We start from the raw sequence: 57,671 nt of genomic DNA, 5'->3' as shown, positions 1-57,671 counted from the left end.
TTTCGCTCTGGACTAAGGCGTGACAAACTTCACATCATGCTCTTTTCCATATTGAAGGTAATCTTCATTTGGTTGTTCATTCGTCACGACGATGTCTATGTCTTTTAAGTCACAAAACGTGGTCAAGGCATAATGGTCAAACTTACTATCATCGACTAATAAAAAGGTTTTGGCGTTTTTTTCAACGAGCGTTTTTTTAATATCTGTCTCAAGCGGGGAGGAATTCGTGACGCCATGATCAATGGATAAACCAGTTGATGCAATAAATGCTTTATTGACATTGTATGCTTTGAGACGTTCAACACTTTGATAACCAACGAAAGAATTTGTTTTTCGCTCTAGCATACCCCCGGTTGAAAAGATGGTGAGGTGTTCATAAGGCATAGCCTGTGTAATGAAATCCACGTTATTTGTCACAACGGTAATCTGTTTCTCCTTCAAATAGGGAAGCATCTCCAGTGTCGTTGTACCAGAATCAACAAAAATCATATCACCATGTTCAACAAAAGCGGCGGCAGCCTGTCCGATCAATTGTTTTTTACTCAGCTGACGAGTCTTTCGCTCCTGATACACCACCAATGTTGTGTGATTCACAGCGACGCCGCCGTACACTTTCTTTAGCACGCCGGATTCTACCAATGCTTGTACATCTCGGCGTATGGTGTTTTTTGAGACGCCAAAATGCGTCACAAGCTCATCAAGAGAGGCAGATTCCCGGTCAAATACATACTCTTTTATTTGCTGAATACGTTTTGTTTTTATCATGCTACAATCTCCAATCAATACGAATATGCTGATTCTATTATAACAATAATTCCACGTAAAAGATGTCACTGATCAACATGGGAGAATCTAATGATCTTTTTCTCTTATCTTTTCTCATTTTTCATAAAAGCGTATGATAGAGAAAAGAGGATAGAAAGGATATTCACTTCTATGAATGAACACAACATACAATTTTCAAAGCTTGCAAATTTTAGAGAGGTAGGGGGACTTCAAACAACGGATCAGATGGTCATCAAACAAGGAATGATTTATCGATCTGCTGATTTATCACGTCTCACGAAGCAAGACATATTGACGTTCTCAACACTTGGAATTCAAACGATTTGTGACCTGCGTACAAGCTCAGAACGAAAATCACACCCACCAAAGATCATGGAACATGACAAAATTGTTCATATCCCTATGCAGCCTGACAGCATGATGCCTAGCAAATGGACCATGTTTCGTATGCTGATAGCAGAAGGAAAATCTCTATCCTTTACACCGATCATGAAAGATGTATATCAAAGCATGCTCTATGAGCGAAAAAAAGAGATTCAGCAATTGTTTACATTACTGTCAGATGAAAAAAATTATCCACTTATGCTTCACTGTACAAGCGGAAAGGACCGTACAGGCTTTTTATCTGCTCTTATTCAATTAGCAGCGGGTGTGCCGGTGCATACCGTTTTAAGTGAATACATGCGTTCCAATGAAGGCGTGAAAATACTAGTGAAAAGACAAGAACGATTTGTTCGCATGATGAGTTTATATCGGGTGTCAAAAGAACAAATTCAGCCCCTGCTTGGTGTGCAGCAAGATTATCTTGAAGATGTACTGAATGAGATGATGGATACATACGGAAGTGCAGAGCGGTATTTACTAGAAGCCTGCGACGTCCCGAAAGCTCAGCTGCTTAAAATGAAAAACATCTTGCTTACACCATCTGCTGGCATTCCATCACAAAACGCAGAATAAACTTAATATGAGGTGATGCAAAACATGCTGAAAAAGATCAGTATGACGGTTCTGACACTAGTTTTCATGGGTGTCTTCTTATTGATTCCGTCTAGCAGTCTAGCTCGTTCGATGCCAAAAGGGAAGCTTGAGAGCACAAGAGAGATGCGTGCAGTGTGGGTCGCATCGGTTTATAACTTAGATTGGCCTTCAAAGAAAGGACTGCCCGCAGATGAGCAGAAACAAGAGTTCATTCAACTGTTAGACGACATCAAAGCGATGAATATGAACGCCGTCATCATGCAAATTAAACCAACAGCAGATGCCTTTTATCCATCGGAATTCGGGCCATGGTCTGAATATTTGACTGGTACACAAGGGAAAGACCCTGGATATGACCCACTTGAATTTATGATAAAAGAAGCACATAAACGCGGTCTTGAATTTCATGCTTGGTTTAACCCTTATCGAATCACCATGAATCATACCGATCTCAACCGGTTATCAGCCGATCATCCTGCAAAAGCACACCCTGAGTGGACCATCGCCTACGGAAATCAGCTTTACTTTAATCCAGGCATTCCTGATGCTCAGGACTTCATTGTTGACGGGATAGAGGAAGTAGTGAAAAACTACGATATTGATGCGGTGCATATGGATGATTATTTTTACCCGAATAAAATCGCTGGTGTGCCATTTCCAGATCAAGAAACGTATGAAACTTACGGGCAGAAGTTCACTCATATAGAAGATTGGCGAAGAGATAATGTGAATCACTTGGTGCAACAAATCAATGACTCCATTAAGAAAGAAAAGCCGTATGTGAAATTCGGCATTAGCCCATTTGGTGTATGGCGCAACATAAAAGATGACCCAACCGGTTCAAACACAACAGCAGGGATGACCAATTATGATGATTTGTATGCTGATACAAGAGAATGGATACAGCAGCACCATATTGATTATATCACCCCGCAAATTTATTGGAGTATCGGCTTTCAGCCCGCTGCCTATGATGTGCTGACGAAATGGTGGTCAAATGAAGTGAAGGGGCAGCCTGTTCATTTGTACATTGGTCAAGCGACGTATAAAATCAATCAAAACAGTGATCCTGCTTGGTCTGATCCCGAGGAGTATTTTCGCCAGATCGAGCTGAACAGGCAGTCACAGCTCGTACAAGGAAGCATGCATTTTAGTCTGAAAGATATCAATCGGAATCCCTTGAATGTAAAGAAACGATTAATAGAAGAAACCTATAGCAAACCGGCTCTCATACCAGAGATGCCATGGCTTCATCAAAAAGCGCCAAAAAAACCAATCATCCAATCTGTGAAAAAGACAGAGGATGGTGCAGTTTTACAGATACAAAATGATCCGCACTCTAGTGCATCCTATTATGCAGTCTATCGATTGTCGAATAAAGGGACATACGAATTTGTGCAAACGGTCAGAAAAGAAACAGGTTCCTTCACACAAACGAAAGACATTTTAGCCAATCAAAAGAAGAGCTATACCTATAAAGTGACGGCACTCAATCGCCTTCATCATGAAAGCAAACCTTCTACAAAAACAGTAAAATAACAAAGACAGCATAAATGAGGGTTTGCCTCCATTTATGCTTTTTTGCTTTCTCTATTTTTCTACTATTTTTATTTTAATTTTCTGAATTCAATCAAGCTTGGCATGAAGCAGCTATTTCAATAATAAATATGATAGAAAAGCGCCAAAGGGGGAAGCACAATGGATTTTGAATTAACGAAAGAGCAGCAAATGATCCGTCAGATGGTCAAAGAATTTGCAAAAACAGAAATTGCACCACACGCTCAAACAGTTGATGAACAGGCAGCATTTCCCGAAAAAACATTTCAAAAAATGGGGGAGCTCGGTTTTATGGGTATACCCTTTCCAGAGAAATATGGAGGATCTGGAGGAGATACGATCTCGTATGCACTGGCAGTCGAGGAAATTGGAAAACAGTGTGCGAGTACAGGTTTAAGTTATGCCGCAGCGGTTTCCTTAGGCGCAAGTCCACTTTATTACTTCGGGACGGAGGAGCAAAAGATGGACCATCTTGTTCCATTAGCCTCTGGAACAGCGCTTGGCTCCTTCGGATTAACAGAACCAAACGCCGGATCAGATGCAAAAGGAACAAAAACAAAAGCCATTAAAGACGGACAAGAATATGTCATCAGTGGGGAAAAGTGCTGGATCACCAATGCCAATTATGCCAGAACGATTATTGTCACCGCTGTAACAGATCATGATGAAAACGGACGTCCAATCATCTCCGCCTTTATTGTGGAGAAAGGGCAAAAAGGACTGTCAATTACAAACCCATATGACAAAATGGGGGTTCGTGGTTCAGATACGGCTGAAATCATTTTAGACGAAGTGCGTGTACCAGCGCATCATATATTGGGAGACAAATCGAAAGGATTCAAGCAATTTTTATATACATTGGACGGCGGACGAATTTCCATTGCAGCCTTATCTGTCGGAATTGCACAAGCTGCACTTGATGCTTCACTTTCCTATGCAAAAGAAAGAAAGCAATTTGGAAAGACGCTCTCATCCTTCCAGGCCATTCAGTTTAAGCTGGCGGATATGGCGATGCAAATAGAGCTTGCAAGACAAATGGTCTGGAAAGCCGCTTGGCTGAAAGATCAAGGCAAACCATTTACAAAAGAAGCGGCCTATGCCAAACTGTTTGCTTCAGAAATGGCCACAAAAGCAAGTCTTGATGCGGTCCAAATTCATGGCGGAACAGGCTATATGAAAGAATGCGGTGTTGAACGGCTTGTGAGAGATGCCAAGCTGATGGAAATCGGAGAAGGAACCTCTGAAATTCAGCGGCTCGTGATCGCAAGACAGTTGTTAGCGTAATACCTTAATGAAAACGCTTACTATACATGAGGGAGGAAAGCAATGATGTCGATTCACCCGCAAACGATTGGCTCCCTATTAAGAGAAAAAAAAGAACAGCACCCAGCACATGAAGCCGTTGTTTACCCAGAACGTTCTTTACGTTATTCATACGAAGCGTTTTATCAAGAGGTCAAGGCAACAGGTAAAGGTCTCATGGCATTAGGGGTTCAAAAGGGAGATCACATCGCCATTATGGCACCAAATATACCTGAATGGCTCATTCTTCAATTTGCCTGCGCCTCCATTGGTGCTGTTCTTGTCACTGTGAATACCAATTTTCAATCACAGGAACTCGCCTATTTACTCAAGCATTCTGACAGCAAAATGTTGTTTATTGTAGACGGCTTTAAAGAAACGTCCTATGTCAACATGCTTGAAGAGCTGATTCCAGAACTTCAAACCGCCCATCAAGAGGAGATCACTTCCACACAATTTCCTTATTTAAAAAGATGTATCTATATCGGTCAGCATGTACCAAACGGCATGCTCAGCTGGGATCGTCTTCAAGTGGCAGCCAAAAGAACCGAAGATCATGAATGGGAGAAGCGAATGAATGAGCTCACGCCTGATGACGTTATTAATATGCAGTACACTTCAGGCACAACCGGCTATCCAAAAGGCGTCATGCTCAGCCACACAAACATCGTCTGTAATGCGAGTCAGATCGCAGATTGTATGAAATCAACAGAGCAGGACCGTATGTGTATCCCAGTACCGTTTTTTCATTGCTTCGGCTCTGTTCTTGGTGTACTTGCTTGTCTCACAAAAGGGGGAACGATCATTCCACTTGAATCATTCCATCCAGAACGAGTCCTTCAAACAGTAGAAAAAGAAAAATGCACGGTTCTTCACGGTGTACCAACCATGTTCATCGCAGAGCTCGATCATCCAAATTTCCACTCTTATGACCTGTCCACATTACGAACGGGGATTATGGCCGGTTCACTCTGCCCATCCCACGTCATGAAAGCAGTCATTGAAAAAATGGGATTAAGAGAGCTCACGATTGCCTATGGTCAAACCGAAAGTTCACCCGTCATTACCCAAACAAGAACGGATGATTCGTTTGAAAGACGTGTTCAAACGGTCGGACGTGCGCTTCCTCAAATTGAAGTCAAAATTGCTTTACCAGGGACATCAGAAGAAGTGCCAAGAGGACAGCAAGGAGAGCTTTGTACAAGAGGTTACCATGTCATGAAGGGCTATTATAAAAACGAAGAAGCAACAAATGAAGTCATTGATGAGGACGGATGGCTTCATACAGGGGATTTAGCTGAGATGGATCATGACGGTTATGTGAAAATCACAGGCCGGCTCAAAGATATGATCATCAGAGGCGGAGAGAATGTGTACCCAAAAGAGATTGAGGATGTCCTATACACTCACCCTGCCATTCTTGACGCACAGGTCGTTGGTATTCCTGACGAGACATACGGTGAGGAAGCAGCCGCATTCATTCGGCTGAAACAAGGGAGGTCGGTCTCAATTGAGACATTAACGAGCTATTGTCAGTCGCAAATGGCACGCTACAAAATCCCGAAATACTTATTCATTACAGATGAGTACCCAATGACCGCCTCAGGCAAAATTCAGAAATTCCGCTTGAAAAAGCAGGCGCTTGATCTAATAAAGGAGTGAAGGCAGCGATGTTTGAACAAGTATTGATCGCCAATCGAGGCGAAATTGCCCGTAGAGTGATTCGGACATGTAAACGGCTCGGAATCAAAACCGTTGCCGTTTATTCAGAGGCTGATCAGCATGCACTCCATGTGCAAGAAGCAGACAGCGCCTATTATATCGGTGGTGCTAAAGTTTCTGAAAGCTATTTAAACATGGAAGCAATCATTAAAGTTGCCAAACAAACAAATGCTGATGCTATCCACCCAGGGTATGGTCTTTTATCAGAAAATGCGGCATTTGCTGAGCGCTGCCGGAGCGAGGGCATTACCTTTATTGGACCATCTGCACAAGTCATTCAGCAGATGGGAAATAAAATTGAAGCGAGAAAAACGATGGAACAAGCGGGCATCCCAATCGTTCCTGGTGTTTCAGCCCCGCTCCATGATGCAGACGAAGGGGTTCATAAAGCACAGACACTCGGCTATCCCATTATGCTAAAAGCATCGAGTGGTGGCGGCGGGATTGGTATGCAGCTCGTCCGCAACGATGAAGAGCTGCATCGAGCGTTTGAAGGAAATCAAAAAAGAGCACAAAGTTTCTTTCAAGACGGTACTTTATACATGGAAAAGGTGATTGAACACGCACGGCACATCGAAATTCAAGTTCTTTTTGATTCGTTCGGTCACGGCGTTCACTTATTTGAAAGAGATTGTTCACTCCAAAGAAGACATCAGAAAATTGTTGAAGAGGCACCAGCCGTCTGTCTTGAAGAAACTGTGAGACAGCAAATGGGACAGATGGCCGTCAAAGCTGCCAAAGCGATTGGGTATGAAAATGCGGGCACGATTGAATGTTTAGTCGATCAAAACCAGCAATTTTATTTCTTAGAAATGAATACGAGATTGCAAGTAGAACACCCTGTCACTGAAGAAATTACCGGGATTGACCTTGTCGAGGAGCAGCTAAAAATTGCAGCATTAGAGCCCCTGTCCTTCAGCCAAGAGGATATTCATCAAATTGGGCACGCGATTGAAGTTAGAATATACGCTGAAGACCCTGTGACATTTTACCCTTCGCCAGGCACGATCACTCGGCTTTCTACACCTGATGCCCCATATATCCGTCATGAGTCAAGCGTAACGAGCGGAAGTGTCATTACCCCATTTTACGATCCAATGATTGCGAAAATGATTGTGTACGGTGATACTCGAAAACTCGCCATAGAACGATTAAAAGCAGCATTACAAGCATATGAAATAGAAGGGATCAAAACCAATGTACCGCTTTTAAAGGAAATGGCCGAATCAACTGCCTTTTTACATGGCAGCATCACAACCGATTATCTGATGAAAAAAAGGGAGGAAAACCGTTCATGAAAACTGTCACGATACAAATGGCCGGAAACTTATGGAAGCTTCTTGTGAAACAGGGTGATGATGTGCAAAAAGGACAGGAAGTCGCCATCTTAGAATCGATGAAAATGGAGATTCCCATTGTTGCAGAAGAAGCAGGTGTGATCAGTAAAGTGTATAAGGCGGAGGGGGACTTTGTTGACGAGGGAGAGGTACTTTTAGAGCTGACAGAATAGGGGGAAAGCCGCATGGCATTACCAAAAAACGTGCTCATTAGAGAGGTCGGCCCGCGCGATGGCCTGCAAAATGAATCCGTTTGGCTGGACACAATGGAGAAGCGAACATGGATCCATTTACTCGAAGAAGCCCATCTTCCTTATATTGAAGTCACCTCATTTGTTCATCCGAAATGGGTTCCAGCCTTAAAAGACGCCAAACAATTAGCCCAATCATTAAACAAAAAAGAGGATATTACCTATGCCGCACTCATCCCAAATGAAAAGGGGTTAGCTCATTTTTTTGAAGCAAACCTTGAGCTAGGGGCTATGTTTATCTCAGCGAGTGAGACACATAACAAAAAGAATATGAATCGATCTATACAGGAAACATTGCCTGTGATCAAACAAATGACAGCCGATTTAAAAGCAGAAGGACGGCAAACGCGGGCCTATATTTCAACCGTGTTTGGATGTCCTTATGAAAGACAAGTACCGATGGACCAAGTGCTGCGATTAACGGAACAGTTGCTGTCCTTCGGCATTGATGAAATATCACTTGGGGATACCATTGGGGAAGCCCATCCGCTGCAAGTAGAAAGACGGTTAGACCTTTTACTTGAACGCTTTCCTGCTGATAAAATCGCGCTTCATTTTCATGATACGAAAGGAATGGGGCTTGCCAATATTTATACAGCATTAAAAGCCGGCATCACCATGTTTGATGCCTCTAGCGGGGGGCTTGGCGGCTGTCCTTATGCACCTGGCTCCAGCGGAAACGTGGCGACAGAAGACGTGGTACACATGCTTCACAAACTCGGGATCGAAACAAATGTCGACCTCCCTCGCTTGATCAAAGCGGCTGAATGGATTGAAGCAAAAGTGGATCGAACCCTGCCAAGTCACTGTTTACGCGCTTTTCAGTCTCACACTACTTGATAAAGGGTGAATCACATGACATCATTGGTCCATTTTTCAATACAAGATGATCATATTGGCATCATGACATTAAATAGACCAGCACAAGCCAATGCTCTATCAGCTGCTATGCTAGAGGAAATTAACCAAACGATTCAAGAAATCAAACATGATGAAAACATCCGCTGTTTGCTCATGACAGGAGCTGGCGCTAAAGTTTTTTGCGCAGGAGCAGACTTAAAAGAACGGCGATTGATGACAGAACAAGAAGCCAAAGAAGCTGTTCTGACCATTCAGCAAACCTTTACAGACATTGAATCTTTGCCCGTTCCTGTCATTGCCGTGATAAACGGACACGCACTTGGCGGAGGTCTTGAGCTCGCGCTCGCCTGTGATCTCCGCATCGCAAGAGCGGGTGCAGCGCTCGGCCTGCCGGAAACAGGACTAGCTATCCTGCCGGGAGCAGGGGGCACACAAAGACTTCCGCGCCTGATCGGACCCGGGAAAGCGAAAGAAATGATCTTCACAGGCACTTCTTTACGAGCAGAAGAAGCCGTTCAAATCGGACTGATTGAACGTATCTCTACAGTCGATTCACTGATGAATGATGCTATCACATTCGCAAAACAAATCACCAAGAATGGACCGATTGCTTTAAAAGAAGCAAAACAAGCCATTCAATCCAGCCTTGATCACGATTTGCAAACAGGGCTGACGAAAGAATACGAAGCTTATCTGCAGCTAATTCATACAGAAGATCGACTAGAAGGTCTCAAGGCTTTTCAAGAAAAACGAACGCCTCATTACATTGGCAAATAGTAAGAAAGGGGAATGTTTATGATCGAAGAATATGAATTAAATAAACAACGAATTGAAAAGGGCGGGGCAGAACGCTACCATCAAAAAAACAAAGAAAAAGGAAAATTATTTGTCCGTGATCGGCTTCATTTGTTATTAGATGAGGATTCTTTCATTGAAGATGCCATGTTTGCAGAGTGCAAAGATGAACATTTACCAGCAGATGGTGTCGTCACAGGAACCGGGCGTATGAATGGGCAGACTGTTTGTGTCATGGCAAACGACTCTACGGTTAAAGCAGGATCGTGGGGCGTCAAAACAGTAGAAAAAATCATTCGAATTCAAGAAACGGCCGAGAAGCTCAATTGTCCTATGCTGTATTTAGTCGATTCTGCGGGTGCAAGGATCACCGATCAAATCGCCATGTTCCCAGGCAGAAGAGGAGCAGGGCGCATTTTTTATAACCAAGTCAAGCTGTCTGGGCGCATTCCTCAAATTTGTTTACTATTCGGTCCTTCTGCAGCCGGTGGTGCCTATATCCCTGCTTTTTGTGACATTGTCGTGATGGTCGAAGGAAATGCCTCTATGTATTTAGGCTCGCCGCGAATGGCTGAAATGGTGATCGGTGAAAAAGTATCACTTGAGGAAATGGGCGGTGCGAAAATGCATTGCAGCATTTCTGGATGCGGAGATATATTAGCCAAAACAGAGGAAGAGGCCATTCAAATTGCACGTGATTATTTAACCTATATGCCTGCCAACTATACAGAAAAACCAAAAACGACAGCAGCAAAAGCACCTAAACCATCTGAAACCACCATCCAAGACTTAATCCCTAAAGGCCAGAATACCCCATTTGATATGTATCAACTCATCGATTTACTGATTGATGAAGGGTCATTTTTTGAAATCAAAAAGCTGTTTGCCGCAGAGTTAATCACAGGCTTTGGCAGAATGAACGGTCAGCCTGTCGGTCTCATTGCCAATCAGCCAAGGGTCAAAGGCGGCGTATTATTCCACGACTCAGCTGATAAAGCCGCCAAGTTTATTCAGCTCTGTGATGCCTTTCATATCCCGCTGCTCTTTCTTGCGGACATTCCAGGATTTATGATTGGAACAAAAGTGGAACAAGCCGGCATTATTCGTCATGGGGCAAAAATGATCTCCGCTATGTCAGAGGCGACCGTTCCGAAAATATCCGTCATCGTCCGTAAAGCATACGGAGCAGGACTATATGCAATGGCAGGCCCTGCTTTTGAGCCAGACTGCTGTCTCGCTCTTCCATCGGCGCAAATCGCTGTGATGGGTCCAGAAGCCGCTGTAAATGCCGTCTATGCAAATAAAATTGCAGAACTCCCGCCCGAAGAGAGGGCTTCATTTATACAAGAGAAACGGAAGGAATACCAGGAAGATATGAATATCTATGAGCTTGCCTCTGAAATGATTGTCGATGGCGTCATCCCATTTGACCGTCTAAGAACGGAACTTTGTCATAGATTACTAGCCTATTCATCGAAAGACATGACATTTACGAAACGAAAACATCCGGTCTATCCGGTCTAAAGGGGGCAGACCTCATGATCAACCTGAAACCAGAATGGATACCGGAAGAAAAGCAGAGCCAAAAAACACGTTTGCATCAGTGGATGAAATCTCTTGGTTTTTCTACGTATGACTCATTCTATCAAGCCAGTATTGATCGCACAGACTGGTTTTGGAGAGAAGCGGAAAAGGCGGTTCGCATTCAGTGGAAAAAACCATATGAAGCGGCATTAGGTCACCACTCATTGATGTGGCCGAAATGGTATCAGGGCGGCACACTTAACATCACCGAAACGGCTGTGGACAAATGGGCAGAAAAAGAAGAGACGAAGCATCAGCCCGCCATCATTTGGAGCAATGAAGCCGGTGAAGAAAAGAAATGGTCATTTCTCGAACTTCAAGAGAAAGTGAGCCGTCTTGCAGCTGGCTTTTTGAAAGAAGGACTTCAAAAAGGGGATGTAGCCATCATCTATATGCCAATGCTTCCAGAAACGGTCGCCGTCATGCTTGCCTTTGCAAAGATTGGTGTTATTTTCAGCCCAGTCTTCTCAGGCTATGGAAGCGAGCCACTCGCTGTACGCATTCGTGCGTCAGGCGCAGCCATTGTCGTCACAGCGAATGAAATGATGAGGCGAGGGAAAACGATCAACATGCGGGAATGTGTGGCGGATGCCATCAACAAAACCACAACTGTGCAAAAAGTGATTGTGCACACTTCCTCTCATACCGGATATCAGGACGATGTCCTGCTGAATGATTTGTTACAAGAACAGCCGATCACCGGCGCGACCTATGTCACAAATGAAGACCCGCTGATGATCTTGTATACGTCAGGCACAACCGGCACACCAAAGGGAGCCGTTCATACACACGCAGGCTTTCCGATAAAGGCAGCTTTTGATGCCGGGCTATGTATGGATGTGGCAAAAGGAGACCGGTTGTTTTGGCTGACTGATATGGGCTGGATGATGGGGCCATTCCTCGTCTTTGGCGGCTTGATCAATGGAGCTGCCATCGTTTTATATGACGGCGCTCCCGATTATCCAGATGAGCAGCAGCTCTGGTCATTCATCCACGAGAAGAAAGTCACTCATTTTGGGCTTTCCCCTACATTTGTTCGTTCTGCGATGCAGCAAACGATTGATGGGGTCGAGTTATCTCATGTCAAAGCCATTATTTCTACAGGGGAACCATGGAATGAAGCTCCGTGGAAATGGTTATTTCACACCATTGGTCAAAAGAACATTCCAATCTTAAATTATTCAGGAGGAACCGAAGTTTCTGGTGGCATTGTAGGGAGTACGCTGCTTCGCCCCATCAAACCGATTCTCTTTAATGCGGCGATCTTAGGAATGGCGGCAGATGTATACAATGAAGCTGGGCAAAGCGTGATGAATGAAGTAGGGGAGCTTGTGGTGAAAAAGCCATGGGTCGGCATGACATGTGGTTTTTGGAACGAACCGGAGCGTTATGAAGATACGTATTTCAAACGATTTGATGGTGTATGGACACACGGAGATTGGGTCATGCAAACAGAGGACGGAGAATTCCACATCACCGGCAGATCGGATGATGTCATTAATACAGCAGGGAAACGCATCGGGCCAGCTGAAATTGAATCCATCCTTACCTGGCATCCTGCCGTGCATGAAGCCGCTGTGATTGGGGTAAAGGATGAGGTGAAAGGGGAGGCGCTCGTCTGTTTCATCGTGACCAGTCCGCATGCTTTTGAAGAAGCAGCCCTTATCCAAGAACTTTCAGCCCATGTTGGTTCACATGCCGGAAAAGCGCTCACACCAAAAGAAGTTCATCTCATTTCAGCTTTGCCGAAAACAAGGAATGGAAAAATCGTACGACGTTTACTTAAAGGGGCGTATGAAGAGCAGCCTTCACCCGATCTATCTTCATTAGACAATCCAGATGTATATAAGAGTCTGACCGAATACTTGAATAAGAAACAGAAAAAATAAAAAAGACAGGATGGTTCCTGTCTCAGCGTGTAGACAAACCCTCGCATTCGGTGTCAGTCCTGCGCTTCGGTGCTCACGAATGTTAAATTCGCTCCGCGCCGATGCTCGTCCTTCCTAGGGCTGCAAAGGTTTTCTATCACGCTGAAAAGAAGACAAAGGGCTAAAATAAAGTTCATTTTAGCCCTTTGTCAACAATCTGAGACAGGATGGTTCCTGTCTATTTTTATTGCACATGAAAATTCGTTCCATCTGTTGTCTCTTTCACAATCCCTGCACGAATGACAAAATCGCCGAAATGTTCATTTTCTTCTCGTTCTTTTGCGTAGCGGGGGAGAATAGAGCCAAGTTCTTTTAGAATGTCTTCCTCACCCACATTTTCACGGTATAATTTACTTAATCTGCTGCCATCAAATGCGGCACCAAGATACATATTATACTTACCAGGTGATTTTCCGATAAATCCAATTTCTCCAAGCGCATGACGAGCACAACCATTTGGACACCCAGTCATTCGAATGGTGATTTCTTTATCACTTAATCCGTTTTCTTCCACGATGTCTTCGATTTTATCAATCAATCGTGGAAGGTAGCGCTCTGCTTCAGCCATCGCTAAACCGCAAGTTGGCAAAGATACACAAGCCATTGAGCTGCGACGCAGGGCGGAATGCTGCTGACCGTCTGATAAACCAAACTTCTGAATGAGCTGTTCGATTTGTTTCTTTTTATGAGTTGTCACATTCCCAATGATTAAATTCTGATTGGCGGTTAGACGGAAGTCACCTGTATGAACTTTGGCGATTTCGCGGATGCCTGTCATCAGCGGATAATCATTATAATCTGTGATGCGTCCGCCTTCTACAAACATCGTATAATGCCATCTGCCATTAATGCCTTTTACCCAGCCATAACGGTCACCGTTATGATCAAAGTGATAGTCCTTTGCCTCTAAAAGAGTAAACCCAAGACGGCACTCAAGTTCTTCTTTTACATTCTCAAGACCAAGGCGGTCCACCGTATATTTAAAGCGGGCATTTTTTCGCACGGAACGGTTTCCGTAGTCACGTTGAATGGTGATGACTTGTTTGGCAATTTCTACGACTTGTTCAGGTGTACAAAAGCCGATGACCTTTGCAAGCTGCGGATAAGTCGCTGTATCACCATGCGTCATACCCATTCCGCCGCCAATTGCGACATTAAAGCCGACCAGTTGATCGTTTTCTATAATGGCTATAAAGCCTAGATCCTGCGAAAATACATCAATGTCATTAGCAGGAGGGACCGCCACACCAATTTTGAATTTCCTTGGCAAATAAAGCGGACCATACATCGGTTCAACTTCCTTATCTGGCGTTGCCGCAACCTTTTCCTCATCAAGCCAAATTTCGTGATAAGCTCTTGTTTGCGGGAGCAGGTCATCACTTAATTTTTTCGCCAGCTCGTATACATCATGGTGCACTTCTGATTGATAGGGGTTTGAAGTACACATGACATTCCGGTTCACGTCGCCGCAAGCTGCGATCGTATCAAGCATTGTAGAATGAATGTCTTGAATGGTCTTTTTCATATTCCATTTTAAAATACCGTGAAGCTGGAAGGTTTCACGAGTTGTCAGCTTTAAAGTACCGTTGCCATATTGATGAGCAAGCTCATCCATCACAAGCCACTGCTTAGATGTGGCGATTCCGCCAGGCAGACGGACACGCAGCATAAATTGATAGGCAGGTTCAAGCTTTTGTTTTTGTCGTTCATTTCTCAGATCACGATCATCTTGTAAGTAGCTGCCGTGATGCTTCATCAGACGGTTGTCATCATCCGGAATTCCCGCTGAAATCGGATCAAGCATCACTTCTTTTAACGTACCCCGTAAATAATCACTTTTTTCTTTGATTTCCTCTACGTCGCTCGGAGGTCCATCCGGCGCTGTTAGTGCTGTCTTCACCATGTAAGTAAAAGCTCCTTTCTTTCAAGCATCAAATCAATAAACGTCACGCTGATAGCGTTTTTGTTGCTGTAAGTTGGCAAGATAGCTTTCTGCTTTTTCTTTGCTCATCGCACCTTCTTCTTGAATGATGGATAGAAGGGTATTGTGGACATCATGCGCCATATGCTTTTCATCTCCGCAAATATACACGTAAGCACCTTGCTCAAGCCATTCAAATAATTCTTTGCTTTGTTTCTTCATTTGGTGCTGGACATATACTTTTTCCTCAGTATCTCTTGAAAAAGCCACGTCCATTTTCGTTAAGACGCCATCTTTTAACCACTTTTGCCATTCCGTTTGGTATAAGAAATCCGTCACAAAATGCTGATCACCGAAGAATAACCATGACTTTCCGTTTGCACCCATTTCCTCACGCTCCTGCATAAATGAACGGAAAGGGGCGATGCCTGTGCCTGGTCCTACCATAATGATCGGTGTATCTGGATCTTGAGGAAGCTTAAAGTTTTGGTTGTGCTGAATATAAACAGGTAACGTATCACCTGGCTGCAGGCGCTCTGCACATAAAATCGAGCAGACACCTTGGCGTTCTCTGCCATGCGCATCATATCTGACAGCCCCTATCGTCAAATGAACCTCTTCGTCATTTGCTTTGAGACTGCTTGCAATGGAATAAAGGCGTGCAGGGATTTTTCTTAAAATGGACGTGAATTCTGCGGCGGTTCCTTCAAAAGGACCGAAATCACGAGCCGCATCTACTAGGTCCCGGCCTGCGATATATTCTTTCAGTTTTTCTTCGTTTCCTTCTTCTAAAAGGGCATGCAAGGATTCACTGTTTGTCAGTGCAGCGATCTTTTGAAGAAGTGGTTTTGTTAAAACCGTGATCTCAAAATGCGAGGTGAGTGCTTCTTTTAAAGGAAGAGTGTCTCCGTTTTTATGAACGGTGACAGCTTCTTCTGCATTCCATCCGCATGTTTGAATCAGTTCATCGACAAGTGCAGGATTATTTGTCGGGTAAATGCCAAGGCTGTCACCTGGCTCATACACGAGGCCTGATCCTTCAAGAGAAAGCTCTAAGTGACGTGTTTCTTTATTAGATCCACGCCCATTTAGGTTGATATTTTCAAGAACTTCAGCATAAAAAGGATTCGTTCTTGAATATTCAGAAACGGCTTGATTGTTGACTCCCGCTGATTCTTGCGGAATTGATACAGCTTCACCTTCACTCAAAGAGGAGGCAACACCTTGTAGCCATTCTGAAAACGGCTCATCATAATCAAGGTCGCAGTCCACTCGGTCAAAAAGACGTGTGCCGCCAAGCTCTTTGAAGCGTTCGTCAAATTCTTTTCCTGTCTGACAGAAGAATTCGTATGAGCTGTCACCTAATGAAAGGACAGAAAAGCTTAAATGATCGAGCTTTGGCGCACGTCTGCCGTGAACATATTCATGGAACGAAAGGGCATTATCCGGCGGATCTCCTTCGCCATGTGTGCTGACAATGACTAGTAAATTGTTTATTTTTTTCAGATTATTCGGTTTAAAATCGGACATAGAAGAGAGCGTCACTTGAAAGCCTTTGTCTTCAAGATGCTGGGCTGTCTTTTTTGCTAGCCCTTCGGAATTGCCTGTTTGCGACCCATAAAGCACGGTCACATCTTTGCTCACAGGCTGTACAGCTGCTGCGGCAGAAGGCGCCGGAGCGACAACTTCTGAGCCGGCAAGGGTTGCCTGTGCTGATAAATAACCAGTAAGCCAAATTTTTTGCTGTTCTGTTAAAGTCGGAAGCAGCTGATTGAGTAACTCTGCCTGCTCCTGGCTAAACGGACTGTTCAATACATGAAGTTGCAACAATATCCACCTCACAAGGAATATAAACATAGATTAATTCGATAGGAATTATATATATAGGTTCAATTTGAACTTTACCGAAAGTTTGCCATTAAGTAAAATATATAATATTGATTGTCATGATTAAGATTTCTAATAGTTGTGCATGGTGAAATGAATATGTTTAGTCAAGGAGGTAATATGAGTATTATTAGAGATTTAGAAGATCCAAAAGTTAAGTTTAAATTAGCAAAGAATGTGTCAATCCATAGAAAGGAATTAGAAAAATTAAATCTGAGTCAAGTTTCTGATTTGCGAATTTATGCGAAAGATAAATACGAAAGAGCTGCCAACTTTTCTACAAAAGCTTCAATTATTACAATAACAATTGTGCCAATATTTTTATTTTTGAACTCTTACTTTAATTCATATTTTAACTTTGGGTTAAATTTTATTTCTAGAAAATACAATTCTAACGATCCGAAATTACTTGATAGCTCACATGAGCAGCAGAATGATTTTGATAAACTTTCATTTAGTATATTTGATACTTATTTATATTTTGCTTCAAGTATTTTAATAATTGTTTTTATTGTTCTTCTTATTAGAAGATTTGATGTTTCCAAAACAAATAAACTTTTCAATTTAATTGATGAAATATATTTAATGAAATTAAAACGAGAGGAAAAATTCCAAGAGGATTATAAAAAATTGCAAAAGATAAGAGCTGTGAATTGGAGAATAATCTCTTTTGGTTATTATTCTGATCGTTTAGAGATTTTGATGAAATCTCCAAATCTAAAAGAAGCTGAATTTTTTATGTTCTATGAATTAGATCATATTAAAGAAGTTGAAGTAATTTTGGGAATTAGTTAAAAATTAAATTCTCGATTATTCATCAAATAATACTCTTCTTTTTGATAAGTATTATCATTATAGATAAGAATAAATAGGAGAGTATGAGATGTTCTTAAAATTCGAACTGGGTTCTTATTGTTAAATAAAGAAAGGAGAAAAACCTTAAGGTTTTTCTCCTTTCTTTATTTACGCCGTTGGAAGTCCCATCACGGCTTTCACTTCTAAATATTCCTCGATACCGAAGTCTCCCCATTCTCTTCCGATACCTGATTGCTTAAAGCCTCCAAATGGGGCAAAGTAATCTGTTTCAGCATTGTTAATGGTGATTTGACCGGCACGAATATGTTCAGCGACATATTTTAATGTTTTCTCATCTTGACCAACAACATACCCGGCAAGACCATACACTGTATCGTTGGCGATCTCAAGGGCATGATCGAGGTCTTGATACGTGATCACACTCATGACTGGCCCAAAGATTTCTTCTTGCGCAATGGTCATATCATTTTTCACATTGGTGAAAATGGTATGCTTGGCGAAATATCCTTTATCGATTCCGTCTGGCTTTCCAGTTCCCCCAGCAAGAAGGGTAGCACCTTCTTCGATTCCTTTTTCAATATAAGATTGCACCGTATCCCACTGCTTTTTAGAAACAAGCGGGCCAGTAGCGTGATCTTCTCTCGGATCACCAACTGTAAACTTCGGCAGGGCGTTCAGCAGCGCTTTTTCAAACTTGTCTTTCATTGATTCTGGAATCAGCACACGTGTAGCTGCAGAACACACTTGACCTGTATTCATCGCAATATGATGAATGGCTGTTTCTGCTGCTTCGTCCACATCTGCATCGTCTAAGACGATAAGAGGGGATTTTCCGCCAAGCTCAAGTGCTACTTTCTTCACATTGTCTGCTGCGTTTTCCATAATTTTAGAGCCGACGGCACCTGATCCTGTAAATGAAACGAAGTCAATATCAGGGTGTGAGCTAATGCCGTCACCAATCACGTCACCCGTTCCGTTTACTAAATTGAAGACTCCTTTCGGTACACCTGCTTCATCAATAATTTCTGCAAGAATCATCGCAGCAAAAGGGGTAATTTCCGCTGGCTTTAAGACAACTGGTGAACCTGCCGCAATGGCACCCGCAATTTTAAGAGATGTCTGATTCGTCGGGAAGTTCCACGGTGTAATCAATCCACTGACACCAATCGCCTCTTTTATAATCGTATGTCCACCACGATCTTCGGTAAATGTATAAGATTTCAGTGCTTCCGCTGCTTTAGAAAAATGTTCATAACCCATTTTGTAATGAACTTCTTCGGACACTTTCAGCGGTGCACCAAGCTCTTTTGTCATCACTTCTACAAGTTCATCCTTGCGTTTTTCGTACCCGCGCACAATGTTTTCCAGCATTTCTACTCGTTCATTTCGAGATGTTTTTGAGAAAGAAGGGAAGGCGGCTTGGGCTGCTTTGACTGCCTTATCTAAATCTTCTTTCGTTCCTAAACTAATGGTGCCAATGACTTCCTCTGTCGCAGGGTTAATGACCTCCGTCGTTTCGTTTCCTGTTGATGCGACCCATTCTCCATTAATAAAGTGTTTCTCTTGATTTCTCATTCTGACATGTCTCCTTTTTATATGTGATTCAATCCAATATTCTGTTTTCAGCTGATATAAAACTGTACCCACTGTGAAAAATCTAAAACAGAGAAACTGCATGAGAAAAAGTTTCTGATATAATACTCAAAGTGGGACATATGTCCTTTTCAACATGTGGGCATCTATCATTTAATGGAACTAGACTGAAAAAAAGGAGCTTTTGAACGAATGAAAGGTGTTATTTTCGCATTATTAGGAGGCGCTTGTATTACACTGCAAGGTGTGGCCAACGCCAGAATTAGTCAAGATATCGGGACGTGGCAGGCGGCAACGATCACGCAGCTGACAGGGTTTATCATCTCTCTCGTCATTTTACTCATCGTACGGGATGGCCACTTTAAGGAATACAAAAAAGTGCAGACTCTTTATTTAATTGGGGGTGCATTTGCAGCCATTATTATTTTTAATGAGGTCACTGCCATTCAAATCATTGGTGTGACACTCACCATCGCTGCTCTACTCATCGCTCAGCTTGCGTTTACCTTTGCCATTGATGCAAAAGGATGGTTTGGTGTTCAGAAGAAAAAAATGAAATGGCCTCATTATGCAGGCATCCTTTTAATGATTGCAGGCGTCATCATCTTAAAACTATAAAGGAGGGCATCAGATGGAGGAGCTGCATGATGAATCTCTTTTTTCCTCTTATATGAAGACGCATCAATTACAGAATGTTTTTCATCAAAAACTCATCTCACATGTGAGCTTGTGGCGCTATCAGCAAGGTGAGCTGATTTGTTCAAAAGGGGATAAAAGGGAGTATATGTACTTGCTGGTGAAAGGAAAATTAAAGATTTTCACCACCACAAAGGAAGGAAAAACGTTTATTCTTTGCTTTAAAAACCCTCTTGAAGCGATTGGAGATATTGAATACGTTCAGCAGACAGATATGGTCAATACAGTTGAAGCCGTTACAGAAGTACATATGCTGAGGATTTCTCATCAAGCCCTCATGCGGCATGCAAAGGACGATCCTCGAGTTTTAACCTTTTTGCTCAAGGGCATCACAAACAAATTTTATACAAAATCAAATGATTTAAGCTTCCACCTTTTATACCCTGTAGAGGTCAGGCTTGCAAGCTATTTATTGTCTGTTTTAACAGGTGATGATGACGCGCGTGCACGGCCGCTTCGCCTCACGGATGCAGCGAGCTTAATTGGAACAAGCTACCGCCATATTAATCGGGTCATTCAGCAGTTCCAAGAAAAAGGGCTGATTGAAAGGCGAAGAGGAAAGATTACGATTTGTGATCAAAAAGGGCTTTTAGAAATAGCAGAACACAACATTTATGAATAGAAGAAACGAAAGGACTTTTATATGATCATAGGAATAATATTAGCTGTCACTGCTGGGGCACTTGTCAGCTTACAAACCATTTTTAATAGTAAAGTCAATGAGCATACAGGCTCTTGGTCAACAACGACGCTAGTTCTAGGAATGGGCTTTATCGCTTCACTTTTGATGGGTCTTTTGTTAGAAGGAACCGGCATGTTTCAATTAAGGCATATGGAAGCCTGGTACTGGATAAGCGGAGCCATCGGGGTAGGCGTTGTCATCTGTCTTGTTCAGAGCATCAAACGTCTCGGTCCCACTTATGGAATCTCGATTGTTCTCACCTCCCAGCTAGGTTGTGCGCTTCTATTTGATTCGCTTGGCTGGCTTGGGTTAGAAAAAGTAACATTTTCTTTTACAAAATTATTAGGTGTACTTGTCATTGTGGCAGGAATCCTCGTATTTAAGTTAACCAAGCTTGAACCAGTAGAAGAGGAGCAGTCAAGAGAAAAAGGGCTGCCACAAAAGTAGCTGCCCTTTTATTTAAATCAACCGCCGCCATAAAACCGTTATGGTAGATAAACCAGTTAAAAGGAGCCTTTTCATGAAAGGCTTTTTTTTCTGTCCGTAGTCGCTTGCTTTATATGCTGTCCGATCTTTCGCTACGAGAACACTATAAGCGATTTTTCGTTCGATTGCTTCCGTAAGAGATAACGCAAATGGTGCACTATCAATCACCAAAATCGATTCAGTATTTAAAAAGCTGGATCTTGCATCTAGATTATATGTTCCAATAATACTTAAGTTATCATCAATGACCATTGATTTGGCGTGAATTGAATACGGACCTTGATATTCATACAAATGAACACCCGTTTTCATCAATTCCTTTTTCGTGCTTAAATATCCTGCAAATGCTAAAGGGTTTGGTGTCGCTGTAAGGGAATTCGTCACGATCGTCGTTTGAATATCACTTGGTAATGGCGTGAGTCCGTCTTTCATTGGCCGTGTCGGTATGACATAAGGCGTCTGGATAAGAACCGAACGCTTTGACCGCTGTGCGAGATCGTTTAACTTTTTCAAGACGAGCGGACGTTTATTTAAGCGTTCCACTGGATTTGTGAAAAATGCAATCTGTTTTGCACGAATGGCGTCTTTTGCCCAATCATATGTGGACATGACAAAGGGTTCTTTTGTACGAATGGCTTCCTGATAAGATCGAAGTAGCTGTTTTCTTAGCTTTTTTCCTTTTTTCGCTTTTGCCTTGGAAAATACATCTTTCGTTCTTTTCGTAAAATCATGATTCCACAAATAAACGAAATACTGTTCCATTTCATCTAATACTTTTCCCTTTTTGGCATTGTAAAGCAGCACATCTCGGTCATATGCAAAGTCTTTCGGCGGCTGATCTGCAAAGTATTTATCACCAATATTTCTGCCGCCCATGACAGCGACCCTGCCATCTGCCAAAAGAAGCTTATCGTGAAGGCGGTTATGCCACGTCCATGGCTTGAACAAACGAAAAGGCTCATAAAAACGAATGGCCATATTCGGGTGATTCGCCACAGCATAACGCAAATGCTTTAGCGGTCCACGCAGGCTATGGCAAATGCCATCTAACAACAGCTGAACTTTTACTCCTCGATCAGCCGCTTCAATTAAAGCACCAAGCACCCATTCGGCGGTTTTTCCTTTTTGAATGGAATAATAACTCAAACGAATGTTCTTTTTAGCCTCGCGAATCATTTGAACTCTCACTTGACCCGATTCAAATCCGTCATCAAGCAGCATGACTTGATTTATGCCTTGGTCGTCTCCTGAGATGGAAGAAGCTTTATAGATGCAATGTTCTTTACATGTTTTTTGAAACGGTAAATAAAACAAGACAAATGCGGTCAAAAATACATACACCACATATAAAAGGATCAGAAAAAACAAGAATTGAAGCACAGTGATCAACTCCTTTCACACAAACCGTTCTTTTTCTTAGTTTATGTTAAAAACAAAATTTCACTCATCCAGCTTTCCCAATGAAAAATACAGGATAAAAGAATCATCTTGTTTTCGTAGGGCATTTAATTATAGTATGAAATGAGTAAGGGGGAATCGCATTGAATGAACCATTATTTAATATACCAAGTGATGTGTATCAAACGTTAAGTGAAACAGAACGTTATTTACTGCATTATATTCACCAGCATTTAGAGGATATCTCCACCTTATCCATCGTCACATTAAGTGAAAGAGCCAACGTGTCGACAGCGACCATTGTCAGACTGATGAAGAAAATCGGATACAATGGCTATACATCCTTTAAATATCGATTGAAACAAGAAAAGAAAATGACAGATGATAGTGATCAACTAAAAAATATTGACGAAGACATCAAACTAGCCATTCGAAAAAATGAAGAAGAGGTCTTAAAGACGATTCAACTGCAAAGTATTGGGCAAATTGAGGATGCAGTTCAAAAAATCCACGATGCGGACAAAATTTATATTTTTGGCAGAGGCTTTTCAGAGATGATTGCCAAAGAGATGACCATCAAATTGCAGCTCATCGGAAAAACATGTGAAGTTCATGACGACCCGAATATCATTCGGCTCAAATCGCGTGACATTGATAAAAACGAACTTGCCATCTTTGTTTCATTAAATGGAGAAACGTCTGAACTAGTGGAAGCCTGCCAAAACCTCAGTATGAAGCAGGTCACGACCATTACGGTCACAACGAGAATTGATTCTACATTAAGTAAAATATCAGATATGACACTCGTCGGATATAAAGGGGAACAATCATTCTTCCCAGATTATGAAGTCAGGTCTCGCCTGTCGCTTCATGTCATTGCCCGCATTTTACTAGACGCCTATGTGATTCGGATGAAATAAACACTCAAAAAGCCTTCCACACTTTATGATGGGAGGCTTTTTACCGTGAAAACCTTTACACAATCTGAAAACATTTTCACTGAATCGTATGAGATACTTTCTTTAGAGAAAAGAAAGAAGGTGAAACCAATTGATTTATACCTGCACCTTAAATCCTGCTATTGACCTATATATTGCATTAAAAGAAATGCGGGCAGATACAGTCAACCGCACGGAAGATGAGGATTATCAGCCAAATGGAAAAGGTGTTAATGTCTCCATTATGCTAAAGAAATATGGCTTCACCAGCACTGCATTAGGATTTATTGCTGGGTTTTCAGGTTCATATATTGAACAATCGTTAAAAGATCTTTCCATTCAAACCGATTTTATCCCAGTGGATGGGATTACACGCATTAATGTATTTATTAACACAACAGAAGAATACAAGCTTGTGAATCAAGGACCTGCTATTGAGGCAAAAGCGCTTGATGCCTTTCGCGAAAAAATCTCGACCATTCCAAAAGGCAGCATCTTCATTATGTCAGGCAGTTTGCCTAAAGGCGTCCCTGCTAGCATTTTCTCAGAGATAGCCGCTATTTGTCATCAAAACAACGTGAAATTTATATTAGACACAAGCTCTAAAGCGGTTTTAGAGACTCTTCAGTACAAACCATATTTACTAAAACCAAATGAAGAAGAGATGGCCGCATTTTTTGGAAAAACCTACCGTTTATCAGAAACAGAACTCGTTGAATCAGGGCGAAAGCTGATCGAGATGGGGGCAGAGCAAGTACTCATTTCCCGAGGAGGAGAAGGTGCACTATTCCTTACAAACGAAGCCGTATTAAAAGGAAATGCACCAATAGGAACGGTCGTAAACACGGCTTGTTCTGGTGATGCCATGCTCGCTGCATTCCTAAGTAAACAGCTGGAAGGACAACCACATGAAGAATGCTTACGCTACGGCATTGCAACAGGGGCATCTACCGCCTTTTCAAAAGGGTTAAGTGATTTACATGACATTGATTCATTAATTGAGCAAATACACATTCAGAACATATAAGGGGGAGTTCACATGAGCCGCAAGAAAATTGTCGCTGCCACTGGCTGTCCAACAGGCATTGCGCACACATTTATGGCAGCTGAGGCATTAAAAATCGCAGCTGAGCAATTAGGGGTCGACATCAAGGTTGAAACGCATGGTCAAGTAGGAATTGAAAACGCTTTAACGGATCAAGACATTTTGGAGGCCGATGGGGTCATTGTCGCTGCTGACAAAGATGTGAATACAGATCGTTTTCACGGCAAACCACTCATTGAAGTGCCTGTAGCAAAGGGTATTCGCACACCAAACGAACTGATTCAAGGCATTATCAATGGAGAAGCACCCGTTCATCAAGTGAAAGGAAGAGCTTCTGGAACAGAAAAACCATCTGCGCCTTCATCAGCTCAACAAAAGTCAGCGAATAAGTGGATACACACCATCTATAAGCATTTAATGAACGGTGTATCACACATGCTTCCATTTGTTGTTGGGGGCGGTGTCTTAATCGCTTTATCTTTTCTATTCGGTATTTACTCAGCTGATCCTCAGCATGAAACGTATCATCCGTTCGCTGCCTACTTGAAAAACATTGGCGGGCTCGGCTTTAGCTTAATGGTGCCTATTTTAGCAGCATTTATCGCTGATTCAATCGCCAAACGCCCAGGGATGGTTGTCGGATTTATCGGCGGCCTGCTTGCAAACGATGGAGGCGCTGGATTCTTAGGTGGTATTATCGCAGGTTTTGCAGCAGGGTATATCATCGTACTTCTTCAATTCCTGCTTCAAAAATTACCAGCATCACTTGACGGATTAAAATCAATTTTCATCTATCCTGTCATTGGTATTTTCTTAATCGGGGCTGTCATGACCCCGCTATTAGTTCCAATTACAGCGCTAAATCATTCATTAATGGATTTTCTCTCATCAGTTCAATCCACCAATCCATTGCTTTTAGGTTTAATTGTTGGAGCCATGTGTGGATTTGATATGGGAGGACCTTTTAACAAAGCAGCCTATGTCACAGGAACGGCTTTACTCGCAGAAGGTAACCTTTACTTCATGGCAGGGGTGTCAGCAGCATGTATCACACCGCCGCTTATCATTGCGATTGCCACAACGATTTTCCGAAAACATTTCACACCACAGGAACGAAATGCTGGGATGATCAACTATATTCTCGGAGCGACTCATATTACCGAAGGAGCCATTCCATTTGCAGCCAAAAACCCAGTCGTTGTCCTGCCAATTATCATGTTTGGTTCCGCCATCTCTGCTATATTGACGTATCTCTTTGGCGTACAGGTTCCTGCTCCGCACGGTGGATTCCTTGTCCTTCCAGTCGTCACAGGCGCATTTCAGTGGGTGCTTTCCATACTCATCGGCTCACTTGTAGGTGCGATTCTATACGGACTTTACCGCAAGAAAATAGACAAACCCGCAGTTTAATAGGGAGGAAGAGAAATGATGGAACATATTTATATGAATCTGCATGAAACAGCTTCTTCACAGGCTGGCGTTTTTGCAGCCATAGCTGACATTGCCTCTGAAGCAGGGATTTGCACATCTCCTGAGGCTGTCAAAAAAGGACTAGCTGAAAGAGAAGCTCTGAGTACAACCGGCTTTCAAGATGGATTTGCCATTCCGCATACACAGTCAGACGCCATTCAAGTACCGGCACTCGTCATCGTCCGTACAGAAACCGGAATCGAATGGGACGCTTTTGATGGGAAGCCTTGCTTTTTCTTCTTATCCTTGCTCATTCCAAAAAGTGAAGCAGGAACCACTCACTTACAAGCACTTTCTGCTCTTTCACGCGGATTAATGGATGAAATGAAACGGCAAAAACTGCTCGAAACAAGAACAAATGAAGAAATGCTCGCTGTATTAAAAACAGATATTTTGACGAGAGAGGATGTTTGACCATGCCTTTACTTTCCACAACACCTATGCTTGAAGCAGCAAAAAAAGAAAAATACGGAATTGTCGCATTCAATGTACATTCCTTTGATAGTATTTACTGGGTACTTGAAACGGCAGCTGAATTAAAATCACCTGTCATTTTGCAAACAACGGTTGGCACGGTCCAATCGCTTGGCGCAAAAGCCATTGCAGATACAGTAAAGGCGGCAGCTGATCAATACCAAATCCCAATCGGCCTTCATCTCGATCATTGCACTGATTTTGATGTGATTCTTACTTGTATACGAGCAGGATATACATCCGTGATGATCGATGCTTCCATGCATTCATATGAAGAAAATGTACGCCGCACAAAAGAAGTGGTTGACCTTGCCTTAAAAGTAGGTGTGAATGTAGAAGCCGAGTTAGGCAAGGTAGGCGGGGTAGAAGATGATATTGTCGTGGATGAAAAAGATGCTGAAAAAGCCATTCCATCAGAATGCCGTCAATTTGTAGAAGAAACTAGTGTACCTACTTTAGCACCTGCGATCGGCACGGCCCACGGCATCTATAAAGGGGTGCCGGATATCGACTTTGACCGCATTGAACAAATTGCAGCGCTTGTCGAAGTACCACTTGTCCTTCATGGTGGTTCAGCTGTACCAGATGAGGATGTCAAAAGATGTGTCGCACTCGGTATGGCAAAGGTCAATGTGTCCACTGAACTGAAAAATGCATACTCTGAAGCGATTCGTGATCATTTCTCAAACGAACCTGAAAGCTTAGATCCGCGTATGTATTTACAAAAAGCAAAACAAGCAGCCAAAGACATGGTCACATCTAAAATAAAGATCGTTGGCAGTGAAGGAAAAGCCCAACTTTTATATCAATAAGATGAAAAAAAGCAGAGCCGCATCGCTCTGCTTTTTTCACATTATTCGCTTTCTTTCATTTCATTTGATGTACGTACTCGTGCATTTCCCATAAATACGACCGTAATCGCCGCAAGTGCAATCGGGAATAAAGCAATCATAAATACATACGTAATACTTTGTGACATCGCATCAATCACTTTATTTAAAATATCAGGCGGAATTTGTGAGCGTGCCCCCTCTTGAAAAATGGCTTGCGGATCACCAACTGGAGAAGAAGCTCCTTTCATTCCGCTAAAAGCATCTGCTAAACGATTTGTCAGGACATTGGTTTGAATCGTTCCAAAAATCGTCACACCTAAAGTCATCCCAAGTGATCTCATGAACGAATTGGTAGAATTAGCACTGCCGCGGTAGCGCGGAGAGAGATCATTCATTGAAGCAGATGGCAGAAGGGAGAAGCTAAATCCAACACCAAAACCTGAAATCATCATAAAGAGCGTAAGCCACAATCTTGCTGTATCAGGCGACATATTGGCAAGCAGTAGCATCCCAGCAAAAAATGAAATCACAGAGATGGTCATTAATCGTCTAAAAGGTACTTTCGTCTGCATCGTTCCACCAATCATACTGCCAATCACGGACCCAATCATCATCGGTGTTAAAATGAACCCTGCACTTGTTGCAGATTCACCGTACACCGCCTGGACGAAGATAGGAATAAAGACAGCTAGAATAATAAATGTCCCGCCATATAAAAACGCCAAAATTTGAGATGTCGCAAACAAACGATTTTTAAACATCCAAAAAGAAATAATCGGTTCTTCTGCTTTTCGTTCAACAATGAAGAAGATGGTGCCGAAGACTACAAACACAGCAAATAGTGTCAAGATTTGAACAGAATCCCATGCATACGATTTACCGCCAAGCTCAAGGGCGAACATTAAACTGACAACCGCAACGACAAGTGTAATGGCACCTGACCAGTCAATTTTCTGCTTGCGATGCTCAAGCGATTCTTGATAAAATTTGGCGATTAAGAATACACTGACGATACCAATTGGTACGTTAATATAAAACACCCAATGCCAGCCGATCGAATCCGTAATAATTGCTCCTAACAGCGGTCCTAATACACTGGATAGACCAAAAACTGCACCAAACATACCGGACATTTTCCCGCGTTTTTCTGGCGGGAAGATATCAAAGATAATCGTGAAAGCGATCGGAAGAAGAGCACCGCCTCCAAGTCCTTGAATCGCACGGTAAATAATGAGCTGATCCATCGTTTGTGCGATGCCGCACAGCGCAGATCCAATTAAAAAGAAAATAAGTCCAAACAGAAAAAAACGCTTTCGACCATACATATCTGAAAGCTTTCCATAAATCGGCATACCGGCCATCACTGCCACCATATAAGAAGCAGTCACCCAAGCAAATTTATCAAAACTGCCCAAATCGGCGACGATGCTTCCCATTGCTGTTGCGACAATGGTGTTGTCCATCGCTGCCATAAAAATCCCTAACAGCAAACCGATGACAACAAAGCGAGTGGATGCCTTGCCTTTATGATCCACGTTATTCATTTCATTTACCTCCTGCTTACGTTCTCTCATTATTTTTGCTATGATCAACTTAACCATAAAGTAAGAGAACATTTATCTTGATGATCAAGATAAATTGATTTTAAAGGGAGGAGAACAAGTTGTCAATAAAGAACGAGGCTGAAGACAGAGCGGACCAGATCATACATACGATGAGACGCCTTGCTACACGAACAGTCCTATTTCACCAAGCAGCCGCTCAATCGCTCGGCCTTTTCCCAACAGATCTCAAATCAGCAGATTTGTTAAACGAACTTGGACCACTCACAGCGGGGGAATTAAGTGAAAAAACAGGCCTTAGCTCCGGTGCAGTCACAGCACTCATTGACCGGTTAGAAAAAGCAGGCTACGTCAAAAGGGAGAAGGACCCAAAAGACAAGCGAAGAGTCATCATTGTTCCATTAACGGCTGGGAAATCACAGGTGAAACAACTCTTTCTATCTTTATCGGCATCCACCAAAAAACTCACAAATGAATACAAGCCAGAAGAATTGGATTTAATCATTCAATTTATTTCAGAAGCAGCTGAAATCATGGATCAAGAGCTGCAATTGCTTAAGTCTAAATCGTAAGAAAGCACACTGATGCGTTAACTACACCGAAATAAGTAAAGCGAGAAATGAACGAAAACAACAAAGATGCTCTCATTGCATCTCTAAAAAGAAAAAACAAAAAGTTGGAAGAGGAAAATAGGCAATTAAGAGAGCAACTGAAAGTAGCATATGCAGATGTCTATAAAAATTTATAAGAGAGAATAACGTTCACCCTCCTTCAACTAACGGAGCAGTATAGCGCAAGAAGAAGTTGCTGAAATAATGATAAGTATATTAGGATGCTTATCCTAAAAAGGGGAGGTATAACAGAAAGTGGAGATTATAAAGTTTAAGGAAACTGATACAAAAGAGATTATTTCATTGTTTTATGAAACAGTTCATTCCGTAAATTCAAAAGATTATTCCCAAGTACAATTGGATGCTTGGGCACCAAGAGATGAAAAAGAATCTAAAATGAATTCTTGGAAGGAATCATTGGAACAAAATATAACATTTGTTGCTAAAGTGAATGATAAAGTTGTTGGTTTTAGCGATTTAACGCATAACGGGTACTTAGATAGACTATTCGTTCATAAAGATTATCAAGGACAAGGTATAGCCACAGCTTTAGTTGATATGCTCGAATCTGAGGCAAAGAAACTAAAGCTTTTAGAAATTGATACCGAAGCAAGTATCACAGCTAAGCCATTTTTTGAACATCTAGGTTACAAAATTGTTTGTTCACAAACTGTGGAAAAAAAGGGGGTTAAGTTGGCTAATTTTAAAATGCTAAAAAAAATAAAATAATCATTTTTTTGTTATGCTAACAGGTGCGTTAGTTTAAGAAGAAAGGGTATAACATATTCGTTATATAAAATATGTTATACCCTTTTATTTATTTAACTTTTTTCAATAGTAGAAAAGATATAATACATTGTAGAGGTGATTCAATGAATGATAGCTCCAGTTATTTAAAGAAGTTAGAAGATTTTTTAGGTGGGACATTTCATCAGGATATTGATTCACCAGAGGAAGTGTTAGATGAGTATATCCATCTAAGTTACAAAAAACCTCCAATGAACCACCAATCTTATTCCCATGCTTCTTTTAATAAACAAATACCTCTTTCGATTTGTTCAAGAGAAAGGTTTGCGAAACCGAGCAGTATGTGCGGTTGTACAGGTGGATTTCCGATAAATAAATGACTTGTAGGATACACTTTAACATGCTGTTGAAGAGCTTTTTCAATTAATTCTTTTTCGGAATAGGGAGTGTATATACGTAACATGATATATAACCCTGCATTGTCACCAATGATCTCAATCTGCTCTCCAAATAGATGGTGAACTTGTTGAACCAATAAATTCATTTTCCTTTTATAAGTATTGCGCATACGCTTAATATGTTTTGTCCATTCCCCACTTTTCATAAATTCAGTCATGGTCAGTTGGTGCAATAAAGAAGCATTATGTTCGAAATGTTCAAATTTACTCATATAGATATTGATTAATGAATCAGGTAACACCATATATGCTAATCGTATAGCTGGTAGAAATGCTTTCGAAAACGTACCAAAATAAATGACATGTGCAGCATCTAAAGAGGCTAAAGCAGGAAATGGTTTTTGTCCATATCGAAATTCTCCATCGTAATCGTCCTCTAATAAGAAACCGTTTTTTGATCGTACCCATTGAATCAATTCAATTCTTTGTTGAATCGATAGTGCAGTACCAGTAGGATATTGATGTGAAGGTGTGATATACAATAATTTCCCCTTTTTATGTACAAGTGGGTCCAATAATACACCCTGTTTTAATGCAGGAATACTCTCCATTTCAAATCCATGTAAATGAAAGACCTCCCGTACACCGCTATAACCAGGGTTTTCAACAATCATACTAGAAAAACGTTCTTTTAATAGAAATCCCAAATACAACAGTAGTTGCTGTGTATTACTTCCAACGATAATATTTTTGGGGTTAATGATCATACCTCTCGCTTGAAATAAATAATCAGCCAGTTCTTGTTTAAACCCCGGTTCTCCAAAAGGTTCTCCATATTGAAAGCTAATGGATTGCTGCAGCACTTTGTTGGAAATTTGCCGCCAAACTTTTAAAGGGAATTGTTCCTCATCAACAGTACTTGCTTTGAAATCAATGAAATCGATCAATTGTATTGGTTCATTTCTAGGTACTTCTGAAATAGAGGTTTGAAGAAATATCGGTTCAAATTCATTGACACTATAGCTTTTACGCTCATTGGCTTGAATATATCCTTCAGCTAATAATTGATCATATGCTTGTAGTGTAGTGTGGCGACTAACACCTAGGTCATTGGCTAGTGAACGAATGGAAGGAAGATTTTCTCCTGTTTTTAACTTTCCCTCCTCGATTAATTTTTTAAATTGCTCATAAATTTGTTTATATTTTGGTTGATTGGCACTGAAAGGGAAAATATAATGTTTCATTTCTTCATTCCTCCCTTCTGACATTTAATAAAGTATAAATCTGTACATTTTTACATGTCAGAATATCGATTATTATACTACTAATTGATATGAAAAGGGGATAGAAGAGTGGATATAGTAAGAGCTAATGAAAATGATTTAAAACAAGTTTCGGTTCTATTTGATCAATATCGCCAATTTTATAAACAGACTTCTAATATAGAAGGTGCTTATCATTTTCTAGTGGAACGATACCGTAAACAAGAGTCTATTTTGTTTGTTGCAAAGCAAGGTGAACAATATGTAGGATTTGTACAACTGTATCCCACATTTTCATCTGTTGCGATGAAAGATGCGTTCATTTTAAATGATTTGTTTGTTATAAACGATTTTCGTCAAAAGGGAGTAGGTAAGGAATTGATGAAAAAAGCATTTTCATTTGCAAACGATAAAGGAACCCGATTTATCTGTTTAGAAACAGCGACTTCTAATATAAAAGCACAACAATTGTATGAAAAAATGGGGATGACAAGCGATTCTTCAACTCAGCACTATATTTATTATTGGGATTGAACACAGAAGAATGAAGTTTTGGTATGGCAGAAAATTCAATATAACTCGGTCAAAAAAAGATGAATATGCTTTGTCAGAGACGGATCAGCAAGCTACAATGGCATTGTACACTGAATTGTTTGCAACAAAATGACGAAACAGCGATTCCTATGGATTTTGTCAAGAAAGACTTTAAAAAACACAAAGGGGGGTAATTTTATTGAATTCTTATGATGAAGATCTAATAAAGGATTTGGAATTAAAAGACCTTCTTAAATATGTCAAAGTACATAAAAATCCAAAAATTTATTTAGACTTAATAGAACAAAAATTTGATTTTGCTGGTTCAAAAATAGATTGGTTACAAACCAATAAACATTATAGTAAGAGCTCAAATCATGAATCGTTACTTTCTGATGCTCTTCTCTTTATAACTGAATTAAAAGAAAAATATTTAGATAATAACTTACAAGTAATTTACATAGGGGATAACCTTACAGAGTTTGGGTACCAGTTTGAATTAAAACATCTAGAAGAGTTACTAGTCTATTTTTTAGATATCCCACAGCACCACTACTTTATATCATTAGAAGGTGATTGGAGTATTTGTATTTCATTTGAAAACGATTTGGATTTCGGATTTAGTTTAAACAAAAAATAATTTTAAGCGTCACATATAGGAAAAATAAAAGATGAATAAGAAGTGAAAAAACCTTGACTGGCTTTATACCATTCTAGGTTTTTTGCGTTTATTCGTCCTCAAACACGTAAAAGAAGACAAAGAGCTCTTTGTATACAAGTCTCAAAGCACACTCAAACGAGTGTGCTTTTTCTTATAACAAAAGAACACCCAAAAACCTGCACAACATTTACTGAAAACATTTGGACTTCTTTGACTCATGCGAGTTGATTAGACTTATAACCAAAGGGAAGAGGGGAGGGATTCCAACTGCACTTAACCAAAAGGGGCACGACTTTATTATCGATGCTGCTTCACACGACCACTTATCTATCAATTGAAGATTTACAGAATCGACTGAATGTCTCTACTCGAACGGTCTACGCTGAAATCAAACGAATGAATAGTTGGCTGGAAACCCATCAGCTTAGTGGCGTCCAGCGAAAAGATCAACGAGGCTACTATTTACATCCACACGAGAAAGAAGTCATTATCGAAAAAGCTGACACTGTTCTTGTCGGTCATGACTATGAACCATGTGTAAAAGAAAGACGTGCCATCTTGCTCCTATCCATTGCATGCAGTGAAAAGCATCTAAAAATTGATGATTTTATGGAGATGACGAAGGTAAGCCGCAATACACTGCTTGAAGATATGAAACAACTAAAAGAAGCACTTTCAAAACAGCAGCTTACACTTCATTATCAGGCGGCCAGTGGCTATTTAATTTCAGGAGAAGAAAGAACAATTCGGTTGGCGCTGAAACCTTATATTCATTTCATTCGCACCATGATAAAAAATGAAAAAACGTTTCCATCGGTTTGGTTAAAGGGTCCTATCTCATATAAGAGAATACATGATCTCCTTCAACAATCCGAACAAGATCTGAAGCTTGAATTTGCAGATGACATGCTGGATCAGCTGTCTATGGATCTCTTTTTCTACTTTAAACGGATGAAGCTAGGACGTGCTGTACACATTTCAACAGAAGAAAAACGGACACTGCAGGAAACAGATGAATGCTTGGCTGCTATTCGTTTCATGGCGCAAATTCAAAAAGAAACCAGTCTTTTGGTTCATGATGATGAAATCTATTTTCTTAGCACCTTATGGCTCAGTGCCAAAAAACAAAAACTTCCAACAAGTCAAAAACCAGAAGAACATCTCATTCGAACCATTGCGAGACAAATGATCATGGACTTTCAGCGTTATGCGTGTATTTCCTTCCAGGAAGTAGAAGTCTTGGAACAAAACTTAACCATGCATTTAATTCCGGCCTATTATAGGCTCATCTATCACATTGAGATCATCAATGAATTAACAGATTCCATGAAACATGCACAGCCAGAGGTGTTTGACATCACGCAAAAGGTTGCTTGCCATTTAGAGAAGGCAGCCTGTTCAAAGATGAGCGATCATGAAATTGCCTATGTGGCGATGCATTTTGGCGGCTGGATGAGAAGAGAAGGGATTTCATCGATTGCGAAACGTTCTGTTTACATTGTCTGCGGAGAAGGAATTGGCACCAGTCACATGCTGAAAACGCAGCTTCTTGAATTAATCGGCTACATCGACATACGCGGACTGTTATCAAAACGTTCATATGAAGAATTAACATCCATTGATGCCGACTTTGTTGTGTCAACGACACCTATATCGTTTAAAGGAAAACCTGTTCATCTCGTGCACCCGATTCTCACTGCTTATGAGAAAAAAACATTGCTTCAATATGGAGAAGGCTCAGAACCTAAGCTTGATGAGCACCATGTGAATGCTTTATTCAATATCATTCAGCAGCATACCATCGTTCAAAATGAAAAAGCATTGCTTCATGACTTGAAGGAGCTGCTTCATTCCACATATGTATCACACCAGAAAGGGTGGAAACCAGTGTTAAACGATTTATTAACAGAAGAAACCATTCAGCTCCAGCAAACAGCAGACACATGGCAGGAGGCCATTACAAAAGCAGCGCAGCCTTTGCTTGATCAACAAGCGATTCAGGAAAGTTATGTGAAAGCGATGATCCAGTCTGTTCATCAAAATGGCCCTTATATTGTGATTGCGCCACAAGTGGCAATTCCGCATGCCAGACCAGAGGATGGCGTGAACAAATTAAGCATGTCACTTATGTCATGTCATCAACCCGTTTCCTTTTCAAAGGATGGAAAAAAGCAAGTTCGTCTCATCATTGTATTAGCTGCCATTGACAGTATGACCCACCTGAAAGCACTCAAACAGCTGACGATGCTGTTAAGTGAAGAAAAACGGGTGAGACAATTGATTGAAGCAGAGGAATTAGCAGCCATTCAACAACTAATCAATCGATTTTCACAAGTATAAAGGAGGAAAAAGAAAATGAAAAAAATTCTTGTTGTATGCGGAAACGGTTTAGGAAGCAGCTTTATTGTTGAAATGAATGTCAAAAAAGCATTAGAAGAATTAGGACTTTTAGCGGAAGTGGATCACACCGATCTCAGTACAAGCAAAAATGAACAAGCAGATCTTTATATCGGAGCAACAGATATTATCGATCAGCTGGATGACGGCACAAGAAAGGTCGCTGGATTAAATAACTTGTTAGACCAGGAAGCCATTAAAGACGTCCTTCGTAAACACATATAATCGACAGAAAAAGGGGGATTCACATCATGATAGAACTGATCATGAACGATATATTGGGCACACCCGCAATTCTCATCGGTTTGTTTGCACTGGCTGGTTTACTTTTGCAGAAAAAGTCAGCTGCCGATACTGTATCAGGCACCTTAAAAACAACAATGGGTTTTTTAATATTAGGAGCGGGCGCCACAGTCGTATCTGATTCACTTGGGGTTTTCAGGAAGATGTTTGAAGCAGCCTTTCACATTCAAGGGGTTGTCCCAAATACAGATGCCATGGCGGCCATTGCCCAAAAGGAATTCGGTACACAGACAGCGCTCATTATGATTTTTGGTATGGTGGTTAATTTGCTTTTGGCAAAATTCACACCCTTTAAATACGTCTTTTTAACTGGTCATCATACGCTATATATGGCGGCTATGCTTGCAGTCGTTCTGTCAACAGCCGGCATGCAGGGAACGCTGCTGATCACCATTGGTTCAATCGTATTAGGTGCAGCGATGGTCATTGCTCCCGCAATCCTTCAGCCGTTTACAAGGAAAGTCACTGGAAGTGATGATCTGGCGCTCGGTCATTTCAGTACGTTCGGCTATTTTACAGCGGGAATGATCGGCAAATGGGTCGGGCGCCCAGAGAAATCAACGGAAACCATTCAAGTGCCTAAATCACTCGGTTTTCTAAGAGATACATCGGTGGCCATCTCCATTACGATGGCTTTGCTTTTCTTTGCGATTGCACCGTTTGCGGGAATTTCATTCATAGAAAACATTAGTGGTGGTACGAACTTTGCTGTCTTCATTCTCATTCAGGCCATTACCTTTGCTGCTGGGGTGTACATTATTTTAGCAGGTGTACGGATGGCCATCGGGGAAATTGTGCCTGCTTTCAAAGGGATTGCCGATCGTTTCGTCAAAGGGGCAAAGCCGGCACTTGATGCGCCAACTGTTTTCCCATTTGCTCCAAATGCAGTGATCATCGGTTTTTTATGCAGTTTTGCTGGAGGCATCGTGTCTATTTTCCTTCTTCCTTTGTTTGGTTTAACTGTCATTGTTCCTGGACTTGTGCCGCACTTTTTCTGCGGTGCGACAGCGGGCGTATATGGCAATGCAACGGGGGGAGTGAGAGGTGCAGTCGCCGGTTCCTTTGTGAATGGAATACTCCTTTCATTTTTACCAGCTTGTTTACTTCCTGTGTTAGGCACTCTTGGCTTTGAAGGGACAACATTCGGCGATACAGACTTCGGTATCATTGGAATCTTGATTGGATTGATCAAATTTTTATTTCATCTATAAAAAGGAGGCATTAGGGGATGACAGCCATTTTCTCACCTTCATTAATGTGTATGGATTTAACGCACTTCCGTGAACAAATTCAGCTTCTGAACACAAGGGCAGACCGTTATCATGTCGACGTCATGGATGGTCATTACGTAAAGAATATGACCTTATCACCCTTTTTCATTGAACAACTTCGGAAACTGACAGATGTTCCGATTGATGTTCATCTAATGGCCGAACAGCCTCAGGAATTTTTAATTGATGCATGTATTGATGCAGGCGCAACGATGATTTGTTTACATCCAGAAGTGGTGCAAAAAGACGTTTTTCGAATCATTCGGCATATCCACGAAAGAAAGTGTGAGGTCGGCTTTGTTCTCAATCCCGCCACACCAGTTGCAGCATTAGATGCTTTTATTCATTTAATAGACCGGGTGACGATCATGACAATTGATCCAGGGTTTGCGGGTCAGCCTTTTATCAAAGAAATGCTTCCGAAAATGAAAGAGGTGAAAGAAATCAAAGAGAAGGGGGGATACTCATTTTCAATTGAGGTAGACGGCTCTTGTAATGAAAGCACGTTCCGGTTGCTTGCTGAGGCAGGAAATGAAATTTACATCATTGGCACTTCAGGTTTATTTGGCCTTCACGAAGAATTAGATAAAGCATGGGAAATAATGAAGCAATTGTTCGCAAAAGAAACAGCCACAATGAAATCACCTTAGTAAAAAGGAGGATGAAGCCCATCCTCTTTTTTACGCAATTTTACTAAACAAACTATCTCCTTATCAAAACATACTCAAAAACTTCATAAAAGCACAAATTTATAATTGAAAGCGCTTTATTTATGTGTTATTCTTCAAATATCTTTAGTAAACATTTAGTCAAAAATGATGAGGAGTTTACCTATGACTACACTCAAAGATATTGCTCATGATGCAAAAGTATCCGTCTCTACTGTATCCCGTGTGTTAAATGGCGACCAAACGCTTGCCGTTTCACACGCAACAAGACAAAACATCCTCGACATAGCCAAGAAATTAAACTATACCCCAGTCAGAGCAAGAAAAGCCGATCAAGCAGAAGTAAAAAGCCCGCCCGCATCCCCAGTCATCGGTGTCGTTGTCGCCCAATCCATTGACGAAGAATTAAATGATCCTTTTTTTTCATCGATTCGAAAAGGAATTGAAAAAGAATATGCCAAACGAGGTCTGTCCACTCTCCATACCTTTCGCCTAAGAAACATGGATAAAGGGGCGATACTAAAGGATATTGACGGTTTGATCGTCATTGGACGAATCAGCCCTGATACGGTTGAAAAGATGACAAACCGAATGGAACATATTGTGTTTATCAATCATTATGCGGATGAAGATTTGTATGATTGTGTACATGTGGATTTTGTCAGAGCGGCAGATCGTGCCATTCGTCATCTGCAATCTCTCGGCTATACACATCTAGGATATATTGGCGGGAAAGAGAGGGAGCATTATTTTGAAGGAAATGCTGTGATTGAGGATGAAAGACAAACAACTTTTATCAAAAGAATGCAAGAAGCGGGAACTCTTCATATGAATGACATCCACATAGGCGAATATTCGATGCAAGAAGGCTACTCACTTATGCAAAAAGCCATTCAGAAAGGAAAGCTTCCAGAAGCCTTTTTTATCGGAAGTGATTCTATGGCAATAGGCGCTATGCGTGCGCTACATGAAGCCGGTCTTCGTGTACCTCAAGATGTCTCAATCGTGGGGTTTAATGATATCGAAGCCGCTTCCTTTTCAAGCCCGCCGCTCACAACGGTTAAAGTATATACAGAACAAATGGGGGAAGTGGGTCTAAAGCTTTTGCTTGAGCGGATAGAAGGAAGAAAGCTTCCCCTAAAAGTCGTCGTGCCAACAAAGCTCATGCAAAGAGGCAGCACATGCCCAATCCATGAAAGGGGGTGAACGAGCATTTCAGCAAACAAAAAAGAGACAAAAAAGCAGGAAGGGAGCTGCTGAGCATGATGGCCAGATCATGCTGAAAACAACGCAGTTCACCCAATTGCTCTCTTATCTCTTTGAAAAGAATAGAATTCCAGTATAATGGACTTCTTTTGTTTCCGCAACTGCATGAATTCTACCGATAATCGTCTGAATTTTCAGTAATCAAAAGGAGGAAACGATGAGTAAAAAAATTCTGATGCTGTGTGTAGCTCTAGTTTTGTCGATGATCTTGTCTGCTTGCGGCAATAACGGTGCGTCTGAAGCAAACGGGAAAGTGACCTTGACTCTATTCTCCACAATGAGTAACAGCGGGGAGAGAAAGGCATTTGAAGAAGTGATCCGTGATTTTGAAAAAGAACATCAAAACATCCGAATTGATGCCAACTTCCCTGGCAACAGCTATGAAGATATGATACGCGTCAAAATGGGGGCAAACGATATGCCAGACCTATTTGATACACACGGCTGGGCCAAGCTGCGATATAGCGAATACGTGGCTGATCTAAAGGAGATGGACTGGGTAAAACAACTCGATCCTTCACTCGATCAAATTTTAAAAGACAAAGATGGCAAAGTCTATGCTTATCCGCTGAATCAAGCAAAAGACGGACTTAGTTTTAATGCCAATCTATTAAAAGAATATGGCCTGAAAGTTCCTAAAACACTGGATGAACTGAAAAGTGCTTTACAGACTGTCAAAGAAAAAAGTAAAGGGGAAGTTGTGCCGCTCTGGATCCCAGGAGGCGATAATTCAAATATTGCCCAAGTCTTTGATGAGCTGGCAACGCCTTTACTCATTACTGATCAAAAACATCAATACGGAAAAGACCTTGAAAATGGATCATTTGATTGGTCTCACTATACACCGCTTGCACAGTTTATGAAGGAGCTGAAAGATCAAGACCTTTTAAACAAAGATGTACTCACTGCGAAACTATCCCAAGCACCTGAGCTGATGGCACAAAACAAAATCGCTTTCACCTTTGTGGGAGGATCTTTAGGACCTGAGGCGACTGAACTCAATCAATCGATCAAAGTAGGCACCATGCCCGTACCAGCTATTCATGAAGGAGATGAGCAAAGCTGGATTGGCGGGGAACGCTTTACTGTTGCGGCATGGAAAGACTCAAAGCATCTAAAAGAAGCAAAACAATTCATTGACTTTCTAGCAAAGCCTGAAAACGCAAAAAAAATCGCAGAGGGCACTTCCTCTGAAACGGCTTTAAAAGAAGTCAAAGCCAAAAACTATTATTCTACATTTTACGAGCAATATGAAGATATTAAGATTGAACCATATTTTGATCGGAAATACTTACCGAGCGGCATGTGGGCTGTCATGGCAACGACCGGCCAAGAATTATTAGCAGGCTCCATCACACCGGAACAATTATCGAAGAAAATGGAAGAGGAATATAAACGTCTGAAAAAACAATAGCAGGCTCATGCTAAAACAGGAGTGAAGCCAATGAGTGACATCACAAAAGAAAAACAGGCGGCGACATTTACCTCTTTTCCCAAACAGAAGATGAAAAATAGCCAAAATTCTTCACTTTGGTGGATGTATCTGCCTGCTGTTCTCGTTGTCAGTGCCTTTATCATTTATCCCTTTTTTAACGGGATTCAGCTTTCTTTTACAAATTGGAACGGTTTCTCACAACAGTATGAGTGGATCGGACTTGATCAATACAAACGATTGCTGCAAGATCCAACTACATGGCTTGTTGTGAAAAATACCCTTCTTTACGGCATCGGGAGCACCATCTTACAAAATATGATTGGTCTTGGATATGCACTCTTATTAAATCAAAGTTTAAAAATGAGAGCCATCACAAGAACGGTGATCTATTTACCCGTCATGATCAGCCCGATTGCTATGGGCTATATTTGGTATTTTGTCTTTGCGTACCAAGGTGGTGCTTTAAACGACGTTGTTACCTTTTTTGGATTTGATCCAATGAACGCACTTGGTAATCCGCAGCTAAACACTTGGATCATTGTGTTTGTGAATACGTATCAATTCGTCGGGATTGCCATGATCATTTATTTAGCAGGACTCCAAAGCATACCTAAAGATTATTATGAAGCAGCACAACTCGACGGAGCTTCAGGTCTTCAGCAATTTTGGCGCATCACATTACCGCTTTTAATGCCATCTATCACCATCAATGTTGTGCTCAATGTGATCGGTGGACTTAAATTATTTGATGTCATTGTCGCGCTCACTGGCGGAGGACCCGGAGATTCCTCGCAATCGATGTCGACTTTTATGTACGATTTGTATTTCAAACGGCAGGATGCAGGCTATGCAGCGACGCAAGGTGTCTTCATGGCTGTCATCATCCTTGTCGTAAGTGTCGCAGCGCTCATTTATTTCAAACGAAAGGAGACCGAGGTGTGATGGATAACGCCTATAAACGAAAGAAAAGATGGTACTCCTTACTCGCCCTTTCGATTACATTGCTTCACCTGATTCCATTTTATATTTTAGTCACGACCTCTCTAAAGGGGATAGGAGATTTTAGCTCAAAATGGTTGTTCCCATCAACGCTTCATTTTGAAAACTTTCTGATGGCATGGACAGATGCTCAGCTTGGCCAGTCCTTTTTGAATACAGTGATCATTACGTTCAGCTCGGCTGCCCTACTCATCATCTTTGGATCACTTGCCGCCTATCCACTCGCAAGAAGAGGAACAAAGCTGAATCAAGCGGTGTATCTCTTATTCATTGCCATTATGGTCATACCGCCGCTCACAGCCCTTGTCCCTTTATACAAAATGGTTGTACAAATTGGCATGATGAATACTTATCAAATCGCTATTTTAAACAATGTTGCTGCTTTTTTGCCACTGACGATTTTTCTATATGCCGGTTTTATCCGGTCGACGATTCCAAAGGAGCTTGAAGAAGCCGCTCGAATTGATGGCGCGGGAACACTAAGAGTCTTTCTCACCGTCGTTTTTCCGCTGCTGAAGCCGATTACCGCTTCTGTTTTAATCATTGCCTGTGTGTATATTTGGAACGACTATCAATTTGCCATCTTCTTCTTGCAAGATAAAGAGATGCATACACTTACAGTCGCCTTATCCAATTTCTTTGGTCAAAATCAACACCAGCTCCAGCTCGTTGGCGCCGCTGCTCTTATTGCGATGCTGCCAATGGTCACGATGTTTTTACTGTTGCAAAAATACTTTATTGCAGGGCTGTCTCAAGGCTCTGTTAAAGGGTAATCCAACCTTGATGTAAAAAGGAGTGTCGTCTATGTCTAAAATTACATTTATCGGTGCAGGAAGTACCGTGTTTGCTAAAAATATATTAGGAGATTGTCTGTTCGTTCCCGCACTTGCCGGCTTTGAATTTGCGTTATATGATATCGACCACAACCGGCTGAAAGAATCGGAAACGATGCTACGTCACTTAAAAGAGAACTACGGTGCACATGTGACCATTCAGTCGTATCACAACCGGAAAGAAGCCTTAAAGAATGCGAAATATGTCATCAATGCCATCCAGGTAGGAGGCTATCAGCCAAGCACTGTTATTGATTTTGAGATTCCAAAAAAATATGGATTAAGACAAACGATTGCGGATACGGTTGGCATCGGCGGTATTTTCCGCTCACTTCGAACCATTCCCGTGATGCTGGACTTCGCAAAGGATATGGAAGAAGTATGTCCACACGCCTTATTATTAAATTACACGAATCCAATGGCCACATTGACTGGCGCTATGCTGCGTTATACTCGGGTTCAAACGGTTGGTCTTTGCCATAGCGTACAGGTGTGTACGAAAGATTTATTTCAATCACTTGAAATGGACCATGAAGGCATTGAAGAAAAAATTGCCGGCATTAATCACATGGCATGGTTATTAGAAGTGAAACGGGACGGTCAAGACTTGTATCCAGAAATCAAAGCAAGAGCAAAAGAAAAACAAAAAACGCGGCATCCAGATATGGTTCGTTTTGAACTAATGGATAAATTCGGCTACTATGTCACCGAATCCTCAGAGCACAATGCAGAATATCATCCGTATTTTATCAAATCTCGTTATCCAGAACTGATTGGACAGTTTAACATTCCGCTCGATGAATATCCAAGACGCTGCGAGGAACAAATCAACAATTGGAATACGATGAAACATGACCTTGTGGGAAACACACAGATCACGCATACGCGCTCTAAAGAATATGGTTCACGTATCATTGAAGCGATTGAAACGAACGTTCCCTTTAAATTTGGTGGAAATGTACTGAACACAGGAGGACTCATTCACAACCTTCCTGAAAAAGCCTGTGTCGAAGTGCCATGTGTTGCAGACCGGAGCGGTATCATGCCATGTTATATCGGAGAGATACCTGAACAATTGGCTGGACTCAACCGGACCAATATCAGCTCACAGCTCATGACGATTGAAGCTGCAATCAGCGGCAAAAAAGAACACATTTACCAAGCGGCATTATTAGACCCGCATACAAGTGCTGAATTATCAATTGATGACACCATCAAACTATGTAATGAATTAATCGAAGCACACGGGGAGATGCTCCCGGCTTATACAGAGCCGAGTCAATACGCAATTTCTTCTAAATAACTAAAATAAACGGTCTTAGCCTGATGCACCTGGCATCAGGCTTTTTTAGATCAACAAACTGATCATTGACTGAAAGCGTTTTTAATATTATGATTTTTCTAAAGTTAACCAACAGTTAACCAAAAACATATCATCAATTAATTAACATGATCATGCCACATGACACACAGACAAAACGACCTAAAAGGGGGACAGATCTTCGGAACCAAAAGAGCTAGAAGGTATAGACTTCACATGTATTATCAGAACGTAAAGCAAAACTGTGGTTTCATTTGACAAAGAGTGTATACAGATGAAGACCCCTTAGATGAGACAATGACGATAAATCAACACACGATTGCATCACAATCCAAACAAAGAGGAGAGAGGGAACATGACCAAAACAGATGTACAAACGTTGAAAAATTATATTGATGGACAATGGGTGGACGCCGAAACGAACCAAACGGAAGCTGTTTATAATCCAGCTACTGGCGAAGTCATCGCAGAAGTACCGCTTTCTACAAAAACGGATGTAGAACATGCAGTCCAAGCAGCACAAGAAGCGTTCACCACTTGGTCTAAAACAGCTGTTCCCCGGCGCGCACGTATATTATTTAAATACCAACAGTTACTCGTAGAGAAATGGGATGAGTTAGCTGAACTCGTTACGCTAGAAAACGGAAAAAGTGTAACAGAAGCAAAAGGAGAGGTGCAACGAGGAATTGAATGTGTGGAATTTGCCGCTGGTGCACCAACCTTAATGATGGGGAAACAACTGCCTGATATTGCGACTGGTCTAGAGTCTGGCATGTACCGCTACCCAATTGGCGTCATCGGTGGCATTACTCCGTTTAACTTTCCGATGATGGTCCCATGCTGGATGTTCCCGCTTGCCATTGCCTGCGGAAATACATTTGTCTTAAAACCTTCAGAACGGACGCCAATCCTTGCTGCACGGTTAGCAGAATTATTTGAAGAAGCGGGACTTCCAAAAGGTGTGCTCAACATTGTCAATGGGGCTCACGATGTAGTAAACGGTCTGCTTGAACATGAAAAGGTAAAAGCCATTTCGTTTGTCGGCTCTCAGCCAGTCGCAGAATACGTCTATAAAAAAGGGACAGCACATGGTAAACGTGTACAAGCACTTGCCGGTGCAAAAAATCACTCCATCGTCTTGAAAGATGCTGATTTAGAATCAGCCACAAAACAAATCATTGGCGCTGCTTTTGGATCAGCAGGTGAACGCTGCATGGCAGCAGCCGTTGTCGCAGTGGAAGAAGACGTGGCGGACGACTTGATTCAACAATTGGTCGATGAATCCAACCAGCTTGTCATCGGAAACGGAATAAATGAAGATGTCTTTCTCGGACCAGTCATTCGGAAAGAGCATAAAGAACGAACTCTTCAATATATCCAATCAGGAATTGAAGAAGGCGCAAGCCTGATTCGTGATGGCAGACAAGATAAAGAAATAAATGGAGAAGGGTATTTTGTCGGACCAACGATCTTTGATCATGTCACAAATCAAATGAAAATCTGGCAGGACGAGATTTTTGCCCCAGTCTTATCCATTGTCCGTGTCTCATCACTCGCAGAAGCAATCGACCTGTCCAATCAATCAAAATTCGCAAACGGTGCCTGCCTATACACAGACAGCGCTTCAAGCATAAGAGAATTTCGTGAAAACATCGAAGCCGGCATGTTAGGCATTAACATTGGTGTTCCTGCTCCAATGGCTTTCTTCCCATTTTCCGGCTGGAAAGATTCCTTCTACGGAGACTTGCACGCCAATGGAACAGACGGAGTAGAGTTTTACACGAGAAAGAAAATGGTGACCGCTCGGTATATGTAGCGTACATTTATTGAACATTGAGAAAGAATGCAGCTCCAAAATGGAGACTGCATTTTTTTGTTGTCTTCTAGTTAAAAAGTAAGGGTTTTCATCGCACTCTTTACAGGGTTTCACAGGGAGAAATCATTCTTTGTATTCATTCTTCATCACGAAACATCAACATAATTTGAAATTGGGCCTAAACCCCAATATCAGGAAGATGAAAACAGGAGGAAATGACACGATGAGGACGAGGATGAAGTGCAGCGTTTGTTTATTGATTTTCACTTTGGTACTGAGTTGTTTGCCAGTATATGAAGCGCATGCGGCAAGCACACCAATTGCCAAGCAAGTAGGAAATGCAAACCCGCTCATTGATCATCACTTAGGAGCAGACCCGTTTGCGCTTACCTATAACGGAAGAGTGTACCTTTATATGTCGAGTGATGACTATGAATATCAAAGCAACGGAACGATTAAGGACAATTCATTTGCAAATCTGAATAGAGTATTCGTCATCTCTTCGGCGGATATGGTCAACTGGACCGATCACGGAGCGATTCCAGTAGCGGGAGCAAATGGGGCAAATGGCGGCAGAGGCATTGCCAAATGGGCAGGCGCATCATGGGCCCCATCAGCAGCGGTAAAGAAGATCAACGGAAAGGATAAATTTTTCCTTTATTTCGCTAACAGCGGCGGAGGGATTGGAGTCCTTACAGCAGACAGCCCGATTGGCCCATGGACTGATCCAATTGGAAAAGCGCTCGTTACGCCAAGTACACCTGGCATGTCCGGAGTTGTATGGCTTTTTGATCCGGCCGTATTTGTAGATGATGACGGTACTGGTTATCTATATGCCGGCGGAGGCGTTCCAGGCGGTTCCAATCCAACGCAGGGACAATGGGCAAATCCTAAAACAGCAAGAGTCCTGAAGCTAGGCGCTGATATGACAAGTGTGGCCAGTAGCGCATCCACCATTGATGCTCCTTTTATGTTTGAAGACTCAGGGATGCATAAGTATAACGGAACCTATTACTATTCCTATTGCATCAATTTTGGCGGCTCCCATCCTGCCGATAAACCACCTGGTGAAATCGGCTATATGACGAGCTCAAGTCCGATGGGACCCTTCACGTATAAAGGACACTTTCTGAAAAATCCGGGTGCTTTTTTTGGTGGCGGCGGTAACAACCATCATGCGGTGTTCAATTTTAAAAATGAGTGGTATGTGGTGTATCATACGCAAACCGTTAGCTCTGCCTTATACGGAAGTGGCAAAGGCTATCGCTCTCCACATATTAACAAGCTTGTGCATAATGCAGATGGCTCCCTTCGAGAAGTAGCAGCCAATTATGAAGGGGTGAAACAGCTATCTAATCTGAATCCATATCAACGTGTTGAAGCTGAAACATTCGCTTGGAATGGACGCATTTTGACAGAAGCCTCGTCAGCACCAGGAGGACCAGTGAATAACCAGCATGTCACCAATATTCAAAATGGCGATTGGGTGGCTTTAGGGAATGTAGACTTTGGTTCAAATGGCGCTAGAACATTTAAAGCCAATGTCGCATCGACAGTAGGCGGGAAAATAGAAGTACGCCTTGACAGCGCAAACGGCAGACTGGTCGGTACACTGAATGTCCCTTCCACCGGTGGAACACAAAACTGGCGGGAAATAGAAACAGCGATTAACGGCGCATCCGGAGTGCACAACGTATTTTTTGTCTTTACCGGAACAGGCGGGGGAAATCTATTCCAATTTGATTCTTGGCAGTTTACTCAAAGGTAGCGAATAAAGGTGCTTAAATGTTTGATAGAGGAGTGGGAAATTTGATGTCATGTATAAAAAAACCAATGCTTGCTTTATTGGTGTGTTTCACCATGCTATCTGTCATGTTCATAGGCCCCGGAGTAGCTGAAGTATCAGCAGCTGACGCAAACATTAACCTTAATGCAGAAAGACAAGTGATTCGTGGTTTTGGCGGAATGAACCATCCAGCTTGGATTGGTGATTTGACAGCGCCACAAAGGGAGACTGCCTTTGGCAATGGACAAAATCAGTTAGGGTTTTCCATTCTTAGAATTTATGTAGACGAAAACAGAAACAATTGGAGCAGAGAAGTCGCGACGGCCAAACGAGCGATCGAGCATGGTGCTCTAGTCATTGCTTCCCCTTGGAATCCTCCAAGCAGTATGGTTGAAACATTTAACCGGAATGGATCACCTGCCAAGCGGCTTAAATACAATCAATACGCAGCATATGCTCAGCATCTGAATGATTTTGTCACTTACATGAAAAACAACGGAGTCAATCTTTATGCCATTTCTGTACAAAACGAGCCTGATTATGCGCATGAATGGACATGGTGGACACCTCAGGAAATCCTGCGATTCATGAGAGAAAATGCCGGCTCCATTAATGCACGTGTGATTGCACCAGAATCGTTTCAATACCTTAAGAATATCTCAGATCCTATCTTAAACGATCCGCAGGCGCTAAGGAATATGGACATTCTCGGCGCTCATCTATACGGAACCCAAATTAGCCAGCTTCCGTACCCTCTTTTCAAACAAAAAGGGGCAGGGAAAGAGCTATGGATGACAGAGGTCTACTATCCGAATAGTGATAACAATTCAGCGGACCGCTGGCCTGAGGCATTAGGGGTATCAGAGCATATTCACCAATCAATGGTGGAAGGGGACTTTCAGGCGTATGTGTGGTGGTACATCCGGAGATCATACGGTCCTATGAAAGAAGATGGAATGATTAGCAAGCGCGGATACAACATGGCGCATTTCTCCAAGTTTGTGCGTCCAGGGTACGTCAGAATTGATGCAACGAAAAGCCCTGAATCAAATGTTTTCGTCTCAGCTTATAAAGGAAACAATCAGGTCGTCATTGTGGCGATTAATAAAAACAATGCAGGGGTCAATCAACACTTCGTCGTGCAAAATGGCTCTGTTTCTCAGGCGTCTAGATGGGTGACGAGCGGCAGCAGCAACCTTCAACCTGGAACTGACTTAAACATATCAGGAAATCAATTTTGGGCTCATCTCCCTGCTCAAAGTGTGACAACATTTGTGGTCAAACGCTAGAGAAACACGAAAAGCCAATTTTCTCATTAAAAAAGAAAATTGGCTTTTTTCTGTGTAAATAGAAAGTTGATTTTTCACGACGTCAACACTTTGGGTATAATAATAACAATGACTTCAGGAGAGTGATCATTATGCCAAAGGTTCAAAGCAAAGTATTGATTATAGATGACGAAAAAGAAATTTTAGAATTAATCCATACCGTATTAACAAGAGAAGGCATTGACCAGGTGTTAACAGCTTCAACTGCCCGTGATGGGCTCACGCAATTTCATCAAGAACAACCAGATCTCGTCATACTGGATATTATGTTGCCAGACGGAGAAGGCTACGATATTTGCAAACAAATCAGAGATGTCTCACATGTTCCGATTATCTTTTTATCAGCAAAGGGAGAGGAATCAGACAAAATTGTAGGACTTGCCATTGGCGGCGATGATTACATTACAAAACCGTTCAGTCCAAAAGAAGTCGCCTACCGGGTAAAAGCCCAGCTAAGACGGTCATCCTACTTACAGCCTTCTCAAGCGGAGCCCGTGATCAAAAAAGGACCATTTGAGTTAAACGAGCAGCAAGCCGAACTGACGAAAAACGGAGCGGCAATTGAACTCACACCGAAAGAACTTATGTTGATGACTTATTTCTTGCAGCATCCGAATCGCGTGATCAGTAAAGAAACGCTTTATCAAACGGTTTGGGGAGAGGATTTCTTCGGTTCTGATAATACGGTAATGGTTCATATACGAAGACTGCGGGAAAAAATAGAACATTCCCCATCTACACCAGAATTTCTCGTGACGGTCAAAGGACTTGGCTATAAATTTGTTGTAAAGGATGCGTAAAGATGAAATGGCGATTAACAGGCAGATACATGGTCTCTGTTATTATCGTGACCATTATCACGGTCTTTATTAACTTATTTGGATTCATGATATGGCTTGTACTACAAGCAAGCAGTCAGCAAAACGAAGAAAATACGCCGGAAACCTTCACAAGAACATTTGAACAATACATCACCTTGTCTAATCAAGATATCACTGTGAGTAAAGAAGGACAGCAAGCTTTAAAACAACAAAATGCGTGGATTCAAATATTAGACGAAAATGGACAAGACGTCTATCATGCACTAGCACCTAAAGGCTTAAAAAGCAAATACACACCTATAGAAATTGTAAACTTACATAAATATAAAGATAAGCAATTGATGTCGACGATCTATGCTGGCGGGAAAAATGGAAAGGGTAAGGAATACAGCTACTTCATCGGATTTAAGGACCCTTCCATCGGAAAATATTTATTTTCTTTTGATACGAAAGAATTAATATCGCAATTCAATATCGGGACGATGATTTTATTATCGATTGATGCCATCATTGCCTTATTCATTGGATACTTATTCAGCCGGCAACTCATCAAACCGCTCGGCCGTGCCATTTACGGCATCCAGAGGCTCGCAAACGGAGATTATACGACGAAGCTGCCAACGAAGGGGATATATAAAGATGTGTTCTATAATGTCAATCACTTATCCGAGCAGCTCGCTTCAAGCCAAAAAGAAAAAGACAAATTAGAGCAAATGCGGGAAGAGTGGATCAGTCATATTTCTCATGATATTAAAACACCATTATCCTCTATTCAAGGCTATGCAGAAATCATGAAAGATCCAAATTATCCTCTTTCAAATCAAGACATTAGACATTATGCCAGCATCATAGAGAATAAATCATTGTACATCAAAGATGTGATGGAGGATCTCAATTTAACAACAAGGCTGAAAAATAACGACGTGATGCTGCATAAAGAACTGGTGAACATTGTGCCATTGCTGCGTGAAACGTTAATTGATATCCTCAACGATTCGAGATATGCAGATCAGACCATTGAGCTGCAAACGAATGTAGACAAGCTTATGCTGAATATTGATACGATCCTCATAAGAAGAGCGGTCACCAATCTCATTTTAAATGCCCTTGTTCACAATGATGCTGATGTGAAAATCATTGTACAGCTTGAACAAAAAGAACATACCCATATCACCATTCAAGACAATGGCAAAGGAATTGAAGAAGCAGAGCTAGAAAAAGTATTTGACCGCTACTATAGAGGGACGAATACAGGAGGGACACATGCAGGCTCAGGTCTTGGAATGGCGATTGCAAAAGATATCATCCAAAAACACGGGGGAGATATGACAATACAAAGTATAATAGGAGAAGGAACAACGATTGATATCCAATTACCCGCTTAAACGGACATACAAAAAACGGTTCTGATCAATCACAGAACCGTTTTTTCTAACTCTTATTCTGAAAACACTTTAATGCCTTTCACAATGTTCCAAATGAAGAAGTAGATCGCCACAAGGAATGTCACAGCATACGTTGCAATTAAGAACGGACCAGCATGACTGATATCGTTCATGCCAAGTAAACCAGAACCGGCAATACCAAGACCGAAAATCAAATAAGGAATAATATGTGTCCATAGTGATTTTTTCGCATGGTATTTCACTTCGTCTTTTCCTAAGAAATAAACGATAATCGGAAATAGAAATGGTGCAAAAAAGATGCTGAAGTAACATAATGAAGACAAAATTTTATTTTCTCTCAAAGCTTTTCACCTCTATGATTGATTTAGAACAGAGGACCATTTAACTCATCCCTCAATTCCTTACAAACCCATTGTACAACCTCAACCTTAACTCGTATTAATCCGAACCTTACAGCAACCTTAAATATGTTAAACTGTAAAAAGACAAGGAAAGATAAAATGATTCTGGGTATTTCAATCTATTTTTTCAGAAAAAAATAGTTGACTTTGGTCATCCCTCTATTTAAAATAAAGTCGTAACCGATGCAGGAGTGTTACTGATATGATCAGGCACCACCAAGTCAGGTAAACAGATTGTACATTTGTACGTTGTTTGCTGAGATTTTGGTGTTTTTTTATGCTTTTTTAGCATTTTAGGTAAGGTGGGATGAGGATGTTCACCGTCGTTAAAGTTTTAAATAATAATATCGTATTAGCTCTAACAGAGGCTCAAAATGAAGTCGTTGTGTTTGGAACAGGAATAGGTTTTAAAAAGAAGAAAGGTGATACACTTGATGAGAGCGCTGTCAGTAAGACATTTTATTCTGATCAGACGTCTCCATTAGAATCTCAACTTGCCGCTATCCCAACTGATATCCTTTTATTAACTGAAAAAATCATTCGCGTAGGCGAAGAGATGTTGAATAAGAAGTTAGGTTCCAGCGCGCTCTTTTCGCTATCCGATCATCTCACCTTCGCTATTCAAAGGCACGAAGAAAAAATGGCGTATGAAAACCCCATTGTGTGGGAAATTCCACATCTCTATTTTCAAGAATATCAAGTCGGGAAAAAAGCACTGACAATTATTCAAAAGATGATGGGCATTTCTTTTGAAGATACTGAAGCTTCACTCATTGCCCTGCATTTTGTAAACGCTCAAATAGATGGTCAGTCTATGGGAGACACCATTAAGATGACTCACCTGACGAAAGAAATCGTCAAAATCATTCAAAATATTTTCGAGATGATATTGGATAAATCATCCATTAATTATTCGAGGTTTATTACCCACTTGAGATATTTTATTGTCAGGCAGGAAACCAATCAACCACCGCAGCAGATGGATGACTCGTTAAAAGAATTAATACAGGATCGTTATATGAAGAGTTATGCCTGCGGATTGATCATCAAAGAAATGTTAAAACGAGAATTCAATTGGAATGTGACAGAAGACGAACTTGTTTTTTTAGTCATCCATATTGAGAGAATCACAAAGGAACACCAAAAAAATAAATGATTTCTTTTAGGCGTGTTATGAAAAAGCATTAACCTAAACAAATCTCCATGAGAAAGAATGATCTTTTCTATGGTGGATTTTGTTTAGGTTTTTTTTGTGAAAATGAAGGGGTGAAAGCATGGAAAACAAAGAATTGGCTGGAAAAATTGTGAAATTAATTGGTGGAACCGAAAATATATCTCAAAGTTGGCATTGTATCACACGGCTAAGATTTAATCTCAACGATGAAAGTCAGGTAAAAGTAGATGAGCTGAAAACATTAGATGGTGTTTTAGGTGCTCAATTCCAAAGTGGACAGTTCCAAGTCATTATTGGAGCAAAGGTAGCAGAGGTTTATGAGGAAATCGATCATCTGGCCGGTCATAGTAGCAATGATTCTGCTCCTGTTAAAAACACGTCAAAGATGAACCCAATTGAAGTCGTATTCGATGTGATCAGCGGGATTTTCACACCTATTTTGCCAGCGATTGTTGGTAGTGGATTGATCAAAGGAATCATGGCACTGTTCGTTAGCTTAGGGTGGCTGACGGAGACAAGTTCTACCTATCAAGTACTTCAAATTTTTTCAAATGCTGTCTTTTACTTTTTACCTTTCCTCATTGCTTATTCGGCAGCGAAGAAATTTAAAACGCGAGAATCTCTTGCGCTCGCATTAGCAGGGATTTTACTATATCCAACGATGATCGAAGGTGCAGCAAAAGGAGCAGACCCGTTAAGTTTTTTAGGGTTAAGTATTCCACTAAATAATTACACATCTTCTGTATTACCAATTATATTAGGTGTGCTATTACTAAGTTTTGTCGATAAGTGGATAACAAAAGCGATCCCAAAATCCTTAAGTATCGTATTTACACCGGTACTGAGCCTGATGATCACGGCTCCTCTTACACTGGCTTTTATCGCTCCTATTGGGAACGTTTCTGGGCAATATTTAGAAATCTTTTTCACTTCATTGTTCAATTTCGCTGGTCCGATTGCCGGTTTATTAATGGGGGGCCTTATGCCACTCATTGTGTTAACTGGAATGCATTACGCATTCTTCCCAAGCACGTTAGCCAGCTTTGAAAAAGTGGGTTACGATATCATGCTGCTTCCAATGAATTTCATTGCGAATATGGCACAAGCAGGCGCTGTGTTAGGTGTCATCATCCGCACCAAGCGGGTAGAAACAAGGTCTTTAGCGCTTTCAACATTGCTTCCTAGTTTCTTCGGGATCACAGAACCAGCCATTTATGGAGTCACACTTAGACTAAAAAAACCTTTTTATGCTTCATTAATTGGCGGCGCAGTCGGTGGATGTTTTTACGGTTTATTTTCAGTTAAAACGACAGCCTTTTCGATCCCAGGCATTACTTCACTGCCAACTTACATTATGAAAGGGACAAATAATTTTCAGCTGGCTCTGATTGGAATCGCCCTTAGCTTCATCGTGTCACTTCTCATCACCATTCTCCTTGGATTTCAGGAGTCTGTAACGGCTTTTAACGAGCAAGCTGCAGAAAAGCCAAATCACACTGAGAGTACAGAGAATCAACAAATGTCTAAGCAAACAAACCCTTATGAAGTTCAAGCACCTATGAGTGGAAAGGTCATTCCTTTATCTGAAGTGAATGATTCCGTGTTCTCAAGTGAAATGATGGGGAAGGGAGTCGCAATTTTGCCTGATAAGGGGGTGGTACAAGCACCGTTCTCAGGAAAAGTAGTGACTGTTACACCTACTAAACATGCCATCGGACTCGTTTCAGATGATGGGATTGAATTATTGATCCACGTGGGGATTGATACGGTCAGCCTAAACGGCCAATTCCTTGATGTACTGGTAAAAGAGGGCGATAAGATAAAGACGGGGGATCATTTATTATCGTTTGATATAGAAGGAATTCAATCAAACCATTTAGATGTAGTGACACCTATTATCGTCACAAATTCAACGCAATATCTTGATGTGATTCATACAGGTGACGCTCATGTCACCGCAGGTCAAAATAAGCTCTTAATGCTTATTCACTAATATAAAGAGAAGGGATGATTGAAATGAAAGAATTAAAAAAAGGATTTTCAGATGATTTTTTATGGGGTGGCGCAACTGCTGCCAATCAAATAGAGGGCGCATACTTAGAAGGTGGCAAGGGCCTGTCGACGTCAGACTTTGCTGCATATAAAGATCCTTATGAAAAAGGAAAAGTGAACAACTTTACTTTCGATGTGAGTTCAGCTGAATTAACAAGATACAAGGAACAACCCGATGAATTTGATTTTCCGAAAAGACGCGGAATCGATTTTTACCATCGATATGAAGAGGATATTGCACTATTTGCAGAGATGGGCTTTAAAGTGTTTCGCTTGTCTATTTCATGGGCAAGAATCTTTCCAACTGGTTTAGAAGACAAGCCGAACGAAGAAGGATTGGCTTTTTACGATAACGTATTTGATGAGTGTGCGAAATATGGAATTGAACCGCTAGTCACGATGTCTCATTACGAAATGCCGATTACTTTAACAGAGAAATATAATGGCTGGATGAGTAGAGAGCTTGTCCCGTTGTTTGAAAAATATGCCCGTGCCATTTTAGAAAGATATAAAAATAAAGTGAAGTATTGGATTACATTCAATGAAATGAATATGAACCTCAACAGCCTTTACACCGGTGCTGGAATTTTAGAGGACCTAGTAGACCATAAATTACAGGCTGCGTATCAAGCATCACATCACCAATTTATCGCCAGCGCTCTCACAGTGAAGGCTGCAAAAGAAATCATTCCAAATGTCCAAATTGGCTGTATGATAAACCAAATTGAAGCCTATGCAAAAACAACGAAACCAGAGGACCAGCTGCAAGCGGTAAAATCGAACCAATTGAATATGTTCTATCCGGATGTTCAAGCTAGAGGTGAATATCCAACATACATGGTGAAATATTTTGCTGACAACGACATCAAACTTGATATCGAAGAGCAGGATGAGCAAATTTTGAAAGAGGGCATCGTTGATTTTGTGGCGATCAGCTACTATATGTCCCACGTAGCAGAAGCCCGAGAAGATGCAGCCGAGCTAGCGGGTACATTTGATAGTCCAATTAAAAATGAGCATTTGGAGTTATCACAATGGGATTGGCCAATTGATCCAATGGGTCTGCGCATTTCATTAATTAAACTGTATGACAGATACCAAAAACCTTTATTTGTTTGTGAAAACGGACTTGGCGCAAGAGATACATTGACACCAGACAAAGAAATTCACGACGATTATCGAATTGATTATTTAAAACAACATATTGAACAGATGAAAGAAGCAGTCAAAGAAGGTGTCGACTTAATGGGGTATACACCATGGGGTTGTATTGACTTAATTAGCTGCGGAACATCTCAAATGAGTAAGCGCTATGGTTTGATCTATGTAGATCAAGACGACAGAGGGAATGGTTCATTAAATCGTTACAAAAAAGATTCCTTCTACTGGTACAAAAAAGTGATTGCAACAAATGGGGAAGATTTATCATAATCCAGATGGAATGATGATGACACCATTGCATCCGCCTTAATTGGCCGGGTACGATGGTGTTTTTTTGTTTACCGAAAAGTAACCTCAATTATGTCATAGCAAGCACTAGAGATCTCTTTGCTACAATCATTTGATAACAAAAGTTGGCCGAAAAATGTTTCACCTTGACCTTGAAGTATAGTTCAACCTTTATAATGTACATATAGTAAAACAAAATAATAAAAAAGGAGTAACGATGGAGTTGATGACTAGAGGAGAACTTGTCAAAAAAACAGGAGTAAGTCCTGCCGCAATTCGTTACTATGAAGAACACAACATATTACCTGCTCCAAGACGACGTTCAAACGGTTACAGACTCTATACAGACGACTATGTTGTGAAAATTCAATTGATCAAAGATGCGAAAACGCTCGGTTATTCATTAAAGGAAATAGCAGAAATTATGGACATGCTAAGTCAAGACATAGACCTTGATACCCTAAGACAAATTGTCCATCTTAAACATGAAGAAATTGAAAAGAAAATTAAAAGCCTTCGTCTCATTCAAGACCTTTTATCTAACTTATTAAAAACCCCTGAAAAAAAAGTACAACTCTACCTGGAATCATTTCGTGTTCCAAAGCAGGATGATCAATAAACCTATTGGGTGAAGGAGAGAAAAAAATGAGTGTAGAAATGTATCATGGTGAACGTTCTAAAGAAAGTATTCAATTTGAAACATTATTCGCTTCGCAAAGTAATAAAGAGAGTTTTTCCAGTATCGAACAGACAAAAAAATTCCTCGAGCAAAAAGGAATTGAAAATACGCAGCCTTATGCCATTGGAGATGATGTGAAGTTAATCAGTGAGGTACAAGAGCAGACATTCGAAGGCATGCAAGTTTTCACATTGAATGAACAAGCATCACAAAATCAAAAAGTCATTCTCTATCTACATGGTGGTGCGTGGACAAATCAGCCTTTGAATGTCCATTGGTGGTTCATGGATAAAATGGCGCAATCACTAGGTGCGAAAGTAGTCGCTCCTATTTACCCAAAAGTACCTCATTATAGCAACCAGGATACGTATCCGAAAATGCTTAACCTATATAAAGACCTTCTGAAAACTGCTGGAAGTGCCAATCAATTGACGATCATGGGAGATTCAGCTGGCGGAAACATCTCACTTGGTCTTGCGCACCTTTTAAAGAAAGAGGATCTGCCGCAGCCGAAGGATATCGTGTTACTATCTGCGTGTGTGGATATGAGTATGAGCAACCCTCTCATATTTGAATATGCAAAAAAAGATCCGATTCTAGGTCATGAAGGAATGGGAGTCATCACAAAATTGTGGGCAGCTGATCAAAGTCTCACAGACCCATTGATTAGTCCGATTTACGGTGACTTTAAAGGGCTCGGGAAGATCACTCATTTTATCGGAACACATGATATGTTATATCCAGATGCCATAAAGCTCGATGAAAAACTATCAGCACAAGGAATGGACATCAAAACCTTTGTTTATCCTGAAATGCTGCATGTGTTTGTTGTCATGCCAATTCCAGAAGCGGCAGATGCTCTGAAGAAAATCATTCAAGTGATCAATCGATAGGGATTCAGTTCACACCTAGAAAGGGTAAATGTTCTGATGTAAATAAGGGAAAAGGTTGCTTACTTGAAAGCAGCTTTTTTCAATAGATTAAACGGTCTTTTGGCTGGTTAGTAAAGGAGAGTGAAGTTCAGTTCATCACCTCATGTTTGGTATAATACATACGAGCAGTGAGGCGAAAGGGGAAACGCGATGAAAACGTTTGATCTATCACAAGATGATATCGAATTAATAGACGAAGCAAAAAAGAGGATTATCAGT

49 protein-coding genes and 3 pseudogenes are annotated in these 57,671 nt (G+C 41.3%); 44 read left to right on the top strand and 8 right to left on the bottom strand.

Annotated features, from left to right (window positions below; all coding sequences use genetic code 11):
* Positions 1–12: 12 nt before the first annotated feature.
* Positions 13–765, bottom strand: a complete 753-nt coding sequence (locus ACRRMM_RS00345; protein ID WP_048002648.1) for a DeoR/GlpR family DNA-binding transcription regulator — start codon at positions 763–765, stop codon at positions 13–15.
* 90 nt (positions 766–855) lie between these two features.
* On the opposite strand from ACRRMM_RS00345, the gene ACRRMM_RS00340 reads away from it, so the two are divergent.
* The 10 genes from ACRRMM_RS00340 (at position 856) to ACRRMM_RS00295 (ending at position 13,062) form a co-directional block, all read left to right on the top strand.
* The gene (locus tag ACRRMM_RS00340; RefSeq protein ID WP_367638428.1) at positions 856–1,743 is read left to right on the top strand and encodes a tyrosine-protein phosphatase; all 888 of its coding nucleotides are present in this window, start codon (positions 856–858) and stop codon (positions 1,741–1,743) included.
* Positions 1,744–1,767: 24 nt separating this feature from the next.
* The gene (locus ACRRMM_RS00335; protein ID WP_428828962.1) at positions 1,768–3,303 is read left to right on the top strand and encodes a glycoside hydrolase family 10 protein; all 1,536 of its coding nucleotides are present in this window, start codon (positions 1,768–1,770) and stop codon (positions 3,301–3,303) included.
* 159 nt (positions 3,304–3,462) lie between these two features.
* Positions 3,463–4,605 (top strand): acyl-CoA dehydrogenase family protein, encoded by a 1,143-nt coding sequence (locus tag ACRRMM_RS00330; protein ID WP_428828961.1) that lies wholly within the window; start codon positions 3,463–3,465, stop codon positions 4,603–4,605.
* Between the two features lie 42 nt (positions 4,606–4,647).
* Positions 4,648–6,285, top strand: coding sequence for an AMP-binding protein (locus ACRRMM_RS00325; RefSeq protein ID WP_428828960.1), 1,638 nt, complete (start codon positions 4,648–4,650; stop codon positions 6,283–6,285).
* Positions 6,286–6,293: 8 nt separating this feature from the next.
* Complete coding sequence (locus ACRRMM_RS00320; RefSeq protein WP_017359519.1) at positions 6,294–7,643, top strand: acetyl-CoA carboxylase biotin carboxylase subunit; 1,350 nt, start codon at positions 6,294–6,296, stop codon at positions 7,641–7,643.
* Positions 7,640–7,855: an acetyl-CoA carboxylase biotin carboxyl carrier protein subunit gene (locus tag ACRRMM_RS00315; RefSeq protein WP_008346646.1), complete on the top strand. Its 216-nt coding sequence runs from the start codon at positions 7,640–7,642 to the stop codon at positions 7,853–7,855. The genes ACRRMM_RS00320 and ACRRMM_RS00315 overlap by 4 nt, the downstream gene beginning before the upstream one ends.
* 12 nt (positions 7,856–7,867) lie before the next feature.
* Positions 7,868–8,773: a hydroxymethylglutaryl-CoA lyase gene (locus ACRRMM_RS00310; protein WP_428828959.1), complete on the top strand. Its 906-nt coding sequence runs from the start codon at positions 7,868–7,870 to the stop codon at positions 8,771–8,773.
* 15 nt (positions 8,774–8,788) lie between these two features.
* Positions 8,789–9,571 carry an enoyl-CoA hydratase gene (locus ACRRMM_RS00305; RefSeq protein WP_428828958.1) on the top strand — a complete coding sequence of 261 codons (783 nt, stop codon included), beginning with the start codon at positions 8,789–8,791 and terminating at the stop codon, positions 9,569–9,571.
* 18 nt (positions 9,572–9,589) lie between these two features.
* A complete protein-coding gene (locus tag ACRRMM_RS00300; protein WP_046343706.1) occupies positions 9,590–11,113 on the top strand; it encodes an acyl-CoA carboxylase subunit beta in 1,524 nt (507 codons plus the stop codon).
* A 14-nt stretch (positions 11,114–11,127) separates the two neighbouring features.
* Entirely contained in the window at positions 11,128–13,062 is a 1,935-nt protein-coding gene (locus ACRRMM_RS00295) for an AMP-binding protein (RefSeq protein WP_428828957.1), read from the top strand.
* Positions 13,063–13,285: 223 nt separating this feature from the next.
* Here ACRRMM_RS00295 and cysI read toward each other — a convergent pair whose 3' ends face one another.
* Together cysI and ACRRMM_RS00285 are read right to left on the bottom strand one after the other, a co-directional pair.
* A complete protein-coding gene (gene cysI / locus ACRRMM_RS00290) occupies positions 13,286–15,004 on the bottom strand; it encodes an assimilatory sulfite reductase (NADPH) hemoprotein subunit (RefSeq protein WP_217815828.1) in 1,719 nt (572 codons plus the stop codon).
* A gap of 33 nt (positions 15,005–15,037) precedes the next feature.
* Positions 15,038–16,849, bottom strand: a complete 1,812-nt coding sequence (locus tag ACRRMM_RS00285) for an assimilatory sulfite reductase (NADPH) flavoprotein subunit (RefSeq protein ID WP_428828956.1) — start codon at positions 16,847–16,849, stop codon at positions 15,038–15,040.
* Between the two features lie 180 nt (positions 16,850–17,029).
* Between ACRRMM_RS00285 and ACRRMM_RS00280 the strand changes: the two genes are divergently transcribed.
* A complete protein-coding gene (locus tag ACRRMM_RS00280) occupies positions 17,030–17,704 on the top strand; it encodes a hypothetical protein (RefSeq protein WP_428828955.1) in 675 nt (224 codons plus the stop codon).
* A 168-nt stretch (positions 17,705–17,872) separates the two neighbouring features.
* On the opposite strand, the gene ACRRMM_RS00275 is transcribed toward ACRRMM_RS00280, so the two are convergent.
* Positions 17,873–19,300 (bottom strand): aldehyde dehydrogenase family protein, encoded by a 1,428-nt coding sequence (locus ACRRMM_RS00275; RefSeq protein ID WP_428828954.1) that lies wholly within the window; start codon positions 19,298–19,300, stop codon positions 17,873–17,875.
* A gap of 210 nt (positions 19,301–19,510) precedes the next feature.
* On the opposite strand from ACRRMM_RS00275, the gene ACRRMM_RS00270 reads away from it, so the two are divergent.
* The 3 genes from ACRRMM_RS00270 to ACRRMM_RS00260 are packed head-to-tail and all read left to right on the top strand — an operon-like array spanning position 19,511 to position 21,143.
* Positions 19,511–19,936 (top strand): DMT family transporter, encoded by a 426-nt coding sequence (locus ACRRMM_RS00270; RefSeq protein ID WP_017367379.1) that lies wholly within the window; start codon positions 19,511–19,513, stop codon positions 19,934–19,936.
* 13 nt (positions 19,937–19,949) lie between these two features.
* Complete coding sequence (locus ACRRMM_RS00265; protein WP_125588736.1) at positions 19,950–20,636, top strand: Crp/Fnr family transcriptional regulator; 687 nt, start codon at positions 19,950–19,952, stop codon at positions 20,634–20,636.
* Between the two features lie 21 nt (positions 20,637–20,657).
* Entirely contained in the window at positions 20,658–21,143 is a 486-nt protein-coding gene (locus ACRRMM_RS00260) for a DMT family transporter (protein WP_024718278.1), read from the top strand.
* Positions 21,144–21,155: 12 nt separating this feature from the next.
* Here ACRRMM_RS00260 and ACRRMM_RS00255 read toward each other — a convergent pair whose 3' ends face one another.
* Positions 21,156–22,562, bottom strand: coding sequence for a phospholipase D-like domain-containing protein (locus ACRRMM_RS00255; RefSeq protein WP_285527237.1), 1,407 nt, complete (start codon positions 22,560–22,562; stop codon positions 21,156–21,158).
* A 161-nt stretch (positions 22,563–22,723) separates the two neighbouring features.
* Between ACRRMM_RS00255 and ACRRMM_RS00250 the strand changes: the two genes are divergently transcribed.
* The 5 genes from ACRRMM_RS00250 to ACRRMM_RS00230 all read left to right on the top strand — a co-directional run bounded on the left by ACRRMM_RS00250 (position 22,724) and on the right by ACRRMM_RS00230 (position 27,319).
* The gene (locus tag ACRRMM_RS00250; protein WP_007499235.1) at positions 22,724–23,500 is read left to right on the top strand and encodes a MurR/RpiR family transcriptional regulator; all 777 of its coding nucleotides are present in this window, start codon (positions 22,724–22,726) and stop codon (positions 23,498–23,500) included.
* A gap of 130 nt (positions 23,501–23,630) precedes the next feature.
* Positions 23,631–24,545: a 1-phosphofructokinase gene (gene pfkB, locus ACRRMM_RS00245; protein WP_338335631.1), complete on the top strand. Its 915-nt coding sequence runs from the start codon at positions 23,631–23,633 to the stop codon at positions 24,543–24,545.
* A 12-nt stretch (positions 24,546–24,557) separates the two neighbouring features.
* Positions 24,558–25,973, top strand: coding sequence for a PTS fructose transporter subunit IIC (locus ACRRMM_RS00240; protein WP_331831954.1), 1,416 nt, complete (start codon positions 24,558–24,560; stop codon positions 25,971–25,973).
* Between the two features lie 15 nt (positions 25,974–25,988).
* A complete protein-coding gene (locus tag ACRRMM_RS00235) occupies positions 25,989–26,447 on the top strand; it encodes a PTS sugar transporter subunit IIA (RefSeq protein ID WP_017359532.1) in 459 nt (152 codons plus the stop codon).
* Positions 26,448–26,449: 2 nt separating this feature from the next.
* Entirely contained in the window at positions 26,450–27,319 is an 870-nt protein-coding gene (locus ACRRMM_RS00230) for a class II fructose-bisphosphate aldolase (RefSeq protein ID WP_017367372.1), read from the top strand.
* A 43-nt stretch (positions 27,320–27,362) separates the two neighbouring features.
* Here the strand turns inward: ACRRMM_RS00230 and ACRRMM_RS00225 are convergent.
* Positions 27,363–28,884: pseudogene (locus tag ACRRMM_RS00225) on the bottom strand (MDR family MFS transporter); the annotation flags it as partial.
* A gap of 170 nt (positions 28,885–29,054) precedes the next feature.
* On the opposite strand from ACRRMM_RS00225, the gene ACRRMM_RS00220 reads away from it, so the two are divergent.
* From ACRRMM_RS00220 to ACRRMM_RS00205, 4 genes and pseudogenes are all read left to right on the top strand, one after another.
* Positions 29,055–29,474 carry a MarR family winged helix-turn-helix transcriptional regulator gene (locus tag ACRRMM_RS00220; RefSeq protein WP_046344981.1) on the top strand — a complete coding sequence of 140 codons (420 nt, stop codon included), beginning with the start codon at positions 29,055–29,057 and terminating at the stop codon, positions 29,472–29,474.
* Positions 29,475–29,509: 35 nt separating this feature from the next.
* Positions 29,510–29,650 (top strand): annotated as a pseudogene (locus tag ACRRMM_RS00215) (DUF6262 family protein); the annotation flags it as partial.
* A gap of 118 nt (positions 29,651–29,768) precedes the next feature.
* The gene (locus ACRRMM_RS00210; protein ID WP_008343714.1) at positions 29,769–30,242 is read left to right on the top strand and encodes a GNAT family N-acetyltransferase; all 474 of its coding nucleotides are present in this window, start codon (positions 29,769–29,771) and stop codon (positions 30,240–30,242) included.
* Between the two features lie 143 nt (positions 30,243–30,385).
* Positions 30,386–30,487, top strand: a pseudogene (locus ACRRMM_RS00205) (contact-dependent growth inhibition system immunity protein); the annotation flags it as partial.
* 38 nt (positions 30,488–30,525) lie between these two features.
* Here ACRRMM_RS00205 and ACRRMM_RS00200 read toward each other — a convergent pair.
* Positions 30,526–31,902 carry a PLP-dependent aminotransferase family protein gene (locus tag ACRRMM_RS00200; RefSeq protein ID WP_017359540.1) on the bottom strand — a complete coding sequence of 459 codons (1,377 nt, stop codon included), beginning with the start codon at positions 31,900–31,902 and terminating at the stop codon, positions 30,526–30,528.
* 108 nt (positions 31,903–32,010) lie between these two features.
* Here ACRRMM_RS00200 and ACRRMM_RS00195 point away from each other — a divergent pair, with 108 nt between their 5' ends.
* The 16 genes from ACRRMM_RS00195 to ACRRMM_RS00120 all read left to right on the top strand — a co-directional run bounded on the left by ACRRMM_RS00195 (position 32,011) and on the right by ACRRMM_RS00120 (position 50,744).
* Positions 32,011–32,454, top strand: a complete 444-nt coding sequence (locus tag ACRRMM_RS00195) for a GNAT family N-acetyltransferase (RefSeq protein WP_017359541.1) — start codon at positions 32,011–32,013, stop codon at positions 32,452–32,454.
* A 199-nt stretch (positions 32,455–32,653) separates the two neighbouring features.
* Positions 32,654–33,094, top strand: a complete 441-nt coding sequence (locus ACRRMM_RS00190) for a hypothetical protein (protein WP_008343720.1) — start codon at positions 32,654–32,656, stop codon at positions 33,092–33,094.
* A gap of 288 nt (positions 33,095–33,382) precedes the next feature.
* Positions 33,383–35,455: a BglG family transcription antiterminator gene (locus ACRRMM_RS00185; protein WP_268389103.1), complete on the top strand. Its 2,073-nt coding sequence runs from the start codon at positions 33,383–33,385 to the stop codon at positions 35,453–35,455.
* Between the two features lie 15 nt (positions 35,456–35,470).
* Complete coding sequence (locus ACRRMM_RS00180; RefSeq protein ID WP_017359544.1) at positions 35,471–35,737, top strand: PTS sugar transporter subunit IIB; 267 nt, start codon at positions 35,471–35,473, stop codon at positions 35,735–35,737.
* Positions 35,738–35,763: 26 nt separating this feature from the next.
* A complete protein-coding gene (locus ACRRMM_RS00175; RefSeq protein ID WP_017359545.1) occupies positions 35,764–37,026 on the top strand; it encodes a PTS ascorbate transporter subunit IIC in 1,263 nt (420 codons plus the stop codon).
* 17 nt (positions 37,027–37,043) lie between these two features.
* Positions 37,044–37,736, top strand: a complete 693-nt coding sequence (alsE, locus tag ACRRMM_RS00170) for a D-allulose 6-phosphate 3-epimerase (protein WP_008343724.1) — start codon at positions 37,044–37,046, stop codon at positions 37,734–37,736.
* A 183-nt stretch (positions 37,737–37,919) separates the two neighbouring features.
* Positions 37,920–38,960 carry a LacI family DNA-binding transcriptional regulator gene (locus ACRRMM_RS00165; protein ID WP_008343725.1) on the top strand — a complete coding sequence of 347 codons (1,041 nt, stop codon included), beginning with the start codon at positions 37,920–37,922 and terminating at the stop codon, positions 38,958–38,960.
* 217 nt (positions 38,961–39,177) lie between these two features.
* The gene (locus ACRRMM_RS00160) at positions 39,178–40,434 is read left to right on the top strand and encodes an ABC transporter substrate-binding protein (protein ID WP_035701017.1); all 1,257 of its coding nucleotides are present in this window, start codon (positions 39,178–39,180) and stop codon (positions 40,432–40,434) included.
* A gap of 30 nt (positions 40,435–40,464) precedes the next feature.
* A complete protein-coding gene (locus ACRRMM_RS00155; RefSeq protein ID WP_025207432.1) occupies positions 40,465–41,397 on the top strand; it encodes a carbohydrate ABC transporter permease in 933 nt (310 codons plus the stop codon).
* Positions 41,397–42,227, top strand: a complete 831-nt coding sequence (locus tag ACRRMM_RS00150) for a carbohydrate ABC transporter permease (RefSeq protein WP_035391882.1) — start codon at positions 41,397–41,399, stop codon at positions 42,225–42,227. Before ACRRMM_RS00155 ends, ACRRMM_RS00150 begins: the two co-directional genes overlap by 1 nt.
* Before the next feature lie 31 nt (positions 42,228–42,258).
* Entirely contained in the window at positions 42,259–43,590 is a 1,332-nt protein-coding gene (locus ACRRMM_RS00145) for an alpha-glucosidase/alpha-galactosidase (protein WP_007499268.1), read from the top strand.
* 373 nt (positions 43,591–43,963) lie between these two features.
* A complete protein-coding gene (locus tag ACRRMM_RS00140) occupies positions 43,964–45,424 on the top strand; it encodes a CoA-acylating methylmalonate-semialdehyde dehydrogenase (RefSeq protein WP_076821605.1) in 1,461 nt (486 codons plus the stop codon).
* 223 nt (positions 45,425–45,647) lie between these two features.
* On the top strand, positions 45,648–47,192 hold the full coding sequence (locus tag ACRRMM_RS00135) for a glycoside hydrolase family 43 protein (protein WP_129548312.1): 1,545 nt from the start codon (positions 45,648–45,650) through the stop codon (positions 47,190–47,192).
* Positions 47,193–47,233: 41 nt separating this feature from the next.
* Positions 47,234–48,499: a glycoside hydrolase family 30 beta sandwich domain-containing protein gene (locus ACRRMM_RS00130; RefSeq protein ID WP_081038966.1), complete on the top strand. Its 1,266-nt coding sequence runs from the start codon at positions 47,234–47,236 to the stop codon at positions 48,497–48,499.
* A 131-nt stretch (positions 48,500–48,630) separates the two neighbouring features.
* A complete protein-coding gene (locus tag ACRRMM_RS00125; RefSeq protein ID WP_008343743.1) occupies positions 48,631–49,338 on the top strand; it encodes a response regulator transcription factor in 708 nt (235 codons plus the stop codon).
* A 2-nt stretch (positions 49,339–49,340) separates the two neighbouring features.
* Positions 49,341–50,744 (top strand): sensor histidine kinase, encoded by a 1,404-nt coding sequence (locus tag ACRRMM_RS00120; RefSeq protein WP_129548311.1) that lies wholly within the window; start codon positions 49,341–49,343, stop codon positions 50,742–50,744.
* 53 nt (positions 50,745–50,797) lie between these two features.
* Here ACRRMM_RS00120 and ACRRMM_RS00115 read toward each other — a convergent pair whose 3' ends face one another.
* On the bottom strand, positions 50,798–51,106 hold the full coding sequence (locus ACRRMM_RS00115; protein ID WP_007499277.1) for a DUF4870 domain-containing protein: 309 nt from the start codon (positions 51,104–51,106) through the stop codon (positions 50,798–50,800).
* Between the two features lie 373 nt (positions 51,107–51,479).
* Here ACRRMM_RS00115 and ACRRMM_RS00110 point away from each other — a divergent pair, with 373 nt between their 5' ends.
* From ACRRMM_RS00110 to ACRRMM_RS00090, 5 genes are all read left to right on the top strand, one after another.
* Positions 51,480–52,322 carry a PRD domain-containing protein gene (locus ACRRMM_RS00110; RefSeq protein ID WP_008343748.1) on the top strand — a complete coding sequence of 281 codons (843 nt, stop codon included), beginning with the start codon at positions 51,480–51,482 and terminating at the stop codon, positions 52,320–52,322.
* A 118-nt stretch (positions 52,323–52,440) separates the two neighbouring features.
* Positions 52,441–54,333, top strand: coding sequence for a beta-glucoside-specific PTS transporter subunit IIABC (locus tag ACRRMM_RS00105; protein WP_048001469.1), 1,893 nt, complete (start codon positions 52,441–52,443; stop codon positions 54,331–54,333).
* A gap of 14 nt (positions 54,334–54,347) precedes the next feature.
* The gene (locus ACRRMM_RS00100; RefSeq protein WP_048001470.1) at positions 54,348–55,823 is read left to right on the top strand and encodes a glycoside hydrolase family 1 protein; all 1,476 of its coding nucleotides are present in this window, start codon (positions 54,348–54,350) and stop codon (positions 55,821–55,823) included.
* A gap of 235 nt (positions 55,824–56,058) precedes the next feature.
* Positions 56,059–56,460, top strand: a complete 402-nt coding sequence (locus tag ACRRMM_RS00095) for a MerR family transcriptional regulator (RefSeq protein ID WP_428828953.1) — start codon at positions 56,059–56,061, stop codon at positions 56,458–56,460.
* A gap of 26 nt (positions 56,461–56,486) precedes the next feature.
* Positions 56,487–57,413: an alpha/beta hydrolase fold domain-containing protein gene (locus ACRRMM_RS00090; protein ID WP_048001471.1), complete on the top strand. Its 927-nt coding sequence runs from the start codon at positions 56,487–56,489 to the stop codon at positions 57,411–57,413.
* Positions 57,414–57,671 lie beyond the last annotated feature (258 nt).

This window comes from Bacillus sp. XT-4, assembly GCF_050864245.1.
In the GTDB taxonomy this organism is placed as follows: domain Bacteria; phylum Bacillota; class Bacilli; order Bacillales; family Bacillaceae; genus Bacillus; species Bacillus altitudinis.
This window is presented reverse-complemented; position numbering and strand designations above follow the sequence as displayed.

Excerpts from the sequence above, each read along its gene's own strand:
- ACRRMM_RS00345 (WP_048002648.1), bottom strand. The coding sequence starts at position 765 with ATGATAAAAACAAAACGTATTCAGCAAATAAAAGAGTATGTATTTGAC.
- ACRRMM_RS00340 (WP_367638428.1), top strand. The coding sequence starts at position 856 with ATGATCTTTTTCTCTTATCTTTTCTCATTTTTCATAAAAGCGTATGAT.
- ACRRMM_RS00335 (WP_428828962.1), top strand. The coding sequence starts at position 1,768 with ATGCTGAAAAAGATCAGTATGACGGTTCTGACACTAGTTTTCATGGGT.
- ACRRMM_RS00330 (WP_428828961.1), top strand. The coding sequence starts at position 3,463 with ATGGATTTTGAATTAACGAAAGAGCAGCAAATGATCCGTCAGATGGTC.
- ACRRMM_RS00325 (WP_428828960.1), top strand. The coding sequence starts at position 4,648 with ATGATGTCGATTCACCCGCAAACGATTGGCTCCCTATTAAGAGAAAAA.
- ACRRMM_RS00320 (WP_017359519.1), top strand. The coding sequence starts at position 6,294 with ATGTTTGAACAAGTATTGATCGCCAATCGAGGCGAAATTGCCCGTAGA.
- ACRRMM_RS00315 (WP_008346646.1), top strand. The coding sequence starts at position 7,640 with ATGAAAACTGTCACGATACAAATGGCCGGAAACTTATGGAAGCTTCTT.
- ACRRMM_RS00310 (WP_428828959.1), top strand. The coding sequence starts at position 7,868 with ATGGCATTACCAAAAAACGTGCTCATTAGAGAGGTCGGCCCGCGCGAT.
- ACRRMM_RS00305 (WP_428828958.1), top strand. The coding sequence starts at position 8,789 with ATGACATCATTGGTCCATTTTTCAATACAAGATGATCATATTGGCATC.
- ACRRMM_RS00300 (WP_046343706.1), top strand. The coding sequence starts at position 9,590 with ATGATCGAAGAATATGAATTAAATAAACAACGAATTGAAAAGGGCGGG.
- ACRRMM_RS00295 (WP_428828957.1), top strand. The coding sequence starts at position 11,128 with ATGATCAACCTGAAACCAGAATGGATACCGGAAGAAAAGCAGAGCCAA.
- cysI (WP_217815828.1), bottom strand. The coding sequence starts at position 15,004 with ATGGTGAAGACAGCACTAACAGCGCCGGATGGACCTCCGAGCGACGTA.
- ACRRMM_RS00280 (WP_428828955.1), top strand. The coding sequence starts at position 17,030 with ATGAGTATTATTAGAGATTTAGAAGATCCAAAAGTTAAGTTTAAATTA.
- ACRRMM_RS00275 (WP_428828954.1), bottom strand. The coding sequence starts at position 19,300 with ATGAGAAATCAAGAGAAACACTTTATTAATGGAGAATGGGTCGCATCA.
- ACRRMM_RS00270 (WP_017367379.1), top strand. The coding sequence starts at position 19,511 with ATGAAAGGTGTTATTTTCGCATTATTAGGAGGCGCTTGTATTACACTG.
- ACRRMM_RS00265 (WP_125588736.1), top strand. The coding sequence starts at position 19,950 with ATGGAGGAGCTGCATGATGAATCTCTTTTTTCCTCTTATATGAAGACG.
- ACRRMM_RS00260 (WP_024718278.1), top strand. The coding sequence starts at position 20,658 with ATGATCATAGGAATAATATTAGCTGTCACTGCTGGGGCACTTGTCAGC.
- ACRRMM_RS00240 (WP_331831954.1), top strand. The coding sequence starts at position 24,558 with ATGAGCCGCAAGAAAATTGTCGCTGCCACTGGCTGTCCAACAGGCATT.
- ACRRMM_RS00235 (WP_017359532.1), top strand. The coding sequence starts at position 25,989 with ATGATGGAACATATTTATATGAATCTGCATGAAACAGCTTCTTCACAG.
- ACRRMM_RS00230 (WP_017367372.1), top strand. The coding sequence starts at position 26,450 with ATGCCTTTACTTTCCACAACACCTATGCTTGAAGCAGCAAAAAAAGAA.
- ACRRMM_RS00220 (WP_046344981.1), top strand. The coding sequence starts at position 29,055 with ATGAGACGCCTTGCTACACGAACAGTCCTATTTCACCAAGCAGCCGCT.
- ACRRMM_RS00200 (WP_017359540.1), bottom strand. The coding sequence starts at position 31,902 with ATGAAACATTATATTTTCCCTTTCAGTGCCAATCAACCAAAATATAAA.
- ACRRMM_RS00180 (WP_017359544.1), top strand. The coding sequence starts at position 35,471 with ATGAAAAAAATTCTTGTTGTATGCGGAAACGGTTTAGGAAGCAGCTTT.
- ACRRMM_RS00175 (WP_017359545.1), top strand. The coding sequence starts at position 35,764 with ATGATAGAACTGATCATGAACGATATATTGGGCACACCCGCAATTCTC.
- alsE (WP_008343724.1), top strand. The coding sequence starts at position 37,044 with ATGACAGCCATTTTCTCACCTTCATTAATGTGTATGGATTTAACGCAC.
- ACRRMM_RS00165 (WP_008343725.1), top strand. The coding sequence starts at position 37,920 with ATGACTACACTCAAAGATATTGCTCATGATGCAAAAGTATCCGTCTCT.
- ACRRMM_RS00160 (WP_035701017.1), top strand. The coding sequence starts at position 39,178 with ATGAGTAAAAAAATTCTGATGCTGTGTGTAGCTCTAGTTTTGTCGATG.
- ACRRMM_RS00155 (WP_025207432.1), top strand. The coding sequence starts at position 40,465 with ATGAGTGACATCACAAAAGAAAAACAGGCGGCGACATTTACCTCTTTT.
- ACRRMM_RS00150 (WP_035391882.1), top strand. The coding sequence starts at position 41,397 with ATGGATAACGCCTATAAACGAAAGAAAAGATGGTACTCCTTACTCGCC.
- ACRRMM_RS00145 (WP_007499268.1), top strand. The coding sequence starts at position 42,259 with ATGTCTAAAATTACATTTATCGGTGCAGGAAGTACCGTGTTTGCTAAA.
- ACRRMM_RS00140 (WP_076821605.1), top strand. The coding sequence starts at position 43,964 with ATGACCAAAACAGATGTACAAACGTTGAAAAATTATATTGATGGACAA.
- ACRRMM_RS00135 (WP_129548312.1), top strand. The coding sequence starts at position 45,648 with ATGAGGACGAGGATGAAGTGCAGCGTTTGTTTATTGATTTTCACTTTG.
- ACRRMM_RS00125 (WP_008343743.1), top strand. The coding sequence starts at position 48,631 with ATGCCAAAGGTTCAAAGCAAAGTATTGATTATAGATGACGAAAAAGAA.
- ACRRMM_RS00120 (WP_129548311.1), top strand. The coding sequence starts at position 49,341 with ATGAAATGGCGATTAACAGGCAGATACATGGTCTCTGTTATTATCGTG.
- ACRRMM_RS00110 (WP_008343748.1), top strand. The coding sequence starts at position 51,480 with ATGTTCACCGTCGTTAAAGTTTTAAATAATAATATCGTATTAGCTCTA.
- ACRRMM_RS00105 (WP_048001469.1), top strand. The coding sequence starts at position 52,441 with ATGGAAAACAAAGAATTGGCTGGAAAAATTGTGAAATTAATTGGTGGA.
- ACRRMM_RS00100 (WP_048001470.1), top strand. The coding sequence starts at position 54,348 with ATGATTGAAATGAAAGAATTAAAAAAAGGATTTTCAGATGATTTTTTA.
- ACRRMM_RS00095 (WP_428828953.1), top strand. The coding sequence starts at position 56,059 with ATGGAGTTGATGACTAGAGGAGAACTTGTCAAAAAAACAGGAGTAAGT.
- ACRRMM_RS00090 (WP_048001471.1), top strand. The coding sequence starts at position 56,487 with ATGAGTGTAGAAATGTATCATGGTGAACGTTCTAAAGAAAGTATTCAA.